General features: G+C 72.7%; 32 protein-coding genes (1 of these 32 only partly in view). 18 read left to right on the top strand and 14 right to left on the bottom strand.

The genetic code is table 11. The features are described 5' to 3' along the window. The first annotated feature begins 290 nt into the window (after positions 1-290). From WMF12_RS24195 to WMF12_RS24185, 3 genes are all read left to right on the top strand, one after another. Positions 291-1085 (top strand): hypothetical protein, encoded by a 795-nt coding sequence (locus WMF12_RS24195; protein WP_437849307.1) that lies wholly within the window; start codon positions 291-293, stop codon positions 1083-1085. Positions 1086-1195: 110 nt separating this feature from the next. Further along, positions 1196-2317: a hypothetical protein gene (locus tag WMF12_RS24190; protein ID WP_437849305.1), complete on the top strand. Its 1122-nt coding sequence runs from the start codon at positions 1196-1198 to the stop codon at positions 2315-2317. A 188-nt stretch (positions 2318-2505) separates the two neighbouring features. Next, positions 2506-3939: a sigma 54-interacting transcriptional regulator gene (locus tag WMF12_RS24185; protein WP_437849303.1), complete on the top strand. Its 1434-nt coding sequence runs from the start codon at positions 2506-2508 to the stop codon at positions 3937-3939. A 50-nt stretch (positions 3940-3989) separates the two neighbouring features. Here the strand turns inward: WMF12_RS24185 and WMF12_RS24180 are convergent, their stop codons facing one another. Both WMF12_RS24180 and WMF12_RS24175 read right to left on the bottom strand, forming a co-directional pair. Beyond that, positions 3990-5723: a hypothetical protein gene (locus tag WMF12_RS24180; RefSeq protein ID WP_437849301.1), complete on the bottom strand. Its 1734-nt coding sequence runs from the start codon at positions 5721-5723 to the stop codon at positions 3990-3992. A 61-nt stretch (positions 5724-5784) separates the two neighbouring features. Next, complete coding sequence (locus tag WMF12_RS24175; protein WP_437849299.1) at positions 5785-9777, bottom strand: protein kinase domain-containing protein; 3993 nt, start codon at positions 9775-9777, stop codon at positions 5785-5787. A gap of 28 nt (positions 9778-9805) precedes the next feature. Here WMF12_RS24175 and WMF12_RS24170 point away from each other — a divergent pair, with 28 nt between their 5' ends. The 3 genes from WMF12_RS24170 to WMF12_RS24160 all read left to right on the top strand — a co-directional run bounded on the left by WMF12_RS24170 (position 9806) and on the right by WMF12_RS24160 (position 14786). Then, positions 9806-11284, top strand: a complete 1479-nt coding sequence (locus WMF12_RS24170; protein WP_437849297.1) for a serine/threonine-protein kinase — start codon at positions 9806-9808, stop codon at positions 11282-11284. A gap of 361 nt (positions 11285-11645) precedes the next feature. After that, positions 11646-12332, top strand: a complete 687-nt coding sequence (locus WMF12_RS24165) for a hypothetical protein (RefSeq protein WP_437849295.1) — start codon at positions 11646-11648, stop codon at positions 12330-12332. Positions 12333-13064: 732 nt separating this feature from the next. Further along, positions 13065-14786, top strand: a complete 1722-nt coding sequence (locus tag WMF12_RS24160) for an alpha/beta hydrolase family protein (RefSeq protein ID WP_437849293.1) — start codon at positions 13065-13067, stop codon at positions 14784-14786. A gap of 12 nt (positions 14787-14798) precedes the next feature. On the opposite strand, the gene WMF12_RS24155 is transcribed toward WMF12_RS24160, so the two are convergent. Further along, positions 14799-15542 (bottom strand): SGNH/GDSL hydrolase family protein, encoded by a 744-nt coding sequence (locus WMF12_RS24155; protein ID WP_437849292.1) that lies wholly within the window; start codon positions 15540-15542, stop codon positions 14799-14801. 572 nt (positions 15543-16114) lie between these two features. Between WMF12_RS24155 and WMF12_RS24150 the strand changes: the two genes are divergently transcribed. Next, positions 16115-16780 (top strand): hypothetical protein, encoded by a 666-nt coding sequence (locus WMF12_RS24150; RefSeq protein WP_437849290.1) that lies wholly within the window; start codon positions 16115-16117, stop codon positions 16778-16780. A gap of 104 nt (positions 16781-16884) precedes the next feature. Here WMF12_RS24150 and WMF12_RS24145 read toward each other — a convergent pair whose 3' ends face one another. Next, positions 16885-18354: an RCC1 domain-containing protein gene (locus WMF12_RS24145; RefSeq protein ID WP_437849288.1), complete on the bottom strand. Its 1470-nt coding sequence runs from the start codon at positions 18352-18354 to the stop codon at positions 16885-16887. Between the two features lie 113 nt (positions 18355-18467). Between WMF12_RS24145 and WMF12_RS24140 the strand changes: the two genes are divergently transcribed. After that, positions 18468-19646, top strand: a complete 1179-nt coding sequence (locus WMF12_RS24140; RefSeq protein WP_437873827.1) for a hypothetical protein — start codon at positions 18468-18470, stop codon at positions 19644-19646. A gap of 81 nt (positions 19647-19727) precedes the next feature. Here the strand turns inward: WMF12_RS24140 and WMF12_RS24135 are convergent, their stop codons facing one another. Both WMF12_RS24135 and WMF12_RS24130 read right to left on the bottom strand, forming a co-directional pair. After that, a complete protein-coding gene (locus tag WMF12_RS24135; RefSeq protein WP_437873826.1) occupies positions 19728-21077 on the bottom strand; it encodes a hypothetical protein in 1350 nt (449 codons plus the stop codon). Positions 21078-21152: 75 nt separating this feature from the next. Further along, the gene (locus tag WMF12_RS24130) at positions 21153-21599 is read right to left on the bottom strand and encodes a hypothetical protein (protein ID WP_437873825.1); all 447 of its coding nucleotides are present in this window, start codon (positions 21597-21599) and stop codon (positions 21153-21155) included. Positions 21600-21707: 108 nt separating this feature from the next. On the opposite strand from WMF12_RS24130, the gene WMF12_RS24125 reads away from it, so the two are divergent. Together WMF12_RS24125 and WMF12_RS24120 are read left to right on the top strand one after the other, a co-directional pair. After that, positions 21708-21854: a hypothetical protein gene (locus WMF12_RS24125; protein WP_437873824.1), complete on the top strand. Its 147-nt coding sequence runs from the start codon at positions 21708-21710 to the stop codon at positions 21852-21854. Between the two features lie 333 nt (positions 21855-22187). Next, the gene (locus tag WMF12_RS24120) at positions 22188-22778 is read left to right on the top strand and encodes a Uma2 family endonuclease (RefSeq protein WP_437873823.1); all 591 of its coding nucleotides are present in this window, start codon (positions 22188-22190) and stop codon (positions 22776-22778) included. A 73-nt stretch (positions 22779-22851) separates the two neighbouring features. On the opposite strand, the gene WMF12_RS24115 is transcribed toward WMF12_RS24120, so the two are convergent. Both WMF12_RS24115 and WMF12_RS24110 read right to left on the bottom strand, forming a co-directional pair. Continuing rightward, positions 22852-23886, bottom strand: a complete 1035-nt coding sequence (locus tag WMF12_RS24115) for a serine/threonine-protein kinase (protein ID WP_437873822.1) — start codon at positions 23884-23886, stop codon at positions 22852-22854. A 352-nt stretch (positions 23887-24238) separates the two neighbouring features. Further along, the gene (locus WMF12_RS24110; RefSeq protein WP_437873821.1) at positions 24239-25795 is read right to left on the bottom strand and encodes a PLP-dependent aminotransferase family protein; all 1557 of its coding nucleotides are present in this window, start codon (positions 25793-25795) and stop codon (positions 24239-24241) included. Between WMF12_RS24110 and WMF12_RS24105 the strand changes: the two genes are divergently transcribed. Both WMF12_RS24105 and WMF12_RS24100 read left to right on the top strand, forming a co-directional pair. After that, the gene (locus WMF12_RS24105; RefSeq protein ID WP_437873820.1) at positions 25794-26336 is read left to right on the top strand and encodes a DoxX family protein; all 543 of its coding nucleotides are present in this window, start codon (positions 25794-25796) and stop codon (positions 26334-26336) included. The two genes, WMF12_RS24110 and WMF12_RS24105, sit on opposite strands and share 2 nt — an antisense overlap. A gap of 37 nt (positions 26337-26373) precedes the next feature. Further along, entirely contained in the window at positions 26374-29964 is a 3591-nt protein-coding gene (locus WMF12_RS24100; protein WP_437873819.1) for an SNF2-related protein, read from the top strand. A gap of 72 nt (positions 29965-30036) precedes the next feature. Here the strand turns inward: WMF12_RS24100 and WMF12_RS24095 are convergent, their stop codons facing one another. From WMF12_RS24095 to WMF12_RS24085, 3 genes are all read right to left on the bottom strand, one after another. Then, positions 30037-30627, bottom strand: coding sequence for a Uma2 family endonuclease (locus WMF12_RS24095; protein ID WP_437873818.1), 591 nt, complete (start codon positions 30625-30627; stop codon positions 30037-30039). 93 nt (positions 30628-30720) lie between these two features. After that, complete coding sequence (locus WMF12_RS24090; protein ID WP_437873817.1) at positions 30721-31407, bottom strand: MATE family efflux transporter; 687 nt, start codon at positions 31405-31407, stop codon at positions 30721-30723. Beyond that, positions 31344-31649, bottom strand: coding sequence for an MATE family efflux transporter (locus tag WMF12_RS24085; protein ID WP_437873816.1), 306 nt, complete (start codon positions 31647-31649; stop codon positions 31344-31346). Before WMF12_RS24085 ends, WMF12_RS24090 begins: the two co-directional genes overlap by 64 nt. 178 nt (positions 31650-31827) lie before the next feature. Between WMF12_RS24085 and WMF12_RS24080 the strand changes: the two genes are divergently transcribed. The 4 genes from WMF12_RS24080 to WMF12_RS24065 all read left to right on the top strand — a co-directional run bounded on the left by WMF12_RS24080 (position 31828) and on the right by WMF12_RS24065 (position 49319). After that, a complete protein-coding gene (locus tag WMF12_RS24080) occupies positions 31828-32733 on the top strand; it encodes a hypothetical protein (protein WP_437873815.1) in 906 nt (301 codons plus the stop codon). 871 nt (positions 32734-33604) lie between these two features. Beyond that, positions 33605-38800, top strand: a complete 5196-nt coding sequence (locus WMF12_RS24075; protein ID WP_437873814.1) for an nSTAND1 domain-containing NTPase — start codon at positions 33605-33607, stop codon at positions 38798-38800. Between the two features lie 914 nt (positions 38801-39714). Beyond that, on the top strand, positions 39715-44232 hold the full coding sequence (locus WMF12_RS24070) for an nSTAND1 domain-containing NTPase (RefSeq protein WP_437873892.1): 4518 nt from the start codon (positions 39715-39717) through the stop codon (positions 44230-44232). A gap of 497 nt (positions 44233-44729) precedes the next feature. Next, positions 44730-49319 carry an nSTAND1 domain-containing NTPase gene (locus WMF12_RS24065; RefSeq protein ID WP_437873891.1) on the top strand — a complete coding sequence of 1530 codons (4590 nt, stop codon included), beginning with the start codon at positions 44730-44732 and terminating at the stop codon, positions 49317-49319. 25 nt (positions 49320-49344) lie between these two features. Here the strand turns inward: WMF12_RS24065 and WMF12_RS24060 are convergent, their stop codons facing one another. Beyond that, positions 49345-50595 carry an MFS transporter gene (locus WMF12_RS24060; RefSeq protein ID WP_437873813.1) on the bottom strand — a complete coding sequence of 417 codons (1251 nt, stop codon included), beginning with the start codon at positions 50593-50595 and terminating at the stop codon, positions 49345-49347. Between the two features lie 242 nt (positions 50596-50837). On the opposite strand from WMF12_RS24060, the gene WMF12_RS24055 reads away from it, so the two are divergent. Both WMF12_RS24055 and WMF12_RS24050 read left to right on the top strand, forming a co-directional pair. Then, positions 50838-53240 carry a hypothetical protein gene (locus WMF12_RS24055; RefSeq protein WP_437873812.1) on the top strand — a complete coding sequence of 801 codons (2403 nt, stop codon included), beginning with the start codon at positions 50838-50840 and terminating at the stop codon, positions 53238-53240. A gap of 47 nt (positions 53241-53287) precedes the next feature. Continuing rightward, the gene (locus WMF12_RS24050) at positions 53288-55501 is read left to right on the top strand and encodes a hybrid sensor histidine kinase/response regulator (RefSeq protein ID WP_437873890.1); all 2214 of its coding nucleotides are present in this window, start codon (positions 53288-53290) and stop codon (positions 55499-55501) included. Positions 55502-55555: 54 nt separating this feature from the next. On the opposite strand, the gene WMF12_RS24045 is transcribed toward WMF12_RS24050, so the two are convergent. Together WMF12_RS24045 and WMF12_RS24040 are read right to left on the bottom strand one after the other, a co-directional pair. After that, positions 55556-56167, bottom strand: coding sequence for a COMM domain-containing protein (locus WMF12_RS24045; protein ID WP_437738984.1), 612 nt, complete (start codon positions 56165-56167; stop codon positions 55556-55558). Continuing rightward, positions 56164-57671: the 3' portion of a hypothetical protein gene (locus tag WMF12_RS24040; RefSeq protein ID WP_437873811.1), read on the bottom strand. It continues 277 nt past the right edge of the window; only the last 1508 of its 1785 coding nucleotides appear in the window; the start codon falls outside the window, past its right edge; the stop codon is at positions 56164-56166. Before WMF12_RS24040 ends, WMF12_RS24045 begins: the two co-directional genes overlap by 4 nt.

Below are 57671 nucleotides of genomic sequence, written 5' to 3'. Positions count from 1 at the left end.
GTGCGCGCCGGCGCTCCCGGAAGAGAGGGTGTCCTCTGGGCGGTAGGGGAAAGAGCGCGAGATTCACCTGACACGGCGCGTGTCGCGCGATATCGCGGCTCGTCATCGCTGCTGGCCCCGCTCTTGCCATGTCCTGCAGTGAAGGCCGCCGCGACGCGCTGACGAGCCGACACGCCCGCGGGGTGGCCGGCGGGCGCGCGGCATTCGTCGTGATCGAGGGTGTGTCGCGCGCCGGCCGCCGCGCGGGCGCGAGCCCGCGCTCAACCGACGTAGGACCGAGGAGAATGACCATGACCTTGAATTCGATGCTCCGTGATGTCTCGATGGTTCGCACCGCCCGCCGCGCCGCGGCCCTCGCGCTGGGGCTCTGCGCCCTCGGCGGCTGCGCCGTGGGGCAGGAGCCGGCGGACGAGGCGGTCGAGGAGGGGCTCGCCCCGATCACGAGCCTGCAGCTCTCGAACGGCGCCGAGGTTCATTTCTACGAGCCGGAGGAGGGCCGCGTCCTGGCCTTCACCACCGGCGAGCTCGACGAGTCCATGGAGCGGCTGCCCCCCGTCGCGCTCTACGAAGCGCTCTCGCGACAGGCCGCGCCGCCGGCGCTGATCGCGGCGCAGGACCGCATGGACGCGGCCCGGCTCGCGGGCGGCGCGCGCCGCGCCGCGATCGCGCCCGACGTGGACGTGGTCGAGGAGGCGGCGCCGGCGCCGGCGCGGCGACCGAGCGCCGGAGAGGAGCTCGGGACCGCCGCGCAAGCCCTGACGGCGAGCGATTTCGTGGCGAGTTATTGCAGCGCGAGCAGCGTCGATTTCGATTATTGCTGGACCGACAGCAGCGTCGGCCGCACGGTCACGGTCAACGGCACCAAGTGGTATCACGCCCACGTGGACTCCACCTCGGGCACGGTCCAGATGGCGGTGTACTACAGGAACATGTGGGGCAACGATGTCCTGGTCTTCCTCCGGACCGTCACGTCGACAGGGGGCGTGTTCTCGTACGAGACAGAGAACAACGATACGTACACGGTCGTCATCTCGCAGGTGGACCCCGGCAACACCTATCATCTCTCGGTCCACGGCGATCAGTAGGCGGCGGCCCGCCGCGCCCTTCCGCGCGGCGAGCCGCCCAGACGAGATCGGCCGCCCCCGGGCCGGTCTCGCCTGGGCGCACCCTCGCGGGGACGATACCCTGGGCGAGGATGGAGCCCATCTTCGTCCTGATGATCATCGCGGGGATCGCGGGGCTCGCGCGCTTCTCCGCGTACGCGCGCAACGACGCGCGGCGGGCGGCCGAGGCCCGCTGGCGGCTCGCACGGCCCATGTGGCAGCGCGCGGCGGCCCTCGTCGGGGGGGAGTTCCGGTCGGGTCCAGACCCATCGGGAGACCCGCGGATGCAGATCTCCGTGGTGCTCGACAGCGTCGCGCTCCTCGTCGACCACGACGTCGATCGCAGCGGCGCGGCCGTCGTGCGCTACAGCACCCGCATCACGGGCACGGTGAGCAACCCGTCGGGCCTCAGGCTCCGGGTCAACGAGCAGCAGCTCGACCGGCCGAGCGGCGGGCGTTTCCGGGCGCGGCGGGTGGACGCCGGCGACCCCGCGGAGGACGGCGCCTTCGTCGTGCAGGCGAGCAGCCCGGCGCTCGCGCGCTGGTGGCTCACGCGAGAGCTGCGCGAGGCGCTCCGCGCGGCGACCGAATACCAGCTCACGCTCGAGTCGCACCGGCTGACCGCGCTCCGCGCCGGGCTGGAGGACGACGCCGAGAAGCTCGCGAGCGCCATCCGCGCCGCGGCGCTCGTCGCCGGCCGCGGCCGGGCGCTCACGAAGGAGCTGCGGGCGCTCTCGCAACAGCTCGGCGGGCGCCTCCTGTCCGGCGCCGGGACCGCCTCGTCCGGAGGAGGCATGACCATCGAGCTCGAGCACCGCGGCCGGCGCCTCACCGTGGCGTTCGGCCGGGATGGAAGGCGGGGGGCGTTCGGCACGCAGGTGCGCGTCGCCCGCGCCGCGTCCCCGTCGGAGCGGTTCATCGTGAAACGCCGGGCCAGGCGCGGGCCGGACCGGGTGAACTCCGGGCAGCCCGACGACGGCGGCCTGTCGCGGGCGTACGAGGTGCAGGCCGACGCGCCGGACCGGGTGGCGTGGCGCCTGACCGACGAGGTGAGGCGCGAGATCGCCGCGCTCCGCCCGGCGGCCGTCGTGGGCGATGAGGCCGCGGTCAAGCTGGTGTTCGGCTGCATCGAGACGGGGCGCGACCGGATCGAGCGCGCGATCGCCGTCGTCGCTGCGCTCGCGGCGCCCGCGCCGCAGGGGCCCTACCGCTGACGGCCCGGCGAGCCGCCCTGCCAGCTCGGGGCGCTGCGACAGGACGACCAGCGCGTGCGCTTCGCGCGCCTGAGCTTGCTCCACTGGCTGGCGGGGCGTGATAGATCGTGGGCCTGCGGCATGCAGCCTCGGGTCGATTCGCTGGCGCCTCCTCCGTGCGCGGCCTGCCAGGGGCGGAGAGGGGCAGGATGAGCGCGGGTCGGGACGAGCCGTCGACGCTGGTCCGCACCCGGCGGCGCGCCGGCTGCGCCGCCGAGCCGCGGCCGTTCCTCTTCCTCGTCTTGCAGTGCCAGCGGCCGATGGATCCGCCCGCGCGGCTGGCGCTCGACGGGGTCGACGAGGTGCGGTTCGGGCGAGGCCCGGTGCGCTCGATCGACCGGCGGACCGAGGCGGACCGGGCGCTGCTCGACGTGCGCCTCGAGGACGGCTGGGTGTCGTCCCGGCACGCGCGGATCACGCGCGACGGCGGCCAGCTCTGCCTGGAGGACCTCGGCTCGACGAACGGCACGTTCGTGAACGGCGTGCCACGGCGGAGCGCGACGCTCGCCGAAGGGGACCTGATCGAGCTCGGGCACACGTTCTTTCTGTTCCGCGAGGTCGCGGTGCCCGACGAGGCGGCGAGCGACGCGGCCCAGGCGACGGATCAGCCGTTCGGCCTCGCCACCTTCTCGCCCGAGCTGGCCGAGCGCTTCGCCTCCCTCCGGGCCGTCGCGCCCGCGCCCATCCCCGTCGTCCTCCAGGGCGAGAGCGGCACCGGCAAGGAGGTCGCCGCGCGCGCCGTCCACGCGCTCTCGGGGCGGCCCGGCCCGTTCGTCGCCATCAACTGCGGCGCGCTGCCCGAGAGCCTCATCGAGTCCGAGCTGTTCGGCCACAAGAAGGGCGCCTTCTCCGGCGCCGCCGAGGACCGGCCCGGCCTCATCCGCGCGTCCGACCGCGGCACGCTCTTCCTCGACGAGATCGGCGATCTGCCCGCGGCGTCGCAGACCGCGTTCCTGCGCGTGCTGCAGGAGTCGGAGGTCGTCGCGGTGGGCGCGACGCGCCCCGTGAAGGTCGACCTCCGCGTCGTCGTGGCCACGCACCGCGACCTCCCTGCGATGGTCGAGCACGGCGACTTCCGGGGCGATCTCTTCGCGCGACTCTCGGGCTTCGTGCTCGAGCTGCCGCCCCTGCGCAGGCGCCGGGAGGATCTCGGGCTGCTCATCGCCGCGCTGCTCCGCCGCGCCGCCCCGGACCGGGCCGCGTCGATCTCGCTCGGCTGCGAGGCGGCGCGCGCGCTCCTCCTGCGCGAGTGGCGGCTCAACGTCCGCGAGCTGGAGAAGTGCCTGGCGACAGCGATCGTGCTCGCCGGCGGCGGCCGGGTGGAGCTCGACCACCTGCCGCCGCCCGTCGTCGTGCCGCGGAGCAGCCACCCGCCCGAGGCCTCGAAGCCCGACGCCCAGCCCGCCGAGCGCCAGCGGCCCGCCGAGGAGGACCAGCAGCGGCGCGAGGCGCTCATCCGCCTCTTCCGCGAGCACCGCGGGAACGTCAGCGCCGTGGCGCGGGCGATGGGGAAGGGGCGAACGCAGATCCACCGGTGGATCGCGCGTTATGGCATCGAGCCAGGCGACTACAGGGACGGGTGAGCGCGCGGTGGGTCGGCCGCGCGGCCGCGCGCTGACGCGGCGGCCGCCGCTCAGGGACAGAGCGGCGGGTTGACGGACAGCGCGCCGCCGGGCAACACCGGCGCGAACGGGGAGAACGGGAAGTCCCGGACGACATCCGACGGGTGGTTGAGAAACACCGTGATCGGATGGCGCCAGGTGCCCCCGCCGCCCGCGCACTGCTGGAAGTCCCTGTCGCCCTCCACGAGCTCCCCGTCGTCGACGGAGCACTGGTCGAGCTGCGGACAGTCCGCCACGAGGTGCGATTCACCGCAGGCGCCGACCGGGGTCGCGACGCAGTCCACCTCGCCCTCGGCGCCGGCGCAGAGGCGTTCCCCCACGTACGCGGCGTGATCGCTCCAGTATTCACCCGTGCAGGCGAAGGCGTTCCGATAGATGGCCTGCCCGGACTCCTCCTCTCTGGGGGCCGGAGCACGCTCGAATTCGCCGTTCTCTGTCACTTCGTTCATTCCCGCCTGGAGCCGGGGGTGGAGGGGCTGATTGCCCCACAGGTTCCCGTAGAACGCGCCCTCGCGCCAGGCGAAGACGTCGGCCTCCGCCGCTGGATACACCGCGTCGCGGAACGTCGCCTCGGCGATGGAGACGGCGCCGGGCGGCGGCGGGGGGCTCGGCCGCGGGCGGCTCGCGACGCTGAAGCGGCGGTGCTTCTGGAGCATCGCGGCGACTCCGGCCGGCGCGGAGAGGCCGGCGCGGCCGCTCGCCCGCGGGCCGCTCATGAGGCTGAAGTAGGCGCTTTGAGGGCAGACGAAGCGGAGCGCAGGCTCGGTGCGCCCGCCGCAGCGCACCTCGCGCGGATCGATGAGATCGGGTGAGCCGGCGTCGCAGCCGCGGATACCGCTGCAGACGCGAAGCACCGTGTCGCTGACGGGCAGCCCGGCGGCGCTCGCCGGGTCGTCGGCGCAGTCGGTCAGGGGCGCTTCGCCGGTCGCGATGAACACGGTCGAGCCCGGGGTGCAGGAGCCGACGTTCTGGGCCGTCCATCCACAGTTGCGCGACGCGCCCTCGGAATCGATCGCGCACCGCCTGAAGCTCGGAATGGTGTCACCGTCCTCCGTCTTCGTCACCACGCGGACGGAGGGCGCCGGCGTGAGGAGCCCCGGCCGGTGCTCCGGGAACGCCTGGCCTCGCAGCGAGACGGTGATCGAGCGGCCCAGGGCGTTCACGAGCGAGAGCATGCACGCCGAGACGAGCTGCTGGCACTTCGCTCCCACCGGGCCCACGGCCCAGGCAGGGCAGATCCCGATCTCGCCGTCGAATGTGAATTCCTTGCCTGTCGACGTGTCGGTATACGACACGCTCTGGCCCCTCTCGAGGGCGCAGGAGACGAGATAGTCCATCACCTCGCGCGTGGGCTCGTGGCGGAGCTGGCGGCGGAGCGCGGGGTAGGGGCCTGTGTCGGCGTAGCTCTCGGTCGCGAGCGGGACGGACACCATGACGGGATTGGCACGCGGGTTCGCGATCAGCGCGTTGCGGGTGAGCGCCTCGGCGGAGAGGCCGTTGCCCCAGACGCCCTGCACCGCGTCCGCGATGGCCGCCACCAGCTCGTTGGCCGACCCGCCGCTGGCCGACCCGCCGCTGGCCGGCCCGATGGCCGACCCGCTCGATGAGCCGCTCCCCGCGGGCGCCGCGCGCGGCGGCCCGTCGAGCGGCGAGGCGTCGTCGCCGACGCCGACGCCGGCGCAGCCCGCGCCGGCGCTAGCGAGCCCGAGACAGAACACAAGCAGCCCAGGGATCCGGTTGATCATCACGCGGTGAGGTTCCTTTCTCGTGCTGGCGAGCCGGATCGTCGGTTCACGCTTCGCCGCTCTATCCCGGCGAGAGGAGCGCGCGCTCGATCTCGTCGAACCGCTGCTCCCAGAAGCCCGCCGAGATCGCCCTTGCGTCCCGCACGAGCGCCAGCGCCTCGCCGGCGGCGCCCGCCCGGAGGGCCGAGAGGGCCGCGCTGTGAAGCGCCTCGGCGTGCTCGTGAAGGATCGCGGTCTGCCGCGCCTCGTCCACGAGCGCGCGCCATGCCGCAGCGTCGAACCGACCGGCCGCCCGGTCGTCCAGAGCCTGTTGCACCAGGCGTGCCAGCGTCCGGGCGCAAGGGGTGAGGTCGGGTTCGGGGAGGCTCGCGCGGGCTTCGGCCAGGTGGCGGGCCGCCTCGTCGTGCTCGCCCCGGGCGACGTGGATGCGGGCGAGGAGGAGGACGTCGTCCGGCGAAGGGCGCTGGTTGAAATAACGCCGCTGGAGGTCGAGGCTGCGGCGCGCGAGCGGGAGGGCCTCGTCCGGCGCGCCCAGCCAGTACCGCAGCTCCGCCAGGTTCAGCGTGGCCCAGCGCTCGAGCTGGGCGTGGCCGAGCTCGCGGGCGAGGCGGACGGCCTCCCGCTGGTCCGCGACCGCGCGCCCTTCCTCCCGCCGCTTCACCCACATGAAGACGCGGTTGATGTACGCGGTGCACAGGTGGAAGACGTCGCCGGCGCGCAGGCAGGCCTCGACGACGGCCTCGGCGTGGCGCTCGGCCTCGTCGAGCCGGCGGGCCATCGAGAGCGACGCGACGAGCACCAGCCGGGCGATGACGTGCGCCTCGTGGTCGCCGACGGCGAGCGCGCCGCGGGCGGCCCGCTCCAGCTTGGGGATCCCCTCGTCGACGCGCTGGTCGCGGCAGTCCGAGCGGCCGCCCGCGAGCAGGCAGCGCGCGTCGAGGCGGGCGTCGCCGAGGCCGGCGCAGAGCTCGGCGGCGCGCGCCGCGATCGCCGCGGAGGCGGGGAAGTCCTCGAGCCAGTCGAGCGCGGTCGCCTCCTCGAGGAGGAGCTCGGCCGCGCGGGCCCGGTCGCCCGCGGCCTCGGCCAGCGCGCGGGCGGCGCGCAGATCGGCGAGCGACTCCTCGAAGCGCTGCAGGCGGTAGCGCGCGCGGCCTCGGCCCGCGAGCGCGCGGGCGCGGGCCTCGGGGTCGTCGCGCTCGAGGAGGCCGGCGAGGCGCAGGGCCGCGGTGAAGCGCTGCTCGGCCTCGACGACGTCGTGCCGGGCGAGCGCCTCGTCCGCGAGCTCGGCGTGCGCCGCCGCCGCCGCGGCCAGGTCTCCCGCGGCGGCCGCGTGGCGGGCGATCCGGGCGCGCGCCCCCGCGGCGCGCGGCGCGCCAAGGAGGCCCTGGAGGACGGCGGCGTGCAGCGCGCGGCGGCGGGCGGGCGGGATGCGCGCCTCGACGGCCTCGCGCAGGAGCGGGTGCCGGAAGGCGTAGCGCGGCGGCGACGCCGAGCGCGCGACGAGCACGCCGGCCCTGGCGAGGCGCGCGAGGCCGACGCCCGGGTCCAGCGCGCCGGCCGGCGGCGGCGCGTCGGTGGCGCGATCCAGCGCCCGCAGGGCGGCCTCGAGCTCGGCCGGGGAGAGGTCGTCGCCGAGGATCGCCGCGCGCTCGAGCAGGTCCACGAGCGGCGGCGGCAGGGCCGCGAGCGCGCGCTCGGCGAGGCGCTCGCCGAGCGGCGCGGCCGACAGGGAGAGCAGCTCGTGCGGCGCGAGCGTCCAGCCCTCGCCGCCCCGGGCGCGCTGGATCGCGCCGCCGACGCGCAGGGCGCACGCCACCTCGACGAGGTCGCGCGGGACGCCGCGCGCCAGCGCGTGGAGGCGATCGAGCACGGCGCGGGGGACGAACTCGACGGGGCGGAGGCGGTCCCGGAGCAGCGCGCCCGCGGCGTCGGCGTCGAGCGGGCCGAGGTCGAGCGCCACGCGGCGGGCGGCGCGCTCCCCGAGCGCCGGACGGAGCGACGCGATCGACGGCCTCGCGGCGAGCACGATCGCGAGGCGCGCCGCGCTGCCCTCGGCCGTGGCGAGCTCGATCGCGTCGAGCGCGGACGCGTCGGCGAGGTCGGCGTCGTCGAGCAGCAGCGCGAGCGGCGCGGCGGCCGCGAGGGCGGCCGCGAGCGCGCGGGCCTCGGCGTGGCGGCGCGCGCCTGGCGCCCCGAGCAGCGGCGCGGCGGCCGGGTCTCCCGGGGCGAGCCGCCCAAGGGCGAGCCCGACGGCCGGCCAGGCGCGCGCGGCCTCCGCCGCGCCGAGCCGCTGGACGAGCGCCTCCCGGGCGCTCGCGTCGCGCTCGCCGCTGGCCGGCAGATCCAGGGCCGCGCGCAGGAGCGCGACGAGCGTCGCGCCGTGCTCGGCCGCCTCTGGCCGGAGCGCCGCCGCGGCGTGCACGGCCGCGCCGCCGGCGTGGAGCGCCGCCGCGAGCGCCCCGAGGAACCGGCTCTTTCCGTGCCCTTCCGCGCCGAGCGCGGTGACGAGCGCCGGCCCGCCGCCGGCGAGCGCCTCCTGCGCGGCGGCGAGGGCCGTGCAGAGCGCCGCGTCGCGGCCGCGCAGGGCGGTCTCGCCGGGCTCGTCGGGGGGCGCGTGGCGCGGTGAGGGCGGGGTATCGCGCAGGCCGTCCGCGAGCGCGCGCCGCGCTTCGGCCGTGAGGATCGCCGGCGGCACGGCGTCCGCGTCGCCCGGGCCGGCCCCCCAGGTCTCCGCGTCCTCGAGCGCAGCGCCTGCGAGCGTGACGCCGTGCGTGCCCTCGCGCACCCGGAGCGGAGCCAAGTGGACGACGAGGGGTGGCTTCGCTGCGCCGGCCGCGGCGAGGCGCTGGGCCACCCGCTCCGCCGCGCGCACGCCGTCGCCTGGTGCGTCGGCGGCGGGGAAGGCGAGCACCATGCGCTCCCCGCGAAAGCGCGCCAGGATGCCGCCTTCGGCGCGGGCGATGTCGACGAGCGCGTCCGCGCGCTCCCGCGTGCGCAGGGCGAGCAGCGCCACCGCCCGGCGCGGGTCGGTGGTGGGAGCGGGCGCGCCGGAGGAAGCCGCGCGCCCTCGGGACGGGGCGACGCGCGCTTCCAGCGACGCCGCGAGCGCGCGCGCCACGTCGCTGGCGCGGGCCGGGCGGGCCTCGGGTTCCTTCGCGAGGCAGCGGAGGACCGCCTCGTCGGCGCCCTCCGGCAGCTGCGCGAGCGACGACGGCGGGTCGGGGCGGCGCGCCACGTGGGCCTGCCGCACCTCGGCCGCCTCGCCGACGAACGGCGGCCGCCCGGTGAGCAGCTCGAAGATCATCGCGCCGAGCGCGTAGATGTCGGCGCGCGCGTCGACGGCGCGCGCGCCGAGGCACTGCTCCGGCGCCATGTACGCCGCCGTCCCAAGGATCGCCCCGGTCTGCGTCAGGTCGGGGCCGAGCGCCGCGCGCGCATCGTCGCCGGCGCGCGCCTGCGCGGCCAGGCCGAAGTCGATCAGCGCGACCTCCCCGCCCGGCCGCAGCCACACGTTCTCGGGCTTGAGATCGCGGTGCACCAGCCCGGCGTCGTGCGCCGCGTCCAGCGCGACCGAGAGCGCGCGCGCGATCGCCGACGCCTGCTCGATCGGCATCGCGCCGGTGCCCGGCAGGTCCGCGAGGCAGCGCGCGAGCGAGCTGCCCTCGAGCCGCTCCAGCACGAGGAACGGGCCGAGCTCCCCCGTGCGCCCGCGGCCGAGCAGCGCGGGGACCAGCGGCGGCGCGAGGCGGGCGAGCGCCGCGGCCTCCCGCTCGATCCGGCCGTCGTCTTGCCGGCGCGCCACCTTGAGCGCCACGGCGCGGCCGTCGCCCTCGCGCGTCGCCGCGTAGACGCGCGCGAACCCACCTTGCCCGAGCAGCCGCTCGACACGGAACCCTTCGACGAGGAGCCCGGGCACCAGCGGCGGCGGATCCTGCTCGAGCGCCTCGTGCTCGCGCTCGTCGGCGCTCGTCACCGGCGATGAGGCCAGAGGGTGCGCCGGGCACGCGGCGCCGGCCCGCGCTGGGAGGCGGCGATGGCACTCGGAGCAGCGCATGGGGCGCGAGTATACTGGGGTAGGTGCCATGCGGACGCCTGCCGAGCCCAACCAGGACGAGACAGCCGTCATCTCGGGCCGACCGCTGGAGCTCGAGGCGAGCGCCGCCGGCGACGCGCTCCCCGCCGGCGCGGTGGTCGGGGGTTACGTGCTCGACGACGTGCGGCTCGGAGGCGGCTTCGGCGTCGTGCACCGCGCCGTCCCGGTCGGGGGCGGCGCGCCGGTCGCCCTGAAGGTCCTCCGCCGCGGCCTGTCGCTCCTGCCGGCGATCCTCCGGCGCTTCCAGCGGGAGGCGGAGGTGCTCGCGCGGCTCAAGCACCCGGCGATCGTCGAGGTCCGCGGCGTGGGCGCCCTGGACGACGGCCGGCCCTACATCGCGATGGAGTGGGTCGAGGGCCGGAGCCTCGCGGCGGAGCTGAGCGCGCGGGGCGCCTTCTCGCCGCCCGAGGCGGTCGCCCTGCTCGAGGAGGTCGGCGGCGCGCTCGCCGCCGCGCACGCGATCGGCGTCGTGCACCGCGATGTGAAGGCCCAGAACGTCATGGTCTGCCCTGGCGGGGGCGGGCTCGGCGCGCCGGGCGTGAAGCTGGTCGACTTCGGCATCGCCAAGCTCCTCCGCCCGCGCGACGTCGATCGCGCGCGCGGCGCCAAGAGCAGCAGCCTGATCCTCGGCACGCCGCTCACGATGGCCCCGGAGCAGATCCTCGGCGGCGCGGTGGACGCGCGCACGGACATCTACGCGGTGGGCCTGCTCGCCTACCAGCTCGTGACGGGCGAGCTGCCGTTCCAGGGCGCCGATGCGGTCGAGACCGAGGAGATGCACCTGCGCGCGCCGCCGCCCTGCCCGAGCCACCGCGCGCCCGTGTCGGCGGCGTTCGGCGCGGTGGTGCGCCGCTGCCTCGCCAAGGAGCCGGCGGACCGGTACGCGGGCGTGCCCGAGCTGCTCGCCGCCCTGCGCCGGGCGGTCGGCGCGCCGGGCCGCCAGACCGTGGCGCCCGCGGCGCGGTCGCCGGTCGACGCTCGCCTCGCGGGCGCCTGCGCGCAGGGGCACTGCGCGCCGCGGGGGCCGTGCGCCGCGCTGCTCGTCGAGGCCCGGCTCTCGGCGCCGGACGAGGCCGGCGACGAGGCGCTCGCCGACGTGGAGCGCCTGGTCCAGGCGGCGCGCGCGGCGCTCGTCGGGCTCGGGGCGACGCTCGTTGTCGAGAGCGCCGACGCGCTGCTGGCGGCGCTGCCCGCGCCGTACGATCGCGCGCCGGAGCGGGCGCTCGGCTGGGCCCTCGAGCTCTGGGCGGAGCTCGGCGCGCGGGCCGGCGCGAGCCCCGAGGTCCTCCCGCGCCTCGCGCTGCACGCGGCCGAGCCCGAGGCGCTGCGCGGCTGGGCGCCCGCCGCGACAGGGGCGGGCGTGTTCGTGACCGACGCGTTCGCCGAGGGGCTCCCCGGGGAGGCCGGGGAGGGGGACCGCGCGCCGCTCCGGGGCGAGGGCGGCGCGCTGCGCCGGGTGGTGTCGTGAGCGCCGCGGCCTGACGCGGGCGGCGCGCTGACACGGCCGCTGCCACAGGGTGTCACAGGGGCGGTGTGACAGGGGACAGCCGGCATGTGGCAGGCGGGGCGCCTGCACGGCGCGGAGCTGTCCTGCCGTGAGCGTGGCGACGGCCGCGAGGGGCGCGTCGGCTGCGCGTCGCTCCCAGGTGATCGGTGAGCATGGCCCTCGGCGGGCATCGCGAGGCCGCCGGCGCCCCGCGCTGGCAAGGCGCTTGCGATGGGGCTCCGGGGCGAGGCGCCGCCGCGGCCGCGCCGCTCTAGGCCGCTGCGCGGCTGGCCGCCTCCGCTTCGACCACAAGAGAGCTCAAGAGAGCTCAGGAGAACTCGTCATGCGCATCGTTCGCTCTGCGTTCCCTCTCGTCGCCCTGTTCGCCACCGGCTGCGCCGTCGAGGCGGCCGACCCTGAGCTCATGGAGGACGCCCCGTCCCTCTCGGAGACCTGGACCGTCAGCAACGCCGCTGTCAGCGAGCGCTGGGACTCGGGCCTGAACGCCAACCTCTCGGCCTGGCAGTACATTCACTGCCACATCGATGATGGCGCTGGGTTCATGTTGACCGACCTCAGCGCGTTCCAGGAGCCCCTCATCGAGCCTGACGAGTTCATCGCCAGGATGTCCGGCGTGTGCCGGGAGTTCGACCTCCTGCTGCCCAATCTCCCGCGGACCGGCGCGATCGACGCGGAGACCATCTTCTCGTGGCCGGGCGGCTTCCGCGCCGGCGCGCTCAGCACCGCCATCCCGGTCGCCAACTACCCCACGGGTCTGCAGCTCAAGGTGGACCTCGCCAACACCTATGTGAAGGACGTGCGCATCAACTACGCTCCCAGGAACGCGGCCAATACGGCCCTCGACCTCGCCTCGTCTTCCCGCACGAGCTATGCGATCGGGTACTCCGGGAACAACGTGACCCTGAGCTGCCCGGCCCAGCAGGTGCTGACGGGGCTGGATCTCCGCTACGACACGGTCGAGGGGAAGATCCGGGTCCTGGAGATCCACTGCAGAGCGCTGCAGCCCTGAGGGGGCCAGCGCTGCCGCGGCGAGCCGCCCCGGCGCCAAAGCTTGCCGAGCGGACGGGCAGCGCGCTTTCGTTCTGAAAAAGGGAAAAGAGAGCTTGCTGCACATGGCAGCTGCGCGCCTTTCCGCCCGCGGCGCTCCACGAGACGGAGGGAGCACACGCTGACGACGGCGTGGGGCGACCATCGCAGCCTTCATCATCAAGGTATTCCACGAGGGCCCCGGGGTTCCGTCGAAGGCGGCGCAGCCGGCGACATTCACGATCGACACCTTGATCGACGTGTCAGAGTAATCCACGATACCGCGCTTGCGGTCGACCGTATTCACGAGGATTGCCGAGCCGCGCGCCATCGAGGTGCTCGAGGTGCGTCTGGGTCTTGACCAGAGCGGGTAACTACGCGCGCGCCGATGGCCGGCGGGCCGCGAGGGCTTCAAGCCCGAAGATGTGGAGCTCGCCCGCGACGAACAGGTCGATCCGCAGGCGGAGCCAGACGCCCTTGACGTAGACCGTCCTGTTGCCGGTCTCGAGATGTCAAAGGGCTTTGGGATCACGCGGTCGATGCCCAGCTTGTACAGCTGTCCCCTCTCGAAATCGCGTTCTTTTGCGCTGGTCATCTCTGTGTCGCTGGGAGGCGACCGACGGCGCTCTGGCTTGACGCGCTCGACGTCGGGCACAAGAGCGGATCCATGTTGGGTATTCGAACGCGACAATGGCTGGGTCGAACGTGGCAATGGGTGGGTCGAACGTGGCAATGGGTGGGCGTCGGCCTCCTCGCGGTGCTCATCGTCCTCGGCACACATCTCCTCAAGCGGCGCGCAGGAGCTGGAGCCCGCTCCGTCGCCACGGTGACGTATGCCTGGATGCAGCGGCGGGGGTCTGATGGGCCGAACGTCAACGTCGATCTCTACGCGCCGCCGCGCGCGAGCAAGCGCGGCCCGCTGGTCGTCCTCTTGCAAGGGAACGAGCCCTCGCAGCCCGACGAGCGACTCGCCTTCGCTGCGAATGTCGGCGACTCCCTGCAGCGAAACGGGGTCGCCGCCGCCGCCGTCTCGTTCAACATCCACACCGGCTACACGCTGCGCGCGTGCGCGGCGGACGTCGCCCGGGTCATGCAAGAGGTCACCAGCGCGCGCAACCCGACGCGCGTGGTCCTCGCCGGTCGCGGCGTCGGCGCGTGGATGGCGTCCCTCCTTGCGCTCGATCGGCGGCTCCTGGAGGGGGCCGGCATGGATCCCAAGCGCGTCGATGGCGTCATCTTGTTGCGCGGCACCTACGACCTCGGCGAGGCGGCGCTCGAGGGGCACCCCGACGCGGCGTTCTTCGCGGACTCGGTCGAAGATCGCAGGGAGTCCTCGCCCATCACGTACGCGCGGTCCGATGCGCCACCGTTCTTGATGCTGTTCGGCGCGGAGGACGACGTCGGCTGGGCGCGTCTCGCTCGCCCCTTCGCGCGCGCACTCCAGAATGCGGGCGCGCGCGACATCGACTACTTCGTCGTCCCCAGGCGCGACGCGCACAGCATCATGCACTGGGGCGGAAGGGGAGACATGGTCGGCGATCTGGTGTTCCCCTTCGTCGCCTCGGGCCCGAAGGACCTCCCCATCGACAACCCCTTCGGCGTGCTCCGCCGCTGGGGTGCACAGCCGCCGCTCGACCTGTCGGAGGTCCGCAAGGATCCCCGGGCCATCACCACCTACCCGGTCGACGTCGCGCTGCAGGAGACGATAAGCGCCCTTTTCGGCAAGGGGGGGCTCGAGCGCTACCCCTTGCCCGGCAAGACCTATCAGGCCATCGATCTGCTCGCCTACCTGGCCGAGCGGCCGAAGTCCGAGGTGGGCGAAGGGGACTGGCTTGTGGTCTCGAACCTTCGGGGCGAGCAACAGTACTTCCCGCGCGAGGTGCTGAAGAAGGCGCAGGCGGTCATCGTGGTCGGACTCGACGACGAGGACAATCTCTACCGCTTCGTCGATTTCTACCGGCTGAAGCGCGCCTACTCGTGGATCGAGGGCGAGGAGCCAATGCCAATGATGATCCGGCCGCTCGGCGCGTTCCTGCACTTCCGGACGCCGCTGCCCGCGGGCCTGGGGAACAAGACCTACGCCGCATTTGGGCTCGGTGGGGCGAGCTTTCACTGGGTAGAGAGCGATCCGCTCGCGCCGTTCCGCTCGCTCTCCGGCGGGCTGCGCGAGGCGCTGATCGGCGAACAAGGGTGCGTCAAGTGCCACAGCTTCCGTGGCGTCAATGCACGGGCGCACCACGCGCTGGCGCTCGACGGCACGCCGTACGGGGCGTACGCGCTGCCGCTCGAGGAGTATCCGAGCGAGGTGCTGCGGCGCTTCTTGTTCGAGCAGGACGCGGTGGCAGCGAGCTTCGGGGTCATGCCGCTCCGGGTGGACGAGACCGTCGCGGGGCAGCTCCTCGACCTGGTGAACCACGAGAAGAACGAGGAGAAGTAGCGGCCCGAAACCTCAGGGTTCTACTTGTTCGTGGAGCGCCGCCGCCCACTCGGCGTGCGCGCGCGCCGAGGGGTGCAGGCCGTCGCTGGCGAGCATCTTCGCCTCCGCCTGCTTGTGCATGAGCGGATAGAGGTCCACGTAGCGCGCGCCGACGGCTCCTGCCTCGTCGCGCAGAATGGTGTTGAAGGCGACGATGTCCGCGCCGATCTGCCGCGGATCTCCGAACGAAGCGGCGGCCGGAGAGAGCGACCATTCGGGCTGCGGGAGCGCCACGATCCGATCCGGCGCGACGCCGGCGTCGATGATCGCTCGGAGGAGCACCCGCACGCGCGAACGGTAGACGTCCGCGCTCCAGCGACGCACGTAGTCGTTGGCGCCCACCGCGAGCGTCACCAACGTGGGGCGAAATGGCGCCACCTCCGGGATCTCCCGCTCTTGCACGTCTTCGGTGGTGTAGCCGTTGACCGCCACGTTCTTGAGGGTCACCTGGCGGCCCTGCGCGCGCCAAAGGTCAGCGAGGCGCGAGGGGAACGCGTCGGACGGCGGGTTCCCGGTCCCTGCCGTGAAGGAGTCGCCGAGCGCCAGATAGCGGATCTCCTCGAGCCCGCGCGTGGGCACGACATCCTCGCTGGCGCCGGTGGTCGCGCTCCGTGGAGAGCTGCCGCGCAGAGGCAAGGCGAGCAGGAGAATCCCGCCGAGCAGGAGCAAAACGGGCAGGAGAAGCGGGCGGATCCAGCGCATCAAGAAGGTTAGCATCACTTCATCGCCGATCTAGATATCCATCGAATCGCTCCTCGCGGGCTGACCACGGGCCCAGCCAAGGGGCATGATGACGTGGACGATTCGTCGATTCACGGCGCGCCATCCGTCCGAACCTGGCTGCGGCGCCTCCTGCGAGCTTCGAGATCGCCCGTTTGTCGAGGACATCGATAGCCTTGGAGAGGTTCGGGACATCAGTCCAGCAATGGTCGCCGGACGCCTGAAGGACGGCCACCTCTACAGAACAAAAAGGCCAGGTTCGACTTGCCCTTGAGCGGGTCCTCGAGGCATCGATTCACAGAAGAACCTGGGGCGGCGAAGTGGACGATCGATACACTCAGCCTCAGACCGTTCGACTGGACGGCGGCGCCGTTCGCCGAGCTTCAGGCGCTCCCGAGGGACGCGTCCTGGAGATCCACCGGAGAGCGCTGCAGCCCTGAGCGGACCCGGGCCGCGCGGGAGTATCTTTCCATGGCGGGATCGTGCATCATCAAACGAGGGTGCCTCGGAGATGCGCCGCGATCCCGCGGCGACATTGGAAGGAGGACATGGCTGGATGACATGAGCACATGACGACCCCCCTCCGCCCCGAGGAAGCGCTCGAGAGCCTGCGCCGCGCGGGCCTCGCGACCCAGATCGACGCCGCGGCCTTCGCGGCGGCGTGCGACCAGGAGCGAGGCGGCGCGCCGCTCGACGCCGAGATCGCGCTCTCGGCGCTGGCCTCGCTCTACGGCGTGCGCGGTCCCTCGGAGGCGAGCGCCGTGGACCGCGCGTTCGTGGTAGACGAGCACGCCGCGGCCGACCCGGCGGTCCTCGGGGCCGTGTGGCTCGCGCTCGAGCGATGGCTCGAGCACCCGATCCCCGTCTCGGTGGCGACGGACCTCGACGAGCTCGTCTCGTATGCGGGCGACGTGTGCTTTCTTCGCCGGCACGCCGACGCCGCGGGCGAGGCGCCGTATCTCTTCTCCATCGATCGGTGGCGCACGGGCGATGACACGCCCTACTCTCTTTACGTGCTGCGGAGCGACGGCGCGCCCCTGTATGCGCTCGGCGTGCCGGTCCAATTCCACGTGCACCCGGACACGGAGGCCGCGGCTGCCGGCGTCTTCCGCACGGACGGCCTCACGCCGAGCTACCGCGAGCACGCGCCGGCGTGCGCCGCGTGCCGCGATGCGCTCCGGCGCGCCGCGGATCGAGGTGTCCTGCCCGACGTGTTCCGGCCGCTCCTTGGGTAGGGTACGGACCGGTGGCCTGGTAACGGTTCAGACCGGCAGCCTGGGTAGCACCTGGATGGACCGGGAGCTTGGGTGACACATGTCGGAAGCCGTTGGCTCGTCCGTCAGGGCGCCTTCACCTCGACGGGGATCGCGGAGCTCGCCCCGGCGCCGTCGCCGAGCTGACCCAGGGTGCCTCTGCCCCAGCACAGGACCTGGCCAGGGCCCGTGGGGCCGCACGCCCCCTCGACGATCGCGCACGTGTGGAAGAAGCCGGCGCTCACCGCGACGACCTTGGCGAGCGCGGTGCCGTCGCCGAGCACGACGGGTTCCATTCGCGTGTTATCGGCCCTCGTCGGCGTGCTGCGACCGAGCTGCCCTTGCTCGTTGCTGCCACGGCAGCGGAGCTGCCTCTGGTCGTCGATCGCGCAGACGAAGACGTAGCCGGTGGACATCGGACCCCAGACACCCGGGATCGCGGCCGCCGTCCCGGCCGGGGGAGCCTCGGCGCCGTGCTGACCTGAGCTGTTGTTCGTCCCCCAGCAGAAGAGGCCTCCCACGTCGTCGCGCGCACAGCCGAAGTTCGTGCCGTAGGAGATCTCGGAGAAGGGCAGCGTCGCTCCCGCCGCGATGAGCGGCGTGTGCGCGCTGTAGTTCGCGCCGCCCTCGGAGCTGGCGGCGGTGTTCGTGAGGATATATCCGCCGCCCATCGCGCCCCAGCAACGCAGCCCGTCTTCCGCGGCCCCGGTCGAGAAGCAGCTGCCTATCGAGCCGATGCCGCGCGCGAGGATGGCCCTCGGACCGGCCGTCGCGGTGAAGTTGAACGCTTTCACCGGGACGAGGCTCTCCTCGCCGGTCGCGTCCGGCCCGAGGCTCGAGAACAGGTTGGACCCCCAGCAGTAAATGCTGCTGGTCGAGGTGAGCGCGCACGCCGAGTACCACTCCGGCGCGATCTTGCGCACGAGCAACGGGGCCGTACCGTCATTGACGATCGCCGGGGCGTCGTGGGCCATCGCGTCCTTGGAGCCGTTCGCGAGGATGCCGGTCTCGTTGTTTCCCCAGGCCCAGAGTCGGAGCTGGCTATCGACGGCGAAGGTCGCCTGCTCGGTCAGCGCGATCTGCGTGATCGTCGCCGCGCCGAGCGACGCGGGAAAATGCACTCTCACCGGCGTGCTCGAGGAGACCGCCATCGCCTGCGGGACACCCAGCTGGCCGAACGAGTTGTCCCCCCAGCAGGTGAGAGAGCCGTCATGCCGGATCGCGCACGTATGGCTGCCGCCCGCAGCCACCATGATGGCGTCGGCGAGCGTGGGGCTGTCTGGCGGGATCTGGCATCCAGGATCACCCCCGCCGCCCCCGCTCCCCCCGCCGCCCTCGCCCCCACCGCCGGACGCGTCCCCGCCGCCCTCGCCCCCACCGGACGCGCCGGCGCCGCCGCCGCCCTGCGCATCGATCGGACCGCCGCCGGTTCCGCCACCCGCGCCGCTGTCCGAGAAACGCCGCTCGGGAGCGGTGCATCCCGCCCCCGCAGCGAGGGTGGCGGCGACGACGAGACAGGAGCAGAAGTTCGGTCGCGTCTGGGTGTTTCTCTTCATCTCAAGCATCCGGCTACACTCCCATCGTCCTTCAAACAGCCTTACCGCACGGAGGGCAAGAGGGGAAGGGCCACGCTGGCGACCCGCGGCGGGCGCGGATATACACCGGGCTGATGCCCCCCGCGCCTTCGCCGGTCGATGCCGTCCACAGCCTGATCTCCGCGTTCGGCGCGAGCTTCGCGCCCGGCGACGCGGCGCCTCCGTACGAGGTGAGCCTCGACGGGCCGAGGATCCGTCTGACCACGAGCCGCGGTGTGCTCGAGGAGCACGCGTCCGAGTGGAAGCGCCTGTGCGGCCGGCTCTGGGTGCAGGCCCTGCCGGACGAGCGCGCGCGAGCGCTCGAGGTCCTGCTGCCCGCGCTCTCCGACTTCGATGGCGCCGTGTGGGCCCCGATGCAGCGCCTGCTCGAGGCGGACGCCGTGGCGTCGGCGCTGCGCACGCTCGAGGCGTCCCTGCCGGATGCGCTCGAGGCCCTCGCATGTCGATGCTCCGCCTCCTTCGCCGAGTCGATCCACGGCGAGCACCCGTTCGTCCGCGGCGCGATCCCGGCCGCGCAGCACGAGGCCTTCGCGAGGAAGAGCGCGCTCTCGACCGTGGAGCTCGTGAAGATACCTCTCGAATTCCTGGGCAGCGCCAGGCCCATCGAGCGCCTGGAGGCGCTCTACTGGCTGCGCGATGCCCTGCGCGAGAACCCGACGAGGGTGCTCGGCATTCATCGCCTGCTCGTGCAGCACGTGCTGCCCGTGTGTCGCCAGGGCGTGGGGCTCTGGCGCGAGGGCGCCATGGGCGTGATCGAGCGCTGGGTCACGCGCCTGGTCTCGCGCGCTGCCTACCCGGAGGCGCTGCCGATGCTCGACATCCTGCTGGCGTACGGCGTGGCGATCCCAGGCCTCTTGCCGCTGCGCTACGAGGCCCTGCTCGCCTCGAACGAGCCGGCCGAGGCCGAGCGCACGCTGCTGCGCCTGCGCGCCATCGCCGACGCCTCGGGGCACCTGCGCTCGCCCTGGGTGCGGGCGGACAGCCACGTGGACGACCTCTGCGCCATCGCCTCGTGGACGGTCGCCAAGGTGTTCCGCCAGGTCGCCGACGGCGCGCACCCCTTCGCGGAGCGGCGCCTGAAGAACGAGCCCGGTCCGCCGGCCGTCACCGCGTCGGAGGCGGCGGAGATCAGCCGTGGCCTCGCCGCACACGCCCTGGAGCTCTTCCAGCGCCGCGCCGCCCAGCCGCCCACGGTCGCGTATCCCCCGCGCTACGACGTCTACATCGCGTGGGCCAGGCAGCTCGCCGACTAGCCGCAAGCGCCCACCGGTCTCAGCGCTTGCTTGCCACGGCCGGGATTCCCGGGCGAAGCCGGAGTGGTCCCCGAAGGGTCCTCACGCGCCGAAGAAGCGCAAATAATAGGCGCGGTTCTCTTCTTCGGAGAGCGCCTGGACGCCGAAGTGCTCGAGATCGTCCTCCGGAAGGCGCAGCGATCGTAGCGCCCGACCGACGCGCTCACGGACACGAAGCTCGCGGCCGTCGTCGATGGTGCCACCCGCGTTCGGCGCGTCCCCGGTGCGGATTCGAACGACGCCGCCCGGGAGAGAAGCCATCTCCACGGACGGCGCGAGCGAGGCGAGCTCTTGGTTCATCCGTCTCGCGAAATCACGCCCGAGCAGCGTGATCCACCCGACGTGGAGCAGATACGGTTGATTGCCCCAGATCGAGTACACGAACGGCTCTCCCACGGTGATCCCCGGGAAATCGCGGATCCACGAAGCATAACTCGGGAGCCCTCGTTCACGCAGGGGCCCCCATTGATCCTCGAGCCATCGCTGCGCGTCTCCGTCGGGCCCGAGGTACTGTGAAACGCCGCACCAACCGGACGTGAGCTCGATGCCTCCGCAGAGCTCGTCCACGAGGGTCGCCAGCTCGGAAGGGCGCGACGCCCACGCGATCGGAAGGCACCCGCGCGCCGCGGCTCCTTCGGGCATGAGCTCCCCGACGAGCGCCGGGGGCTCTGGAAAGCGCACATTTTTCCCGGCGGCGAGCGAATGCACGCCTCCGACCCGCCGATTTTTCGCGTCGAAATGGGAGGACCACGACGCTTGGGCCTGCGCGACGCTCGATGCCCGATAAGCCTTGTGGTCTCCCCCCTTCGAGAGGAGGCCCGTGTCAGGGAATCGCGCGAGCCAGCGCGCACCGAACTCGCGGACCGCGGAGCGCACGGCCGCGTTTTCCCCGGCTGCCACCACCACGATCTCGATGCAAGGAAGCACGAGCACCTCCTGCGTGTCGGGATGGCGGAGGGCCAGCGGCTCGAAGGCGCCGAGCGCCGACGCCTCGGTTGCTCGCGTGGCACGCTCTTCCGCGGCGACGCCTCGCGGCGGCCGCTCGGCGCGCACGGGCGCGAGCTCCTGATGCAGTCGAAGCTCGACGAGCGCTTCACGCCATTGGCTCTGGAGTCGCGTCCGAAGCCACGTACTCGCCTTGGGCGGAAGAACGAGGCTCTCCACGGTGCACTCCACGTCGTGACCGCTGGACCAGAGAAACGACGCGCCGCCCGACGAGCCACCGTGCCGCGACAGCTCGTCGAGCAGGCGGAGCACGCTCGACTCGACCTCGGGTCGAGAGATCCCGTCGGCACCTGCCGCAAAACGAAGGTTCAGGAACGCGGGTTCGGTGGGCTCGACGCTCTTCGGCCAATCGATCGTGGCGGAGGAGCGGGCGGGGCGGTTCGCCATGGCGCCCGCCCCGTAGATCATGCCTCGATGTGGCGCAAGGGCCGCCGTTCGGACATCGGACGGCTCGCCTCGGCTTCAGGATCGATTGTCCTTCGTCTTCGTCGCCTTCGTCGCTGCCTTGCCCTTCGGCGTCGTCTTCGTCGTCTTTGTCGCTGCCTTCGCCTTCGTCTTCGTCGCTGCCTTCGCCTTCGCAGGCGGGGGCTGTTGGCCAGCCTCGAGCCGCCGCGCGCGCGACATGCTCTCTTGCTCGACCTCCTCGATGACGTGACTCGGCATCTTCACGTCGCCCTCGCGCACGGTCATCCGGCCCTTCGCAACCTCGACCCGCACCCCCGAGTCTCGATCGAACACATGATGCAAGAGCACCTCGCCCTTGGCCTCGAGCTCCGCGGCGACGCCGAGCACCGCCGTGACCGTGTCCGCGTCGTCGCGATGGATGAAGCCGCGGAACGTCACGACGGAGCCGTCAGCGACGGCATCGAAGAAGTACGCCGCGCGCTCGAACGAACAAGGCGGGACCAAAAGCGGACATGCTCGAACGGTAGGCGAGCCGTCTGACGCTCGCCAAGCATAGCGCTCCGACCGGGCGCCGCCTACCACGCGCCTACCACGCGCCTACCACGCGATGGGGTGGGGCACGACGCGTCGATCTTGTCGGACGAGCACGCGGTGCCCCGTGGATTCATAGGCAATTTCGTCGGGATGGTGTGCCAAAACCTGGCCGGCACGCGCCTGCACGCAGACGTCGATTGGTTCGAATATCGCGAGATCAGGTAACCTCCGAGCAGGGAGGCAGAGCCAGCATCGCGCTGCGCCAGGGCCGCTATCCCGGCTACTCCCGAACCGCTGCGTGCGCCTCGTCGGTGAGCTGGAATGTCTGCCTGATCAAATTACGATGATTGTCCAGGGCACGCTTCTTCAAACTCGAGCAGGCCCTCTCGCTCACCCTGCTCCAACTTCGCTCTCACCAGCAATAGGGACGCTCGTGGACTGTTGGCACTGGCGGTCGCCGTCGTGCCCCCGCGTCGATGAGCGCCCCGGCCGGCGCGCCGCCGGACCCCTGCTCCTCGCCGCCTTGCCGCGCCGCGCGTCCCCGGGCAGGCTTCCGCCATGGGCCAGCCCGCCGCCAAGCAGCGCCGCGCGACGTACGCCGACCTCGAAGCCGTCCCGCCGAACAAGGTGGCGGAGCTCATCGCGGGCACCTTGCACGTGTTCCCCAGGCCGGCGCCGCCTCATGCGCGCGCATCGTCTCGCCTCGGCATCGAGCTCGGCGGTCCGTTCGATGCAGGGAAGGGGGGTCCTGGCGGCTGGTGGATCCTGGACGAGCCCGAACTGCACTTCCCGGACCCAGCGCTGCCGGGCGAGGTGGACGCGGTCGTACCGGACATCGCTGGCTGGCGTCGAGAACGCATGCCCGAGCTGCCCACGACGGCTTTCTTCCCGCTCGCCCCGGATTGGGTCTGCGAGGTGCTGAGCCCTTCGACCGAGGACGTGGACCGCGACGAGAAGATGCCGATCTATGCGCGCGAGGGCATGCGGCACGCATGGCTGGTCGACCCGATCGCCCGGACGTTGGAGGTCTTCTCGCTCGCCCCGGGTCGGGGGTGGGGGCCCGCCGTCGTCCACCGCGACGCCGCTCGCGTCCGCCTTGAGCCCTTTGAGGCGATCGAGCTCGATCTCTCGGTCCTCTGGGCGAAGTAGCCGGCCACCGTCCCGAGTTCCTGGACGGCCCCGCCCGCTTCCTGACGAGACGGACGCGGCGCGAAATCCGCGCTCAGGGCGTTGTGCCCTGGCGTTCCAGCAGGCGCGCCGTCATCGCCTGCGCGGCGTCGGCGACGCGGGCGGCAGCGCGCGCCGCGTCGCTGACCACCTCGTCCACGCGGCGCGCGCCGTCGCTCCCGGCCCGCCCCCAGAGCAGCGCCGCGGGCAGCGCGATCCCGAGCGCCAGCGCCGCTCCGGCCGCCGCGACGCGCCAGCGCCGCCTCCGCGGCGCTGCCGGCGGCGCCACCGGCACCCCCGCCGCGGCCTCGAAGGAGGAGATCATCGCATGGACGCTGGGGAACCGCTCCGACGGGCTGATGGCGAAGGCGCGCGCGAACCACGCCTCCAGGGCGGGCGGCGCTCCCGGGCACAACGTGGCCAGCGGGGGGCGCCCGCTGACCAGGATGGCCGCGAGCACCGCCGCCAGGTTGCGGCCCGGAAACGGCTGCCGCCCGGTCAGCGCCTCGTGCGCGACGACGGCGAGCGACCACATGTCGAGCTGCGGGCCGCCCAGGCCATCACACGTGTGCTCCGGGCTCAGGTACGCCGGCGTGCCCAGCACCACGCCGTCCGCGGTGCGGCGGCGGAAATCGGCCGGACGATCCTGGCCGACCCACTTGGCGATCCCGAAGTCGGTGATCTTGGCGCAGAGATGGCCGTCGCTCCCCTCGACGAGCAGGATGTTCGACGGCTTGATGTCCCGGTGCACGACGCCGAGGCCGTGCGCCGCCGACAGCGCCTCTCCCAGCTGCCGGAGCAGCGACGCGAGCTCGACGGCGGGGATCGTCCCTCGCTCCTCCAAGAGCTGACGCAGCGACCTGCCGCGCACGTGCTCCATCACGATGTACGGGCCCGCCGCCAGGTCCTCGCCGGCGTCGAGCACGGCGACGACGCCGCGGGTCTTCTGTCCGAGCTGCGCCGCGACCCGCGCCTCCAGGCGGAACCGCTCGATCGCATCGACGTTCCGCCCGCCCCGCGCCACCGTGAGGAACTTCAGCGCGACATCGGCGCGCCGGACGCCGTCGTGCGCGCGCCAGACCTCGCCCATCGCGCCGCGCCCGAGCAGCTGATCGACCTGGTAACGCCCGTCGATGAGGCGGCCTCGCAGCCGTACGGAGCGGCGCGAAGAGGCTGGGCGGGAGTCTGCCGGTCGATCAGCGAGCGCGACCGCGGCGCGCGCGCTGTCTCTCCTCTGGGAGTCAGGTTGTGAATCGAACGAGGAAGGATGGAACACGATCGAGCACCTCCGTGCCGCCTCTGTGTCCCAGCCACGTCGGTGTCCCTTCCGGGCGACGCGCTGGAGCCAGGGACCGGGGCATGCCCAGAGCGTATCGCGAACATGCGACCCTGGGAATCCCGGACAGCGCACTTCCAGCAGAGTGCCAATCGCGGATACGCACTCACAAGGTCGTACGGCCGCGCTGGATGTCGGGCCGGGCGCGCAGCGTGGCGCAGAGCCGGCGCGTCGCCTCGCGCAGCTCGCCTTCGTCGAGCGACGCGAAACCGAGCCGCGCGGCGCGCGCTTCGCCCCCGCGGAAGCTGAAGCGCGCGCCGGGGTAGAACCCCACCCCGTGCCGGGGGGCGGCGCGCGCCGCGACCTCGGTGTCCACGCCCTCGGGGAACGAGACCCAGAGGCTCATCCCACCGGCGGGGACGGCGAGCTCCGCGGCGCCGCCCAGCTCGGCCCGGAGCGCCTCGGCGAGCGCGTTCCGCCGCGCCTCGTACACGCGCCGCATCTTGCGCGCGTGGCGCGAGAGGAGCCCGTCCTCGATCAGCGCGGCCACGGCCCGCTCGAGCGCCGGGCTGCCGTGTCGGTCGGCGCGCATGCGCTGCATCGCGAGCGCCTCGACGAGCGGCCGCGGCCCGGCCACCCACCCGAGGCGCAGCCCCGGCGCGAGGATCTTCGACAGCGTGCCGACGTAGATCACCGCGCCCATGTCCGTGGCCGCGAGCGGCAGGATCGGGCGGCCGTCGTAGTGGAACTCGAAATCGTAATCGTCCTCGAGGACGGCGATCCGTCGCGCGCGCGCGACGTCGAGCAGCTGGAGCCGCCGCGCCGTGGACAGCGTGACCGTGGTCGGGAACTGGTGGTGCGGCGTCAGGTACAGGAGCCGCACCGCCCGCCGCGCGGCGAGCGCCTCCAGCGCGTCGACGCGCAATCCATCGCCGTCGACGGCGACGGGCAGGAGCTCGGCGCCGGTCGACGCCAGCGCGTCCCAGGCCGGCGGATAGCCGGGGTCCTCGACCGCGACCGCGTCGCCCGGCCCGAGGAGCCGGCGCGCGACCAGATCGATCGCGCCCTGGCTGCCCGCCGTGACGAGGAGGTGGTCCTCGTCGCACGCGAGCCCGCGCGTCTCCCGCAGCAGCGCCGCGAGCGCGCGCCGGAGGTGCACGTCGCCCCGCGGATCGCTGTACCCGAGCGCCGCCCGGCCGCCTGCGCGCGCCGCCGCCCGGTAGGCTCGGGCCAGCTCGTCGGCGGGCGCCAGGCGAAGGTCGGGCAGCCCCGCCCCGAAGTGGAGCACGCCCCGGCGCGCCGGATCCGGCGCGAAGGTGCGCCACGCGGGGCGGGCGGGGACGTCGTAGCCGAGCTCGCCCCGGGGCGCTGCCACCCCGCGCGGGCGCGGCGGCAGCGCCGCGGAGACGCGCGTGCTGCGCTCGGCGGAGCTGAGCCAGCCCTCGGCCTCGAGCTCGTCGTACGCGGCCAGCACGGTGTTGCGGTGCACCCCGAGCGTCTGCGCCAGCGTGCGCGACCCGGGCAGCACCGCGCCGGGCCGGAGCCTCCCGCGGCCGATGTCCGCGGCGATCCCCCGGGCGATCTGCCGGAACAGCGGCTCCGCCGAGCCCGGGTCGAGCGAGACGGGGAAGGTCCACGGGCGCATGGTCCAGCCATCATGCCAGAAATGGACCTCCTCGCTGGACCACCCCGGATCCAGCTTCCGGGGCGAAAGAGGAGCCATGACCATCTCGCATTCCGCGCCGCGCCCCGCTGATCCAGCCGCCGCTTTCGCCGCCCGCCAGCTGCGCCTCGCCCCGCCGTGGGCCTCGCCCCGCTTCGCCTGGGCGAGCGCGCTGCTGCTCCGGCTGGGCCTCGCCGCCGCGTTCCTGTCGGCGGTCGCCGACCGCTTCGGCCTGTGGGGCCCACCCGGCACCGGCAACGTGGCCTGGGGCGAGTGGGGCCGCTTCGTGGCGTACACCGGCGCGATCAACCCGTGGGCGCCGGCCTGGATGGTCCCGGCGCTGGCCTGGTCGGCGACCGCGCTGGAGACGGCGCTCGGCGTCGGCCTGCTCGCGGGCGTGCGCACGCGGGCGCTCGCGTTCGCGAGCGGGATGCTGCTGCTCGCGTTCGCGCTGGCGATGACCTTCTCGGGGCGCGGCGTCGAGGCGGTGCTCTCGTACTCGGTCTACACGGCCGCGGGCGGGGCGCTGCTGCTTGCGGCAGCGCCCGCCGTGCCCCACAGCGCGCTCGCTCCCGGGGGCCAGCGCGCCGGAACCCCTTGAACCGGGCCCTCGCACCGACGACGTTACGCCGCCCGTCATGCCCGGCGACCCCCAGGCCGTCCCCCCCGTAGCCCCTGCGGCGCCCTTCGAGACCCGCGCGGCCCTCCTCGCCTGGCTCGCGCAGCACGGCGTCGCGCACCTGGCCCGGCTGAGCCTCGAGGCGGTGGCGCCGCGCGTCGACCCCACGCTCTGGCCCGAGCTCCAGCTCCTCGGCGCGCGGCGGCGCCTCATCGACCTCGCGAGCGCCGAGTCGCTCGCGGGCGCGCTCGCGTGGCTCGCGCCCTCGCGCCTCCGCGACGTCCTGCCGCCGCTCGTCGCTCGCTTCCTGGAGGACGAGCGCGACGATGCCGCGCTCGCGCGCGCCGCGGCGCCGTCGCTGCTGCGGCCGCCCGACGAGCCGCGGGCCCTGTCGGCGCACGAGCGGCTCTGCGAGCTGCGCGCGCGCGTGCCGGAGGCGGCGGCCCCGCGCCCCGAGCGGGCGCTCCGGGCCGCCGCGCTGCGATTCGACGCCGCGCTCCCCGGCTTTCGCCTCGACGACCCGCGGCCCTTCGAGGCGCACCGCGCGGGCGCCGGCTTCGTCAGGCCGGAGGCGCGGCTGACCCTCGCGCCCGGGGCCCTCCGCGCCGAGTGCGACTGCGGCGCGGCCGGCTGCGTGCACGTGCTCGCGGCCATCGACGCCGCGCTGCTCTGGCTCCGCCAGCCCCCGAGCGAGGCCTTCTTCCAGGCGCTCGACGAGCTCGGCCGCCCCGCCTGGGAGCGCGCCTTGCTGGCGCTCGACAGGGCCCTCGACGAGGGCCCGGGGGCGCGCGGCGGCGTCGAGCTCTCCTTCCGGCTGGACGTCGTCGAGGCGGCCGGCGTCGTGGTCGCGCCCTGGATCCACCGGCTGGGCAAGAAGGCGCAGCGCGGCGCCGGGGCGCGGCTCGGCAAGAAGCGCCTCCTGCTGGAGCACGGCGGAAAGCTCTCCCCCGAGGACGCCCGCGTCGCGTCCCTCCTGCCCGAAGGCAACGCCTTCGCCTCGCGGGCGCTGCTCGACGCGCTCATCGGCCACCCGCGCCTCTTCCTCGACGAGGCGCCCGACGTCGCCGTGCGCATCGAGCGCGCGCCGGTGGGCGTCGTGGCCGAGGAGCGCCGCGGCGCCGTGCGGGTGAGCGCCGGCGTCGAGGGCACGGCGCTGCCCCCTGCGCTGCTCGATCGCGCGCGCCGGGCCCGGCCCGAGGAGGTGCTGTTCCTCTGGGACTGGGACAAGGGCGCGCGGCGGCTCACGCTGCTCGACGTCAAGGCCGAGATCCGGGCGCTGCTCGACGTGCTCGCGCGCGAGGGCGACGTCTTCCCGCCCGAGAGCCACGGCGCGCTGCTCGCCGCGCTCTCGCGGTGGGCGCTGCGCGTGCCCGTGGCCATGCCGCGCAGCGTGATGGGCGAGTCGGTCCCGCCGGAGCTGCTCCCGGTGCTGCGGCTCACGGCCCAGCCCCGCGGCGCCGTGGAGGTCGAGCTGCGCGTGCGGCCGCTCGCGGACGCCCCGCCCCTCGTGCCGGGCGCGGGCGCGCGCGACGTCCACGTGCGGCGCGGCGACCGGGCCCTGCACGCGGTGCGCGACCTGCGCCGGGAACAGGACTTCGCCGCCGCGCTCGCCGCCGAGCTCCCGCTCGCCGGGGCCGAGCCGTTCGAGGATCGCCCGTTCCACTACCGCTTCGCCAGCGCGCAGGGCGCGCTCGATCTGCTCGCGGCCTGCGCGCGGCGCGAGCCGCCCCCGGAGCTCGAGTGGGTCGGCGAGCCCCTGCGCGTCGTGGGCGACGGGGGCCCCCGCGCGCTCAAGGTCGTCCTCGAGAAGCGGCGCGAGTGGTTCGGCGCCCTCGGCGGCCTGAGCGTCGCGGGAGAGCGCGTGGAGCTGGCCCGGCTGCTCGATTCGGCGCGCCGCCACGAGCGCTACGTGCAGGTCGAGGCCACCACCTACGTGGAGCTGGGCGAGGCCCTGCGCGCCCACCTCGAGCGCCTGGCCGATCACGTCCACGACTCCCCGCACGGCCTCTCGGTGGGCCCCTCGGCCGCCGCGGTGCTGTGGGAGCTCGAGCGGGCCGGCGCCGCGATCGAGGCGGACGGCGCGTTCCGGGGGCTCGTCGAGCGGGTCGTGGCCGCCGGCGAGCTCTGCCCCGCCGCGCCGGCGGCGCTCGCGGGTGAGCTCCGCCCTTACCAGCTCGACGGGTACCGCTGGCTCGTGCGGCTCGCGGCCTGGGGCGCGGGGGGCGTGCTCGCCGACGACATGGGCCTCGGCAAGACGGTGCAGGCGCTCGCCGTCCTGATCGAGCGCGGCGAGCGCGGGCCGGCGCTCGTCGTCGCGCCCACCTCGGTGGCCTTCAACTGGCAGGACGAGGCGCGGCGCTTCGCGCCTTCCCTCCGCCTCACGCTCTACGCGGACGAGGCCGATCGCGACGGCGCGCTCGCGCGGCTCGGCCCCGGCGACGTGCTGGTGCTCAGCTACGGCCTGCTCGTGCGCGACGCCGCGCGCCTCGCGGCGCGGCGCTTCGCCACCGTCGTCTTCGACGAGGCGCAGAGCCTGAAGAACGCGACCACCCAGCGCTTCCGCGCCGCGAGGGCGCTCCAGGCGGACTTCACGTTCGCGCTCTCGGGCACGCCGATCGAGAACCACCTCGGCGAGCTCTGGAGCCTCTTCGCGCTCGTCTTCCCCGGCCTCCTGGGCGGCTGGGACGCGTTCCGCGACCGCTACGCCATGCCGATCGAGCGGCAGATCGACCCTGCCGCGGGGCCCGCGCTCGCGCGCGTGCTCGCCCCGTTCCTCCTCCGGCGGACCAAGGCGCAGGTGGAGGCCGAGCTGCCGGCGCGCACCGAGGTGCGCGTGCCGGTCGTGCTCTCGGGCGCCGAGTGGCAGCTGTACGAGGACGCGCGCCTCGCGGCGCTGTCCGACCTCGAGACGCCCCGGGCGGTCCGGCGCGAGCAGGAGCGGCGCGTCGAGGTGCTGGCGGCGCTCACGCGCCTCAGGCTGCTCGCGTCGCACCCGCGCCTCTACGACGCGCGCTCGACGCTCGACTCGTCCAAGCTCGCGCGCTTCCTCGGGCTCGTCGAGGAGCTGTGCGCGGAGGGGCAGCGCGCGCTCGTGTTCAGCCAGTTCACGTCGCACCTCGCGCTGGTGCGCGAGGCGCTCGAGGCGCGCGGCGTCGCGTACGTCTACCTCGACGGCGAGACGCCCCGGAAGGCCCGGGCCGAGCGGGTGCGCGAGTTCCAGGAGGGGTCGGCGCCGCTCTTTCTGATCTCGCTGAAGGCGGGGGGGTTCGGCATCAACCTCACGGCGGCCACCAACGTGATCCACCTCGACCCCTGGTGGAACCCCGCGGTCGAGGATCAGGCCTCGGACCGGGCGCACCGCCTGGGCCAGCGGCGGCCGGTCACCATCTATCGCCTGGTGGCGCTCGGGACGATCGAGGAGAAGATGCTGTCGCTGCACGCGGAGAAGCGCTCGCTCGTGGCGCAGGTGCTCGGCGGCAAGGACACCGCCGGCAAGCTCTCGACGCAGGAGCTCGTCGGCCTGCTCTCGGCGCGGCTCCGGGGGCCGGACGGCGGCGAGGGCGGGGACGGCGAGCTCTCGGACTCAAGTCCTCCGAGTCGCGCTCTTTGACTCGGGATCTCTGACTCGGGATCTCTGTCTCGTGCCGTCCGACTTCCGCTCTCCGTGGACCGAAGGTGGGCGCTACGTCGCCCAGAGAACGGCGAGATCGAGCTCGATGGCCTGGAAGGGCGTGGCGCGGACGCTCGCGGTGTCGCGGTGGGTGGCGATCGGTTCCCAGCTGCGATCCGCGGCGAACGTGAAGATCTCCAGGGTCCGCTGGAGGGGCGCGATCAGCCAGACGTGCCGCACGCCCTCGCGCGCGTAGACGGGCATCTTCTCCTTGCGATCGTGCTGCTCGGTCGAGGGGCTCAGGACCTCGCAGATCCAGTCCGGAGCGAGCGAGAAGTAGGGCGTGTCGGGGAGCTCGGGCATGCGCTCCCGGCGCCACCCGGCGAGATCCGGCACGACGACATCCACGTCGCCTGGCGAGGCCGGATCGGGGAAGTGGATCTCGGGCTCGTCCAGGATCCACCAGCCGCCCGGGCCGTTCTTGCCGTGATCGAAGGGACCGCCGAGCTCGATGCCCAGGCTCGACGCGGCGCGCGCGTGCCGCGGCGCTGGCCGGGGGAAGAGGTGAAGCTCGCCGCCGAGGAGCTCTGCCACCTTGTTCGGCGGCGCCGCCTCGATGTCGGCGTACGTCGCGCGTCGGCGCTTCTCGGCGGGATGGCCCATGGGTCCAGCGTGCCCTGGGGGGGGCGGCGAAGCAAGTTGCGAGCCCCAGGCCTCCGCGCAGGGCGGCCGGTCCGCGCACGCGCTTCGCCGCCCTCACGCCTCTCCGACCTCGCTCGCAAACGCCTGCGCTGGGTCGGCCTGCCTCGCCGCGCCGCCCGGAGGCGCCTTCTGGACGAGGGCCCGCTTCCATCGCCCCGAGGCGTAGTAGGCCGTGCCGGCGATCATCGACACGACGAAGCTCGCCGCGATGGCGTACCAGACGCCCTTCACGTTGCGCAGCTCGCGCGAGAGCCAGTACGCGAGCGGGGCGCGGACGACCCAGAGGCTGAGCAGCGTCGTCGCGGTCGTGATCATGGTCGCGCCGGCGCCGTTGATGATGCCGTTGCTGACGAAGGTCAGGCCGAAGAACACGTAGCACGCGCCGACCGTGTGCAGGTACGACACGCCGAGCTCGATGACGGCCGGATCGGTGATGAACACCCTGAGGAGCGCCTCGGGGAACGCGACCGCCACCGCCGAGATGAGGAGCGTCATGCCGCCGCTGAACACGCACCCCCACGCGAAGATCTCGCGCACGCGGCCGTGGTGCCCCGCTCCCAGGTTCTGCCCGGCGAGCGTCGATATCGCCATCCCCATGTTGATCGCCGGCAGGAAGGCGATCTGGTCGATGCGCGAGGCCGCGCCGAACGCGGCGGTCGCGACCTCCCCGAACCCGTTCACGATCCCCGTGACGACGACCATGCCCAGCGCCACCACCGACTGCTGGACGGCCGCCGGCACGAGACGAGGATGTTCGTTGCCAGGGTCATCCCCATCCCGACGCCGAAGATGGTGAAGATGATCGGGAAGCTCACGGTGACGGCCGCCAGGGCCGCCGTGCCCAGGTACTGACCGACCCAGATGGCGTTGATGAAGCTGTAGGTCGTCTGAAGGAAGCCCCCGATCAGCATCGGAAGCGAGAACGTCACGATATGCCTCGGGATGCTGCCCGTCGTCAGATCGCTTCCAAACTTCGATTGCATCAGGTTCCTCGCCTGGGAGCGGGTGGAGAGCGGCCTCGTGGTGGGCTGTTCGAGCGCGGCGTAACGTAGTGAACGCGCGGCGACAGTCCACCACGAGGCCGCTGGCGCGCAGCTTGCAATCGGCCGACGCCGCTGAGCGCTCCAGCCCTGTCCACGAGCGCCAGCGAGGAGAAACGACATGCCGAAAGCGAAGTTCGCGAGCGCTTCCCGGAATCCGGGAGCGCGGCCCGCGCCGTCCGGGCCCTCCGAGGCGTCCCTGCCGCTGGCGCTCACCGCGGCCGAGCAGGATCTCCTGGGTCGCGCTCTCCGGTTCCTCGTCAACGTCCAGGCCGCGCCCTTCATCGCGCGGGCGCGTCGCGAGGGCTACGCGGCGAACGAGCACCGCGAGGGGTGGCGGCTATTCAAGCTCGCCTCGGGCGAGCAGCGCCCGCTCGAGCACCTCTTCGCGGACGCCGCGGTGGAGGCCGCGAGCGGCGGAGGCGTCGAGGGCGCCGAGCGGATGCAGATGCTCCGGGAGGTCGACGTCTTCGAGAACACGTGGTTCCCGCGCACGCGCGCGATCATCCGCCGCGTGGTGGCGCGCGAGCGGCGCGACGGCTTCGAGGCCGCGTTCTTCAAGCACCTGGAGCCGCAGCCGCTCGGGTCGACGGTGACCATGTCGGTCGGGACGTACCTCCGCCGCCTGGAGGGGCTCGCCAGGAACAGCGATGGCGACGCGAAGAAGGTCCACAGGATGCTCGCGGCGCGCGGGCTGACCGAGGCGAAGGTGCAGCAGGTGCGCGATCTGCTGGCGAAGCTCGAGGCCGGCGCCGGGGCTCAGGCGCAGCCGCCCCGGGTGCCGGCGGCCGAGCTGGCGAGGGCCTGGCGGGAGCAACGGGAGGGGCTCGAGGGCCTGCGGGGCTGGTTCAACGACTGGGCGACGACGCTGCGGCAGGTCTTCCCGGTGAAGGCGCAGATCCAGCTCGGCCTCACGGCCGTGAGGCACACGGCGGCCGCCGGAGAGGTGATCGAGGAGGACGTGTCACTCGACGAGGACGAGGGCGCCGAGGGCGAGGTCACCGGCGCGGAGCCGCCGCTCGGCTGACGCTCCTCGGCCGCCGCGGTGCCGGACGGGCGCCCTCGGCGCTCACGCTGCCAGCGCAGGTCCCGCGCGCAGGCGCACAGGCCACACCGGTGGCGGGTGACGGGAGCCCGCGCGGCGCCAGGCCGCGGACGCGGCTACGCAACCGCTTGCTCTCTTCCGCAATGGTTTGCGGTATCCAGCAAAAGGTCGCGCTCGGAGGGCCCCGGCGGAACGTCCCGCACGGCACGAGCACGGCTGCGTGCAGGGGGCCGCGCTGCAAGGGAGACTCGCCCCGTCGACTGGGCTCGTCATCCGAGCCACGACTCGGTTCTTCGTCTGAACCACGATTCGGGCTCGTCGCCTGAGCCATCCCTGGGCCCGTCGCCCGAGCCACAGCCCGTCTCCTCGCCTGAGCCACAGCCCGTCTCCTCGCCTGAGCCACAGCCCGTCTCCTCGCCTGAGCCACAGCCCGTCTCCTCGCCTGAGTCTGAGCCATGACTGGGCTCGTCACCCGAGCGCTGACTGGGCTCGTCGCCTGAGCCACAGCCCGGCTCCTCGCGTGTGCCACGGCTCGGTGCCTGGGAATTGCCGCAATGCCGAGCGGCCTGAAATGGCGGAAGAAAAGGAGGAGAACGACGGGAGCCCTTGTGTGAAGGAGAGGGGCTGACGCATCCGAGGCGCCGACACCGGACGATGTGGGGGGGTATGCTATAGAACCTTCCAACAGGCAGCGACGGTTGGCTGCTTGAGCATCGGTCCGGGTACGCCATCGGGTTCTCTCGCCAGAGCGGCGCGACGAGCTCGACATTCGGGAGCGTTGCGTGTCGACAGGGGGTGGGGACGTTTCACCCGGAGCCGCCGCGCGGGCGTGGCAGCGATCGGAGGGGCCAGGATGAGCCGCGAGACCCTCGCGCCAGGGACGGTGTTCCAGGGTCGCTATGAGATCCTGTCCTGCTGCCGAGCGAGCGGCCGAACCGTCGTTTACAGGGGCCGGCGCATCGGGGGCGGTCGGCCGATCGTCCTCCAGATCCTCCATCTGCCTCGCGATGGAGACGGCGGGCACCATGCGCGGCGCTCCATCTCGCGGTTCCTGCGGGAGATGCGCTCTGGCACGCGGCTCCACCACGCTCCGATCGTCCGGCCCGTCGACTGGGGGCATGCCGGCGAGGGGCGGCTCTATACCGTCTTCGAGCTCATGCCGGGACACACCCTGCGGGAGGTGATGCCCTCGCAGGACGACCCGCAGCAGCATGCGCTCGGCGCGACCCTGCCGCAGGCGACGCTCGAGCTCGAGGAGACCCCGCGCCGCGACGCCGAGGCCCGGGAGCAGAGACAGCCGGGCCGGCCGGGATCGAGCGGAATGCGCGGCGAGCGTGGCGAACCGGCCGAGACCACGCTCGCGCTCGCCGGCCTGGCACCCACGGAGGCGTCGGCCGGCGTGACGCCCGAGGAGCGAGCGCGCGAGGCCGCAGCGCCGTCGGTACACGACGCGCACGACGCGCACGGCTCAACCACGGTGGGGGGAGCGGCGCCGACGGGGCGCGGTCCGGGCTCCGCGCTGCCGGACGTCGGCGGCACGATCAAGCACTACGAGATCATCCGCAAGCTGGGCCGGGGCGGCATGGGGATCGTGTACCTGGCCCGCGACACGAAGCTCGGGCGCCTCGTCGCGATCAAGCTGCTGCTCGAGTTCAGCGGACAAGGAAACGAGCGCTTCCTGGACGAGGCGCGGGCCACGGCGCGCTGCCGTCACGAGAACATCGTGGTGATCCACGAGGTGGACGAGATCCGCGGACACCCGTACCTGGTGCTCGAGTACATCAAGGGCCGCACGCTGAGCGAATGGCTGACCCAGCGCGAGCACCCGAGCGCGCCAGGGCCGCTCGCCGCGATAGGGCCGTCCGGCCCGATGTCGCCCGGCCAGGTGGTGGAGCTGATGATCCCTGTGGTTCGCGCGCTGGTCTGCGCGCACGAGCTCGGGATCGTGCACCGCGATCTCAAGCCGGAGAACATCCTCATCGACGACGCAGGGAGCATCAAGGTGCTCGACTTCGGGATCGCGAAGCAGCTCGACGCCAGGGTGATGTCGACGCTCACGGGCACGCAGGCGACGCTCGCGCGAGGCCACGGCGAGGGCCACCGGAGCGGGCTCATCGGCACGCCGGCGTACATGTCGCCCGAGCAATTGCTGGGCGGGGACGTGGATCCTCGCAGCGACCTCTGGGCCGTGGGCATCCTGCTGTACACGCTGCTCGTGGGGACGCACCCGCTCGACCCGTTCTCGGTCGCGCGGCTCGCGGACATCGTGAAGCTCGATCTCCCCATGCCGCGCGTGAGCGCGCGGCGCCCGGACGTGGGCGCGCTCGGCGACCTTGTCGATCGGTGCTTGAAGAAGCGCAAGCACGAGCGCATCGGCTCGGCCAAGGAGCTGCTCGCGGAGCTGGAGGCGCTGCTGCCCGGTCGAAAGGCGCTCGAGCTGGGCGACGACGAGAGCCCGTTCGCGGGGCTGTCCGCGTTCCAGGAGTCGGACGCGCCGCGCTTCTTTGGCCGCGATCGCCAGATCGCCGCCACGACGACGCGGCTGCGCTACCAGCCGCTCCTCACGGTCGTCGGGCCGTCGGGGGCGGGCAAGTCGTCGTTCGTGCGCGCGGGGGTGATCCCTGCGTTGAAGCGCTCCAGTGAGCGGTGGGAGACGTTCATCGTGCGGCCGGGGCGCCGGCCGCTGTCGGCGCTCGTCGATGTGCTCGTGCAGGTGGCCGAGTCCGAGGTGGCCAGCACGGGGTCCGGGCCGCCCGAGCTCGCGGACCACGATGGGATCGTCGCCACGCTGCGCGCGCAGCCGGGGCACCTGGGCGCTCGGCTGCGCGCGCGCTGCCGCCGCGAGGGGACGAGGCACCATGTCCTGCTCTTCGTCGATCAGTTCGAGGAGCTGTACACGCTCGGCGCCAGCCGCGAGGAGCGGGCCGCGTTCGTGGCCTGCCTGGAAGGCGTGGCCGACGACGCGTCATCACCCCTGCGTGTGCTGCTCGCCGTCCGCTCGGATTTCCTCGATCACATGGCCGATGATCACGATTTCGTGATCGACGTGACGCGCGGTCTGTCGCTGCTGCCACCGATGGGGCGCGAGGGCCTGCGCGACGCGCTGACGAGGCCGCTGGAGGCGGCCGGTCATCGCTTCGAGACGCCCGAGATGATCGAGGACATGCTGGGCACGCTGGAGCTCACGCGGAGCCCGCTGCCGCTCTTGCAGTTCACGGCCGCGAAGCTGTGGGAGGCGCGGGATCGCGAGCACCGGCTGCTGACGCGAGACAGCTACGAGCGGCTGGGCGGCGTGGCCGGCGCCCTGTCCGGGCACGCGGACGCGGTGCTCTCGGCGCTGCCGGCGCGCGAGCAGCGGCTGGCCCGCGCGGTGCTCGTGCGCCTGGTCACGCCCGAGCGCACGCGCGCGGTGGTCAGCCTGGAGGAGCTCCATGGGGTGGCGCAGAACGGCGGGGGTCCTACGGGCGAGGCGATCGACCAGGTGGTCCAGCACCTGGCCGCTGCGCGGCTGCTGCTGATCGAGACCGGGGGCGAGCGCGAGGGCACGACGGTGGAGCTGGTGCACGAGTCGCTGATCGAGCGGTGGCCCAAGCTCCGGCAGTGGCTCGCCGAGGGCGAGCAAGACGCGCAGTTCCTGGCCCGGCTGCGCGCCTCGGCGCAGCAGTGGGAGGCGAGCGGCTGGGCCGAGGGGCTGCTCTGGCGTGACCGCGCGGCCCAGGACGCGAGGGCCTGGTACGAGCGCCGGCGCGCCGCGCAGGGCGCCGATGGACGAGCGGGGTTGAGCAAGCGCGAGGAGCGCTATCTCCTGGCCGTCGTGGAGCTCGCCGAGCGCGCGCGGCGCTTGCGACGGCAGCTTGCCGTGGGCGTGATCGCGACGCTCAGCGCGTTCGCGGTCATGGTGTCGTACCTGGCGATCCGCGCGCAGGCGGACGCGCTCCTGGCGCGCAATGCCACCCGCATGGCCGCGGCGCGCGAGCTGCAATCCGATCCCACGACGGTGCTGGCGCTCTTGCGGGAGGTCGAGCCGCCCGAGGTGCCGCGCGGGTGGGCCACCCTCGCGCGCTGGGCGCTGCACAGCTGGGTCGCGCGCGTGGTGCTCACCCATCCGGATTTCGTCATTCGCGCGGCGTTCAGCCCCGACGGCAAGCACATCGCGACGATCTGCGCGGACAGGGCCGTGCGGGTGTGGAACGCGGATGGCACGGGCGAGCCGCTGGTCCTTCGTGGCCACGACGCGCCGATCAACTCGGTGGCGTTCAGCCCGGACGGCGAGCGCATCGTGACGGCGTCGGACGACAGGACCGCGCGGGTGTGGCGCACGGAGGGTGCGGGCGAGCCGCTCGTCCTCCGCGGTCACGAGGACGGGGTCTATTCGGCGGCGTTCAGCCCCGATGGCGGGCGCATCGTGACGGCGTCGTTCGACCGGACCGCGCGGGTGTGGAAGGCGGACGGCACGGGCGAGCTCCTCGTCCTTCGGGGTCATGCGGAGCCCGTCTATTTCGCGGCGTTCAGCCTCGACGGCGGGCGCATCGTGACATCGTCGTTCGACCGGACCGCGCGGGTGTGGAAGGCGGATGGCACGGGCGAGCCGGTGGTCCTGCCCGGTCACGAGGATGCCGTCTACTCGGCGGCGTTCAGCCCGGATGGCAAGCGCGTCGTCACGGCGTCGTGGGACAAGACGGCGCGGGTGTGGAACGCCGATGGGTCGGGCGAGCCCCGGATCCTGCGCGGCCACGAGGATGTCGTCTACTCGGCGGCGTTCAGCCCGGATGGCGAGCGGATCGTCACGGCGTCGTGGGACAAGACGGCGCGGGTGTGGAACGCCGATGGGTCGGGGGAGTCTCGGATCCTGCGCGGCCACCAGGATCGGGTCTACTCTGCGGTGTTCAGCGCCGACGGCAGGCGCATCGTCACGGCGTCTTATGACAAGACGGCGCGGGTGTGGAACGCCGAGAGCACGGGTGAGCCCCTCAGCCTCCGTGGTCACGAGGATTCCGTCTCCTCGGCTGCGTTCAGCCCGGATGGCAAGCGCATCGTCACGGCGTCGTGGGACAGGACGGCGCGGGTGTGGAACGCCGAGGTCGCGGGGGCGCCCGTGATCCTCCGTGGCCACGAGGGGGAGGTGTTCTCGGCGGCGTTCAGCCCTGACGGCAAGCGCATCGTCACCGCGTCCGACGACAAGACGGCGCGTGTGTGGAACGCCGACGGCTCGGCGGAACCGCTGGTGATCCGTGCCCACGCGGACAGGGTTCGCTCGGCGGCGTTCAGCCCTGACGGCGAGCGCATCGTCACGGCGTCCTTTGACAAGACGGCGCGTGTGTGGAGCGCCGACGGATCTGGAGAGCCCGTGACGCTCCGTGGTCACGCGGACAGGGTGCGTTCGGCGGCGTTCAGCCCCGACGGCGAGCGCATCGTCACCGCCTCCTATGACAACACGGCGCGTGTGTGGAACGCCGATGGCACGGGCGAGCCCGTGGTCCTGCGAGGGCACGATCGTTGGGTCGTATCGGCGGCGTTCAGCCCTGACGGCAAGCGCATCGTCACGGCGTCGTGGGACAAGACGGCGCGGGTGTGGAACGCCGACGGCACAGGCAAGCCCGTGGTCCTGCGTGGTCATGAGCACCTGGTCAATGCTGCGGTGTTCAGCCCTGATGGCAAGTATGTCGTGACCGCGTCCGACGACAAGACGACGCGGATATGGAATGCCGACGGCACGGGCGAGCCCCTGGTGCTGCGCGGGTCCGATGCGTCCGTCAACGCGGTGGCGTACAGCCCCGATGGCAAGCGCATCGTCACCGGGTCCGACGACAAGGTCGCGCGGGTGTGGACCGACCTCGAGCCGCTCCGCGGCGTCGATGACCCGAAGCTGTGGACGGCGACGACCTACTGCATGCCCGTCGAGCGGAGGATCGAGCTCCTTCGTGTGCCCGAGTCGGCCGCCCGGGCGAGCCAGGAGGCCTGTCTGCGGCAGGTCGCCGCTGTCCGCGCGGCCGCGCCGAGGGGGCAGGCGGATTCGGGGGGCCGGCTGCGCGGCACGGCCGGCCGATGAGGAGCGTCGCTGCGTCGAGCGCGTGAGCGCGCCGAGGAAGCAGCGGGCTCTGGCGCTGCTCGCAGGTCCATGCTGCGTCTGGCGAGGAAAGCGCGAGAGCGTCGGGGGGTCGGAGATTGTCGGAAAGAGACCCGTCGAGACGTCGGGAGCGTCGATGTCGGGCGATGCGTGGGGGCGATGCTATAGATCATTGAGGACAGGCAGCGAGGCTGCCTGAGCATGGGATCGGGTATGGCGTCGAGCTCTCTCGTCAGGGAGGGGCGACAAGCTCGACCGTTGGGATCGCTGCTTGTCGATGCGGGGTGAGGATGTTTCGCCTGAAGCTGGCGAGCGAGGTGGCGGCGAGCGGAGGGGCCAGGATGAGCCGGCGGATCCTCGCGCCAGGGATGGTGTTCCAGGGCCGCTACGAGATCTTGTCATGCTTCCGGGCGAGCCGCCGAGCGGCAGTCTACAAGGGGCGGCTGATCGAGAGCGGTCAGCCGATCGTCGTTCAGATCCTGCGCATGGCGCGGGACGGCGCTGGCGCGCATCTGGTGCGGCGTGGCCTGGCGCGATTCCTGCGGGAGATGCGCTGTTGCACGCGGCTCCACCACCCCCGCATCGGCTGGCCCATCGACTGGGGGCACGCTGGCGAGGGGCGGCTCTATGCCGTCTTCGAGCTCGTGCCCGGACGTGCGGCCAGCGTGGAGGGCAACGGGCGGGAGGAGCTGGAGCCGAGAGGAGAAGGGGCGAGCGGAGATTCCGAGATTCTGGTGCGGCGACGGCCGGACCACACGATCGCGAGCGGAGCTCCTGGTGAAGCGGCCGTGCGTACGCTCGCGCTCGCCGGGATGGCGCTCACGGAGGACGCGGCCGACCTGGTGCCCGAGGAGCGAGCGCAGGAGGCCGCGCTGCTGCCGGCGCAAGATGGGAAGATGCTGGCGGGAGCGACGCTAGCGGAGTGTGCTCTGGACTCCGTGCTACCGGACGCAGGCGGCACGATCAAGCATTACGAGATCATCCGCAAGCTGGGCCGGGGCGGCATGGGGAGCGTGTACCTGGCGCGGGACACCAAGCTCGGGCGCCTTGTCGCGATCAAGCTCCTGAGCGAGCACAGCGGGCAAGGGAGCGAGCTCCTTCTGGCCGAGGCGCGGGCCACGGCGCGCTGCCGGCACGAGAACATCGTGGTGATCCACGAGGTGGACGAGATCCGCGGACACCCGTACCTGGTGCTCGAGTACATCAAGGGCCGCGCGCTGAGCGAATGGATGGCGCAGCGCGAGCACCCGAGCGCGCCAGGGCTGCTCGCTGCGATAGGGCCGTCCGGCCCGATGCCGCCCAGCCAGGTGGTCGAGCTGATGATCCCTGTGGTCCGCGCGCTGGTCTGCGCGCACGAGCTCGGGATCGTGCATCGCGATCTGAAGCCGGACAACATCCTGATCGATGACGCAGGATGTATCAAGGTGCTCGACTTCGGCATTGCCAAGCAGCTCGATGTTCAGATGATGTCGACGATCACGGGGGCGCGGGCGGCGCTCGCGGGCGGCGGTGAGCTGGGCCATCGGAGCGCGATCATCGGTACGCCGGCGTACATGTCGCCCGAGCAATTGCTGGGCGGGAACATCGATCCTCGCAGCGACCTCTGGGCCGTGGGCATCCTCCTGTACACGCTGCTCGTGGGGGCGCACCCGCTCGACCCGTTCTCGGTCGCGCGGCTCACGGACATCCTGAACTTGGATGTCCCAATGCCTCGCGTCAGCGCTCGGCGCCCGGACGTGGGCGCGCTCGGCGATCTGGTCGTCCGGTGCCTCGAGAAGCGGAAGCAAGAGCGGATCGGCTCTGCCAAGGAGCTGCTCGCCGAGCTGGAGGCGCTGCTGCCCGGCCGAAAAGGGCCCGAGCTCGGCGAGGGAGAGAGCCCGTTCGCAGGGCTATCGGCGTTCCAGGAGTCGGATACCGCGCGGTTCTTCGGTCGCGATCGCGATGTCGCCGCCATGACAGCGCGGCTGCGCTACCAGCCGCTGGTCACGGTCGCCGGTCCCTCCGGGGCGGGCAAATCGTCGCTCGTGCGCGCGGGGGTGATCCCTGCGTTGAAGCGCGGCAGCGAGCGGTGGGAGACGTTCATCGTGCGACCAGGGCGCCGGCCGCTGTCGGCGCTCGTCGATGTGCTCGTGCAGGTGGCCGAGCTCGAGGTCGCCGAGCACGACGGGATCGTCGCCACCTTGCGCGCGCAGCCGGGCCACCTGGGTGTTCGGTTGCGAGCGCGCTGTCGCCGTGAGGGGACGAGGCATCATGTCCTGCTCTTCGTCGATCAATTCGAAGAGCTCTATACTCTCGGCGTAGCGCCCGAGGAGAGAGCTGCGTTCGTCGCCTGTCTGGAAGGCGTGGCCGACGACGCGTCGTCGCCCCTGCGCGTCCTGCTCGCCATTCGCTCAGATTTTCTTGATCGAATCGCCGATGAACACGATTTCATGGGCGATGTGACACGCGGCCTCAGCCTGTTGCCGCCGATGGGGCGCGACGGCCTGCGAAACGCGTTGACGAGGCCGCTGGAGGCGGCTGGTCATCGCTTCGAGACCGCGGAGATGGTCGAGGACATGCTGGGCACGCTCGAGAGCACGCACAGCCCGTTGCCACTCCTTCAGTTCACGGCCGCGAAGCTGTGGGAGGCGCGGGATCGCGAGCGCCGGCTCTTGACGCGAGACAGCTACGAGAGGCTGGGCGGCGTGGCTGGCGCCCTGTCCGGGCACGCGGACGCGGTGCTCTCGGCGCTGCCGGCACGCGAGCAGCGGCTGGCCCGTGCGGTGCTCGTGCGCCTGGTCACCCCCGAGCGCACGCGCGCGGTGGTGAGCCTGGACGAGCTTTACGGTGGCGCTGCGGGCAGTGAGGAGGGGGCGCTTCTGGCGATCCCGCAGGTGGTCCAGCACCTGGCCGGTGCGCGGCTGCTGCTGATCGAGACCAGCGGCGAGCGCGAGGGCACGACCGTGGAGCTGGTCCATGAGTCCTTGATCGAAACGTGGGCGCGGCTCAGGCAGTGGCTTGCGGAGAGCGAGCAAGACGCGCAGCTCTTGGCCCGGCTCCGAGCCGCGGCCCAGCAGTGGGAGGCGGGCGGGCGCGCCGAGGGGCTGCTCTGGCGCGATCGCGCGGCCCAGGAGGCTCGAGCATGGTATGAGCGCCGCAGCGCTGCGCAGGGCGCCGAGTGGCGCATCGGGCTCGGCAAGAGGGAGGAGCGCTATCTGCTGGCCGTCGTGACCCTCGCCGAGCGCGCGCAGCGCTTGCGGCGGCGGCTTGCGATGGGCGTGATCGCCGCGCTCGTTGTGATCGCGCTCATCGTGTCTTACCTGGCGCTCCGCGCCGAAAAGGAAGCGGAGCGTGCGCAGGCCGAAGCCCTTCAGGCGCGCAATGCCACCCGCATGGCTGCAGCGCGCGAGCTGCAAGCCGATCCTACGACCGTGCTCGCGATTTTGCGCGAGGTCGAGGCGCCCGATGTGCCGCGAGGCTGGGCAGCTCTCGCGGGTTGGGCGCTGCACAGCTGGGTCGCTCGCGTGATGCTCACCCATCCGGACGGCGTCGTATGTGCGAGCTACAGTCCTGACGGCGAGCGCATCGTGACCGCATCCTGGGATAAGACCGTGCGTGTGTGGAACGCGGATGGTGCGGGCGAGCCCCTGGTCTTCCGAGGTCACGAGAGCGTCGTTCGTTCAGCGGTGTTCAGCCCTGACGGACAGCGCATCGCGACGGCGTCGCATGACAAGACGGCGCGTGTGTGGAACGCGGATGGTACGGGCGAACCCCAGGTCTTCCGGGGTCATGAAGCCCCTGTCCATTCGGTGGCGTTCAGCCCCGACGGCAAGCGCATCGTCACCGCCTCCTGGGATAAAACCGTGCGGGTATGGAACGCGGATGGTACGGGCGAACCCCAGGTCTTCCGGGGTCATGAAGCCCCTGTCCATTCGGCGGCGTTCAGCCCCGACGGCAAGCGCATCGTCACCGCGTCCTTGGACAGGACCTCTCGCGTGTGGAATGCGGATGGCACGGGCGAGCCATTGGTCCTCCGTGGTCACGAGGAGGGGCTCTATTCGGCGGCGTTCAGCCCCGACGGCAAGCGCATCGTCACCGCGTCCTTGGACAGGACTGCGCGCGTGTGGAACGCGGATGGCACGGGCGAGCCCCTTGTCCTCCGCGGGCATGAGGAGCAAGTCTCTTGGGCGTCGTTCAGCCCCGACGGCAAGCGCATCGTCACCGCGTCGTTGGACAGGACCGCGCGCGTGTGGAACGCGGATGGAATCGGCGAGCCCTTGATCCTCCGTGGCCACGACGATGTCGTCTACTCGGCGGGGTTTAGCCCTGACGGCAAGCGCATCGTCACCGCGTCGTTGGACAGGACCGCGCGCGTGTGGAGCGCGGGTGGCGTGGGCGATCCCGTCGTGCTTCGCGGTCACAAGGATCCGGTCGTTTCGGCCGAATTCAGCCCCGACGGCGAGCGCATCGTCACCGCGTCGTTGGACAGGACTGTACGCGTGTGGAGCGCGGATGGAGTGGGCGATCCCTTGGCGCTGCGCGGTCACAAGGCCCCCGTCTTTTCGACGGCGTTCAGCCCCGACGGCAAGCGCATCGTCACGGCGTCAGGGGACAAGACCGTACGTGTGTGGAGCGCGGATGGCACGGGCGATCCCTTGGTGCTTCGCGGTCACGGGGATCCGGTCTTTTCGGCGGCGTTCAGCCCCGACGGCAAGCGCATCGTCACGGCCTCATGGGACAAGACCGTACGTGTGTGGAGCGCGGATGGCACAGGCGATCCCTTGGTGCTTCGCGGTCACGAGGATCCGGTCGTTTCGGCGGCGTTCAGCCCCGACGGCAAGCGCATCGTCACGGCCTCATGGGACAAGACCGTACGTGTGTGGAGCGCGGATGGCACAGGCGAGCTCCTGGTCCTGCGTGGTCACGAGGGTCCGGTCTTTTCGGCGACGTTCAGCCCCGACGGCAAGCGCATCGTCACGGGCTCATGGGACAAGACCGCTCGCGTGTGGAACGCCGACGGTACCGGCGAGCCCCTGGTCCTGCGTGGTCACGAGCACTGGGTCAGTTCGGCGGCGTTCAGCCCCGACGGCAAGCGCATCGTCACCGCGTCCCGGGACCACACGGCGCGGATATGGAATGCGGATGGCAGGGGCGAGCCCTTGGTCCTTCGCAGCTCCGATTCCCCGGTCAACAGCGTGGCGTTTAGCCCCGATGGCAAGCGCATCGTCACTGGGTCCGATGACAAGGTCGCGCGGGTGTGGACCGACCTCGAGCCGCTTCACGGCGTCGATGACCCGAAGCTGTGGACTGCGACGACCTACTGCATGCCCGTCGAGCGGAGGATTGAGCTCTTCCGCGTGCCCGAGGCCACCGCTCGAGCCCACCAGCAGGCCTGTCTGCGCCGGGTCGACGCAGCCCGCACGGCTGCTCCTTGAACTCGGCTGTCGGACGACGCGGCGCGCCCGACCGATGACGAGCGTTGGTCCCCCGCGTTGTACATGCTGCCAGGGCGGGTCGGCACGCAGCGCGGGGTCGCGGTCTGCCCGTCGGCCAGGTTGCTCACCCAAGGTGCGACTGCAATAACAGGGTGCCACGACCAACAAGACCATTGCGCGGAAATCGCTGGAACGTCGAGTGAACTGAGATTGTGGGGAAGGGAGCCGTCCGGGCCTCCAGAGCGGCGACGCCGGACGGGGCGTGGGGGACGATGCCATCGAGCAAGGATAGGCAGCAAGGCTGCCTGAGCGTCGAGCCGGATACGCCGTTGAGCTCTCTCGTCTCGAGCAGCGCTCCTGGTGAAGAGGCGGTGCGCACGCTCGCGCTCCCCGAGCTCGCGCGCGCGGGGGCCGCGGCTGGCTCGATGCCCGAGGAGCGAGCGCAAGAGACCGCGGTCCGGTCGTCACCGGCGTCGACGACGCTGGCGGGCGCGACGATGGCGTACCGCGCTCAGGGCTCGACGCTCGTGGATGTCGGCGGGACGATCAAGCACTACGAGATCATCCGCGAGCTAGGGCAAGGCGGCATGAGCATCGTGTACCTGGCCCGGGACACGAAGCTCGGGCGCCTCGTCGCGATCAAGCTGCTGCTCGAGTACAGCGGGCAGGGGATCGAGCGCTTCCTGGCCGAGGCGCGTGCCACGGCGAGCTGCCGGCACGAGAACATCGTGGTGATCCACGAGGTGGACGAGCTCCGTGGACACCCGTACCTCGTGCTCGAGTACATCAAGGGTCGGACGCTGAGCCAGTGGCGAGCCGAGCGCGAGCGCTCCGGCGCGCCGGGCCCGATGCCGGTCGAGCTGGTGGTCGAGCTGATGATCCCGGTGGTCCGCGCGCTGGTCTGCGCGCATGAGCTCGGGATCGTCCACCGCGATCTCAAGCCGGAGAACATCCTCATCGACGACGCAGGGTGCATCAAGGTCGTCGACTTCGGGATCGCCAAGCAACTCGATGCCAAGCTGCTATCGACGCTCACGGAAGCGCGGGGAACGCTCTCGGGAGATGATGAACAGAGCTTTCGGAGCGCGCTCGTCGGAACGCCGTCCTACATGTCGCCCGAGCAATTGCTGGGAGAGGACGTGGACGCGCGCAGCGACCTCTGGGCCGTGGGCATCCTCCTGTACACGCTGCTCACGGGGGCGCACCCGCTTGACCCATCGCCGATCGAGCGGCTCGCGGACATCGTGAACTTCGATGTTCCCATGCCGCGCGTCAGCGCGCGGCGCCCTGATGCGGGCGCGCTGGGCGCCCTCGTCGACCGGTGCCTGAAGAAGCGGAAGGACGAGCGCATCGGCTCGGCCAGGGAGCTGCTCGCCGAGCTCGAGGCGCTGCTGCCCGGTCGCAAGGCGCCCGGGCTCGGCGAGGACGACTGCCCGTTCGCGGGGCTTTCCGCGTTCCAGGAGTCGGACGCAGCGCGCTTCTTCGGCCGCGATCGGGACGTGACCGCCATGACGGCGCGGCTGCGCTACCAGCCGCTCGTCACGGTCGCCGGGCCCTCCGGGGCGGGCAAATCGTCGTTCGTGCGCGCGGGGGTGATCCCGGCGTTGAAGCGCTCCAGCGACCGCTGGGAGACGTTCACCCTGCGCCCAGGGCGCCACCCGATGGCGGCGCTCGTCGATGTGCTCGCGCAGGTGGCCGAGTCCGAGCACGCGGGCGCGCCGTCGGGCACGGTCGAGCTCACCGGGCACGGTGGGATCGTCGCCACCTTGAGCGCGCAGCCGGGCTACCTGGGCGCCCGGCTGCGAGCGCGCTGCCGCCGTCAGGGGACAAGGCACCACGTCCTGCTCTTCGTCGATCAGTTCGAGGAGCTGTACACGCTCGGCGCGAGCCGCGAGGAACGGGCGGCGTTCGTCGCCTGTCTGGAGGGCGCGGCCGACGACGCCTCGTCGCCCCTGCGGGTCCTGCTCGCCATCCGCTCGGACTTCCTCGACCGCGTCGCCGATGACTACGAGTTCATGACCCACGTGACTCGTGGTCTCTCGTTGCTGCCGCCCATGGGGCGCGAAGGCTTGCGTGAAGCTTTGATGAGGCCGCTGGTCGCGGCCGGTCTTCGCTTCGAGACCGCCGAGATGGTCGAGCACATGCTGGACACGCTGGAGAGCACGCGCAGCCCCTTGCCGCTGCTGCAATTCACGGCCGCGAAGCTGTGGGAGGCGCGGGACCGCGCGCGCCGGCTGCTGACGCGGGACAGCTATGAGCAGCTCGGCGGCGTGGCCGGGGCGCTATCCGCGCATGCGGACGCGGTGCTCTCGGCGCTGCCGGTGCGCGAGCAGCGGCTGGCTCGGGCGGTGCTGGCGCGCCTTGTCACGCCCGAGCGCACGCGCGCGGTGGTCAGCCTGGACGAGCTGTGTGAGCTCGCACAGGACAGCGAAGACCACGCCGGTGAGGCGATCGCGCAGGTGGTCCAGCACCTGGCCGGGGCGCGGCTGTTGCTCACCGAGGCCGGCGGCGAACGCGAGGGCACGACGGTGGAGCTGGTTCACGAGTCGTTGATCGAGAGGTGGGCAAAGCTCCGGCAGTGGCTCGCCGAGAGCGAGCAAGACGCGCAGTTCCTTGCCCGGCTGCGCGCTGCGGCCCAGCAGTGGGAGGCGAGCGGTCACGCCGAGGGGCTGCTCTGGCGCGATCGTGCGGCGCACGAGGCTCGAGCGTGGCGCGAGCGCCGCCGCGCCGAGCAGGGCGCCGAATGGCGCTCCGGGCTCGGCCAGCGCGAGGAGCGCTATCTCCTTGCCGTCGTGGCCCTGTCCGAGCGCGCGCGGCGACTGCGGCGGCAGATCGCCATGGGCGTGATAGCGATGCTCACCGCGATCGCGCTCATGGTGTCGACCCTCGCGATCAGCGCCGACCGGCAAGCCAGGCGCGCCGAGCAGCAAGCCGCGCGCGCCGACCAGGAAACGGCCCGTGCACAGGCCGAAGCCCTGCAAGCGCGCAACGCCACCCGCATGGCCGCGGCGCGCGAGCTGCAGGCCGACCCCACGACCGCGCTCTCGATATTGCGCGAGGTCGAGCCGCCCGATGTGCCGCGAGGGTGGGCCGTCCTGGCGCGCGGGGCGCTGCACAGCTGGGTCGCTCGGGCGGTGCTCACCCATCCAGGCGGCGTCATGGGGGCGAGCTACAGCCCCGACGGCAGATACATCGTCACCGCGTCGTTGGACAAGAACGCGCGCGTGTGGAAGGCCGACGGGACGGGTGAGCCGCTGGTCCTCCGAGGTCATGAGAACGGGGTCAGCTCGGCGGCGTTCAGCCCTGATGGAAGGTGGATTGTCACGGCGTCATGGGACGGGACCGTACGTGTGTGGAAGGCCGATGGGACGGGCGAGCCGCTGGTCCTCCGGGACCATGAGGGGCGGGTCAATTCGGCGGCGTTCAGCCCCGATGGCCAGCGCATCGCCAGCGCGTCCCACGACAGGACGGTACGTGTGTGGAAGGCCGATGGGACGGGCGAGCCGCTGATCCTTCGGGGGCATGAAGCTCCGGTCTATGCGGTGGCATTCAGCCCTGACGGCAAGCGTATCGCGACCGGATCGTACGACCACACCGCGCGCGTGTGGAGCGCGGATGGCACCGGTGAGCCAGTCGTCCTTCGCGGCCACGAGCACGAGGTTCAGGGGGTGGCGTTCAGTCCCAATGGCCAGCAACTCGTCACGGCGTCGTCGGACAAAACCGCACGTGTGTGGAAGGCCGATGGGACGGGCGAGCCGCTGGTCCTCCGGGGTCACGAGGCTCCGGTCTATTCGGCGGCGTTCAGCCCCGATGGCCGGCGCATCGTCACTGGGTCCCGGGACAAGACGGCGCGGGTGTGGAAGGCCGACGGGACGGGCGAGCCCCTGGTCATTCGTGGTCACCAGGATGCCGTCTGGGCGACGTTCAGCCCCGACGGCAAGCGCATCGCGACCGCATCGTACGACAACACCGTGCGCGTGTGGAGCGCGGATGGCACGGGCGAGCCGCTGGTCCTTCTCCGTGACCAGGAGCCGATCGCTTCGGTGGCGTTCAGCCACGACGGCGGGCGCATCGTGACGGCGCCCGAGGACAGGACCGCGCGCGTGTGGAACGCGGATGGCACCGGCGCGCCCGTGGTCCTTCGCGGTCACAGGGACGTGGTCCATTCGGTGGCGTTCAGCCCTGATGACAAGCGCATCGTCACGGCGTCGTGGGACAGGACGGCGCGTGTGTGGAACGCGGATGGCACCGGCAATCCAGTGGTCCTTCGCGGTCACGAGGCTCAGGTCTGTTCCGCAGCGTTCAGCCCCGATGGCGAGCGCATCGTCACGGCGTCGTGGGACAGGACGGCACGTGTGTGGAACGCGGATGGCACCGGCGATCCAGTGGTCCTTCGCGGTCACGAGGCTCAGCTCTATTCAGCGGCGTTCAGCCCCGATGGCAAGCGCATCGTCACCGTGTCCTTCGACAAGACGGTACGGGTGTGGAACGCGGGTGGCGAAGGTGAGCCGCTGGTCCTTCGCGGTCACGAGGATGTCGTCTACTGGGTGGCGTTCAGCCCCGACGGCGAGCGCATCGCTACGGCCTCCTGGGACAAGACGGCGCGCCTATGGAAAGCGGATGGCGCCGGCGACCCGGTGGTTCTTCGTGGTCACGAGCACTGGGCTCTGGGGGTGGCGTTCAGCCCTGATGGCAAGCGCGTCGTCACCGGGTCCCAGGACGGAACGGTACGGGTATGGAATGCCGATGGTGCTGGCGAGCCGTTGGTTCTTCGCGGCTCCGAGTCTCCGGTCAACAGCGTAGCGTTCAGCCCCGACGGCAAGCGCATCATCAGCGCGTCGGATGACAGGGCCGTCCGGGTGTGGACCGATCTGGAGCCGCTCCACGGCGTCGATGACCCGAAGCTGTGGGCTGCGACGACCTACTGCATGCCGATCGAGCGGCGGATAGAGCTTCTCCGTCTGCCAGAAGCGCTGGCCCGGACCCATCAGGAAGACTGCCTGCGCCGCGTCGCGGCGGCCCGCGTGGCCGCCCCCGGGTCCCAGCCAGGCTCGGCTGCCCGACCGAGCGACACCGCCGGTCGATGACAAGCACCCTCCAGCGAGCGCGCCCTCACGCCGCCCGCAGCCTCCACACCGCGGGCCGCAGCAGCAGGATCGGCGCGGCAAAACCCGCGATGACGAACGCCCAGACGGTCGCCTCCACGCCGAGCCGCCCCGCCAGCCAGCCGGCCGCCAGGGTGCCCGCCGGCAGGAGCGCCCCGGTGAGCACATGGAGCGTGGCATCGACCCGGCCGAGCACGTGCAGTGGCAGCATGGATTGCCGGGCGCTCACCGCGTGGATCATGAACGCCATGAGGAACGCGTCCCCGACGAGCTGGTGCACCACGAGGGCAGGGACCGCGAGCCGCCCGAGCTGCGCGGCCAGCGGGATCAGCGCGCAGCCGGCCTGACTCATGAACAGGCTGAGGATCATCGCCGGTCCGGCGCCGAGGCGTCGGCCCAGCCAGCCCGCGAGGAAACTGCCGCCCAGCGCGCCGATGCCGCCCACGCTGATGATCAGCCCGACCGTGGTCGTGTCCAGCATCAGATGCTCCAGGAGATAGAGCATGTACAGCGCGGAAAAGACCCCGCCGAGCAGGAGGGCATGGGCGCCCATCGCCAGGAACGTCGCCCCGACCACGGGGTGGCCCAGGCCGTGGCGCAGCCCGACCCGGAGATCCTCGACCAGCGAGGCGCCCCCATCGCCTCCGCCGCCCGCGGGGACGGCCGGCGCCTCCGCCGCCCGGATGCGCCCGAGGAGCGCCGCCGACACGAGGTACGACAGCGCGTCCACCACCATCGTCACCGGCGCCGTCAGCACCTGGATCAGGATGCCCGCGGCGCCGGGGCCGGCGATCTCCGCGGCGGCCTCGGTCCCCTCCAGCCTGGCGTTTGCCTTGACCAGGTGCTCCTGCCCCACCAGCGCCGGCAAGTAGGCGTTGTCGGCGATCTGGAACAGCGACGTGGCCATGCCCACCAGCGCGGCCACCACGGAGAGCTGGAGCAGGGTGAGCGTGCCGGTCCAGGCCGCGATCGGGACCGAGAGGATCAGCGCCGCGCGCACGAGATCCGCGCCGACGAGGAGCGGCCGCTTGCGCGAGCGATCGACGACCCCGCCCGCGAAGAGCCCCACGAGGACGCCCGGCGCGGTGGACACGGCGGAGAGGACCGCCACGCCCGACGCGTCGGCCCCGAGGCTCACGATGGCGATCACGGGCAGCGCCGTGCGGCTGATGCGGCTGCCTACCGCGCTCACCGCCTGCGCCGCCCAGAGGCGCAGGAAATCGGGATGGTGTGAGAGGCCGGCGGGGGGAGGGGACATCGTCTGGGGCGTGAGCAGAGCAGAAAAGAGGAGGGAAGGAGAAGCGCGCACTATCGAACGCGGCGGATCGGCGGCCATGCGATCACCGCTCACGGTTTCGTCGGGTCCTCGGAAGACACCGCCCTCCTCCCTGAACCGTCCATCGAGAACGCAACTCGCTGGATCGCGCGGGGGCGCCCGCATCCCGCTCGCCTCTCCGGGCAGGCGCGGCTACGAAGGCAGGCCTGGAGTCCCACGCGACCATGCCCACGCTGCTGCGTTCACCGGCCACCAGGCTCGGCGCCGCGCTCGTCGCGATCGCGATGGCGCTCGTCGGCTTCCTGCCCCTCTTCGACGGCCCCGGCTACGAGAGCGCGCTCGCCGCCGGCCTGATCGTCCCGGGCGCCGCGGCGATCGTGACCGCCCTCGACGTCGCCGCGCATCGGCCGCCGCCTGTCGAGGCGTTCCGCCGCGGCGTCGCGAGCGGCGCCCTGCTCGCGGTCGTCGCGTACGCCACCACGCTGGCGCACGGCCTGCGCGCCGGCTTCTGCGATGTGCTCGGCGGCTCGGCGCACTTCGCCCTCGGGCCCGGGCTCGGCGCGGCGCTCTGCGGCGCCTGGGGCGCCGTCGCGGGCGAACTCGCCGCCGGCATCCGGCGCGACGACGCCGCGCCTCCCCGCCCGGCGTGGCGGCGCCGGCTCATCGCCGTCCTCGCGGCGCTCGCCGCCCCCCTCGGCGCGATCGGCGTGAGCGCCGTCCGCTTCTACACGAGCCCGATCGTCTTCGCCTACGACCCCTTCGCCGGCTTCTTCAGCGGCACGCTCTACGACACGGTCGTCGACGCGTCCGGGCTGCTGACGTACCGCGCGGGGACGCTGGCCACCCTGTTCGCCGCGTCGGTGCTCGCGCAGCACCTCGTGCACGACGCGGGCGGGCGGGTGTCGTTCCAGCCGCAGGGCCGGCCCGGGCTGCTCCTGCTCGGCGGCGTGAGCGCCGCGCTGAGCGCCGCGACCGTCCTGGAGGGCGCGCGCCTCGGCCACTTCCAGACCTCCGAGAGCATCGCGGCCGAGCTCGGCGCGCTCTCGAAGGGCCAGCGCTGCGAGGTCGTCCACCCGCGCGGCGTGCGCGAGGCCGACGTCCAGCGCTTCGTGCGCGAGTGCGACGCCCACATCGAGGCCGGCGAGCGCTGGCTCGGGGCGCCCGCGGTGGTCGACGGCCAGCCGCTCCGGGTCCGCGCCTACCTGTTCGAGAGCGCGGCGCAGAAGGGCGCGCTCATGGGCGCGTCGCGCACGTACGTCGCGAAGCCGTGGCGCCGCGAGGTGTACCTGCAGGCCGCCGGCTACCCGCACCCGACGCTCGGGCACGAGATCATGCACGTGCTCGCCGGCGCCTTCGCCAGCGGCCCGTTCAAGGTCGCCGGGCGGCTCGGCGGGTGGCTCCCCGACCCGGGGCTCATCGAGGGGATCGCCGTCGCCGGCTCGCCCAGGGAGGGCGAGGACCTGAGCCCGCGCGCGTGGGCCAAGGCGATGAAAGATCTCGGGATCCTGCCGCCGCTCGCGCGCCTGTTCGCGCTCGGCTTCCTCGCCGAGAACTCGTCGACCGCCTACACCGTGAGCGGCGCGTTCGTCGGCCACGTGCGCGCGACGTACGGCGCGGACGCGGTGCGCGCCTGGTACGGCGGCAAGGCGCTGCCGGAGATCACCGGCGCCTCGTGGGAGGTGATGGAGCGCGCGTGGCACGCCGATCTCGACGCGCTCACGCTCCCCGACGCGGCGAAGGCGCAGGCGAAGGCCCGCTTCGATCGGCCGGCGCTCTTCGAGCGGCGCTGCCCGCACGTGGTCGACGCGTGCACCCACGAGGCGGAGGAGCTGCGCGCGCGCGGCGACCACGAGGGCGCGATCGCCGCGTACCGGCGCGTGCTGTCGCTCGACCGGAGCCCCGCGCCGCGCATCGCCATCGCCGAGACGCGGCTCGCCAGCGACGCGCCCGGCGAGCGCAGCGAGGGGATCCGCGAGCTCGAGGGCATCGCCGGGGACGGGTCGATCCCGCGCCACCTGCGCGATCGCGCGGCCGAGCGCCTCGGCGACGTCGCGCTCGCCGCGGGCGACCGGGAGCGCGCGGCGGCGCGGTACAGCGAGGTCGCCGGCCGGCTCGTCGACGAGGATCGGCTCCGGACGCTCGACGTGAAGATCGCCGCCGCGAACGACGAGCGCGCCCGCGCGGCCATCGTCGAGCTGCTGATCGGCACGCGCGGCGGCGCGCCCGACAGGCTCCGGGCGGCGGAGCTCCTCGGCGCGTGGGCCGCGCAGTCCCCCGGCGACGGCCTGCCGAACTACCTGCTCGGCCGCCATTACCTGAGCGACGGCCGCTTCGATGAGGCCGCCGATCGTCTGGATCGCGCGCTCGCGGCCCACCTGCCCGTCCAGCGGGTCTGGATCGAGGCCGAGCGGCTGCGGCTCGTGGTCGCGTGCGGCGTCGAGGACGTCGAGACCGCCCGCAGGATGTTCGCCCAGTACGCAGCGCACGACGGGGCCGCCGGCACGGGGCCCGCCGTGAGCGAGGAGCGCCGGGACGCCGCCCTCCGCCTGCTCGAGCGCTGCGCCGGCGCGGCGGCCCGGCCTACGTCCCCGGCGACCGCGGGCGACCCGCCGGCCGGACAAAAGTGAAGAATGCCTCTCGTCCCTGCGCGCTGACGTGGTGAGATGTCGTGGAAATGCACGCTGAGCCTGCGAGCGAGAGGGTTGGCCGCCTCGTCGCGCTGAACGCCGTCCTCACCGTCGTGGCCCGCCACTCGAACCTGCTCCTGCCGAGGCCGTTCGAGGAGCTCGCCGGGGCCGTCGGCCGGTTCGCCGCGTTCCAGCTCCTCGCGGTGGTGTTCCCGGAGCCGGAGGGCGGGCTCCGCGCGTACGCGGTCTTCCGCGGCGACGCGCTCGCCGCCGCGCCGTTCGGCGCGCGCCAGCCGGCGCCCGCGGCGCTCTTCCGGCGGGTGTTCGCCGAGGGCGAGCCGTTCTCCTGCGACGACACCCGCGCGGGGGACGCGCTCGCCGAGATGGGGGCCAGTGCCGGGTGCCTCTCGTACGTCGCGCTCCCGGTGCGGGCCGCGCCTCCGGGCGCCCAGCCCGGCCACCCCGCCGCGCGCTCCGGGCCGGCCGGGGCCGGCGGCTTCGGCTGCCCGATCATCGCGGCGCTCGTCGTCGGCTACGGAGACGCCGGCGCGGCGGCCTCGGCGCCGATCCCGCTCCTCGAGGAGATCGCCGACGCGCTCGGCGCAGGCCTGGATCGCTCGCTGCGCGTCGTCGCCGGGGAGCGCGAGGCCGCCGAGCGGCTGCTCAGGATCCGCGAGCTCGAGGAGCAGCACCGGAACCTCCTCGACAACGCGCCGCTCATCATCTTCCGGCTCGATCCCGAGTCCGGCGAGCTCTCGTTCCTGAACCGGCACGCCGAGCGGCTCCTGGGCGTGCCGGTGGCCGAGGCGCTCAGGACGCCGGGCTTCCTCGGGGAGGCGCACGCCGACCCGGAGGGCGTGATGTGCTTCGAGGACGCGGTCGCGCGGGCCAAGCTCGGGGCCCCGTCGGCCTCCTACGAGGCGCGCCTGCGGCGGCGGGGCGGCGACGCGATCACCGCGCGCGGCACGGTGTACCCGCTCGTCTCGGATCGCGGCCGCGTCGTGGCGATCGAGGGCGTCCTCGCGGACGTGAGCACCGAGCACGCGGCGCGCACGCGGCTCATCCAGGTCGATCGCCTCTCGACGCTCGGCACGCTCGCGGCCGGCGTGGCGCACGAGATCAACAACCCCGCGGCGTTCATCCTGCTCGGCCTGGACATGCTCGACCGCCTCCTGCGCGGCCCGAACGTGCGCATGGAGGGCAGCGCCGCCTCCAGCGCGTCGGAGCTCGTGAAGGAGCTGCGCGACTCGATCAAGCGCATCGTCGACATCGTCCGCGATCTCAAGCTGTTCGCGAGCCCGCCGCAGCCCGAGGGCTCGCGGCGCACGCTGACGGACGCGAACCGCACGGTCGAGTCCGCGCTGAGCCTCACGCGCGGCCAGATCATCGAGCGGGCGCAGATCGTGAAGAACCTCTCCGAAGTGCCGCCGATCCTCATGGATGACGGCCGGCTCGGCCAGGTCATCGTGAACCTCCTCGTCAACGCGGCCCAGGCGATCCCGAAGCCGAGCTCGAAGCACGAGGCCCGCGACCAGACGGTGACGGTCGAGACGCGGAGCGACGGGGAGACGGTCGAGATCGTGGTGAGCGACACCGGCGCCGGCATCGCGGAGGAGAACCTGCCGCGCATCTGGGCGCCCTTCTTCACGACGAAAGGTCCGGAGGTCGGCACGGGGCTCGGGCTGTCGATCAGCCGCGAGATCATCGAGCGCGCGGGCGGGCAGATCACGGCGGAGAGCCCGGTCCCGGGGCGCGTCCCGCCCGGCGGCGCGCGCTTCATCATCTCCCTGCCCGCGGCGGGGCGGACGGACGAGGCGACGCCGAGCGTCTCGCCTGTGCCGCGGCTCGTCTCGAAGCGGGTGCGGGTGCTCGTGGTGGAGGACGAGGCGTCGCTCGCCCGCGCGCTGTCCGATCAGCTGGGCCGCGTGCACGAGGTGGCGCTCGCGCCGAGCGCCGACGCCGCGATGGGGATGCTCGCGGGCGGGCAGCGCTTCGACGTGGTGCTCTGCGATCTGCGCATGCCCGGCATGTCGGGCGACGTCTTCTACACGCGGATCCGCGAGAGCGATCCTGTGCTGGCCCAGGGGTTCATCTTCATGACCGGCGTGGGCTTCGGCGCGGACGTCGAGCGGTTCCTCGCGTCGTCGGGCCGCCCGCTCCTGGAGAAGCCGTTCTCCGCCGAGGACGCGCTCTCCGCGATCGCCGAGGTCGTCTCCGCGAACTCCGCGCCCCGCGCGGAGGCGCGCGACAGCAGCAGGTAGAGGCGCGCGCTGTCGCCCGCGGGACGCCGTCGTCCATCTGAGCGGCGCGCGCGATCAGCCGAGGATCTGCGCGCAGAGCCGCTGGAGCTCGCTCAGCGTCTCTGGGGTCGCCTGGAGCGTGATGCGGGAGCGGAGGTCGCCCTCCTGGTAGCTCAGCGTGAGCACGACGACGGGGGCGGCGATCTTCGCGCCGCGGTTCGCGGTCGCGATCGTGTCGATGCGCCAGTCGATGCCGGTGAGCAGCTTGCCGTGATCGAGCAGCGCGCCGCGGACGATCTCCCGCCGCACGAGCGCCCTGGCCTGGTCGTAGCCGGCGAGCAGGACGGCCTGGATCTCCTCGGCGTCCTGGCCGGGCGCGAGCGCGGCGATGTCGGCCGCGAGCGCGGCGCGATCGAGGTCGAGCTTGCTCGCCTCGCGGATCAGGAAGCGGCACGCCTTGAGCACCCGCGCGAGCGCGTCGGACGCGACCTCGTGCCGGCGGCAGAACGCGTCGAGGAGCCGCTCCACGGCGGCGGGCACCGGCTCGGCAAGGCTGGGCCCGAGCGCCTCCCAGAGGCGCTGCCGCGCGCCCTCGGGCAGCTCCAGGAGCCGGCGCAGGTCGACGGCGAGCTCCGGGGGCGGCGGCGCTCCGCCGAGGCAGCGGAGCTCGGCACCGCGCGGGCTCATTGGCTCAGCTGGATCGGGACGTAGAGCGCCCGCATCGTCGCCGCCGTGCCCGCGCGCGTGTACCCGGCGAGGCCGAACAGGACGTTCCACCAGTGACCTTCCGGGGTCTCGCCATACGAGAACAGGGGGACGAGGTGGAACTCCCACTCCTTGCCGTTCCGCACCCGGTGCTCCCGGTACACGGTGTTGAGCGCGACCTGCGTCACCGACGTCGGGTCCGCGAAACGGAAGAAGAACGGCAGGGCCACCGTGGTGCGCGACGTCGGCGACGCGAAGTCCCAGAGGAACGGCGCGACGACGAGGTGCGTCGCGTCGCGGTTCCTCCCCGAGTAGAAGAACGGATAGATGTCCGTCTCCCAGCCGGTGAGATCCCGCGTGTGCCGCACGAGCGGCGTGAGCCAGGTCGTGTCGCTCAACCCGTGGCGCTTGAAGCGGCCGTAGAACGGGAAGAGGACGAGATCATCGCTGCGCGGCGAGGTGTTCCGATAATAGAACGGGAGCAGGAACGTCCGCTCGAGATCGATGGACGGATCCCGGTACTGCCAGAAGAGCGGCGTGATCATGTCGAGCTCCGTCCGCCCTCGGTAGCGAGCGTAGCCCCAGGTCGCGAAGGTGCTCTCCCCCTCCTCGCCGCGCGCCTTCAGGAAGAGCGGCGTGACGAGCAGGCTCTTGTTGCCCTCGTACCCGTAGTGAAAGAACGGGAACAGCGTCGTGCGGTCGTGGTTCTTGCCCCAGCTGTGCCAGTAGAAGGGCATGATGTTGAACACGTCGCCCTTCCGGGAGTGCTGCCACATCAGCGGGCCCCACACGTTCGTGGAGCGGTCTCCGACGTCGCTGTAGTGGTAGTAGTGCAGGAGCGGCGGGATGACCTCGTACTCGCTGCTCTCGTCGTGGCCGTAGAAGTAGAGGGGGGCCAGGCCGAGATCGATCTTGTCGGCGGAGCGCGTGTCGCACGCGGGGCCGCCCTTCCAGCTGCAGTAGAGCGGGCCGATCAGGTTGAAGCCGCTCCGCGCCGTGTGGTGCGTGAAGGTCAGCAGGGGAGGGATGTGGAAGTAGCCGCTCCCATCGTCGCGCTTGCCCTCGAAGAAGAGCGGCGCGAGCCAGTTGTCGTGCCGGCCCGGCTCTGCCTTCCGCCCCGGGCTCGCGGGGCGACCCTCGGACTCGCGGTGCATGAACGGGCCGACGATCGTCGTGTACGTGTTCTCGTCGCGGAGCTTCCAGAAGAAGGGGAAGAGCACGTCGGCGTCGACGTCCTTGCTCCGGCGGTTGTAGTAGAGCGGCGTCACCATCGTGGCGCGGTCGCCGGGCATCCGGCGCTCCGCCCACAGGGGGAAGACCGTCCTGAACTGGTAGCTGCCGCTCCGCTCGCTGTAGTAGGGGCCGTACCAGTCGCGCTGGATCTCCGCGGCGCGCCCGACCTCCCACTCGCCGACGTCGTTCGTGCCGATCTGCTTCTTGACCGCGGGCGGCACCGCCAGCGGGTCCTCCGGCAGGGTCGGCTCCT

This window comes from Sorangium sp. So ce363, from assembly GCF_051520435.1.
Taxonomy (GTDB): Bacteria; Myxococcota_A; Polyangia; order Polyangiales; family Polyangiaceae; genus Sorangium; species Sorangium cellulosum_B.
Note: the sequence above shows the minus strand (reverse complement) of the source record. Positions and strands in the feature narration are given on the sequence as shown.

Bases quoted from the DNA above. Each gene is read 5' to 3' on its own strand.
- WMF12_RS24050 (WP_437873890.1), top strand. From the start codon at position 53,288: ATGCACGCTGAGCCTGCGAGCGAGAGGGTTGGCCGCCTCGTCGCGCTG.
- WMF12_RS24100 (WP_437873819.1), top strand. From the start codon at position 26,374: ATGCCCGGCGACCCCCAGGCCGTCCCCCCCGTAGCCCCTGCGGCGCCC.
- WMF12_RS24145 (WP_437849288.1), bottom strand. From the start codon at position 18,354: ATGAAGAGAAACACCCAGACGCGACCGAACTTCTGCTCCTGTCTCGTC.
- WMF12_RS24080 (WP_437873815.1), top strand. From the start codon at position 31,828: ATGCCGAAAGCGAAGTTCGCGAGCGCTTCCCGGAATCCGGGAGCGCGG.
- WMF12_RS24105 (WP_437873820.1), top strand. From the start codon at position 25,794: ATGACCATCTCGCATTCCGCGCCGCGCCCCGCTGATCCAGCCGCCGCT.
- WMF12_RS24155 (WP_437849292.1), bottom strand. From the start codon at position 15,542: ATGCTAACCTTCTTGATGCGCTGGATCCGCCCGCTTCTCCTGCCCGTT.
- WMF12_RS24085 (WP_437873816.1), bottom strand. From the start codon at position 31,649: ATGCAATCGAAGTTTGGAAGCGATCTGACGACGGGCAGCATCCCGAGG.
- WMF12_RS24165 (WP_437849295.1), top strand. From the start codon at position 11,646: ATGCGCATCGTTCGCTCTGCGTTCCCTCTCGTCGCCCTGTTCGCCACC.
- WMF12_RS24180 (WP_437849301.1), bottom strand. From the start codon at position 5,723: ATGATCAACCGGATCCCTGGGCTGCTTGTGTTCTGTCTCGGGCTCGCT.
- WMF12_RS24190 (WP_437849305.1), top strand. From the start codon at position 1,196: ATGGAGCCCATCTTCGTCCTGATGATCATCGCGGGGATCGCGGGGCTC.
- WMF12_RS24075 (WP_437873814.1), top strand. From the start codon at position 33,605: ATGAGCCGCGAGACCCTCGCGCCAGGGACGGTGTTCCAGGGTCGCTAT.
- WMF12_RS24150 (WP_437849290.1), top strand. From the start codon at position 16,115: ATGACGACCCCCCTCCGCCCCGAGGAAGCGCTCGAGAGCCTGCGCCGC.
- WMF12_RS24135 (WP_437873826.1), bottom strand. From the start codon at position 21,077: ATGGCGAACCGCCCCGCCCGCTCCTCCGCCACGATCGATTGGCCGAAG.
- WMF12_RS24045 (WP_437738984.1), bottom strand. From the start codon at position 56,167: ATGAGCCCGCGCGGTGCCGAGCTCCGCTGCCTCGGCGGAGCGCCGCCG.
- WMF12_RS24060 (WP_437873813.1), bottom strand. From the start codon at position 50,595: ATGTCCCCTCCCCCCGCCGGCCTCTCACACCATCCCGATTTCCTGCGC.
- WMF12_RS24175 (WP_437849299.1), bottom strand. From the start codon at position 9,777: ATGCGCTGCTCCGAGTGCCATCGCCGCCTCCCAGCGCGGGCCGGCGCC.
- WMF12_RS24195 (WP_437849307.1), top strand. From the start codon at position 291: ATGACCTTGAATTCGATGCTCCGTGATGTCTCGATGGTTCGCACCGCC.
- WMF12_RS24120 (WP_437873823.1), top strand. From the start codon at position 22,188: ATGGGCCAGCCCGCCGCCAAGCAGCGCCGCGCGACGTACGCCGACCTC.
- WMF12_RS24185 (WP_437849303.1), top strand. From the start codon at position 2,506: ATGAGCGCGGGTCGGGACGAGCCGTCGACGCTGGTCCGCACCCGGCGG.
- WMF12_RS24110 (WP_437873821.1), bottom strand. From the start codon at position 25,795: ATGGCTCCTCTTTCGCCCCGGAAGCTGGATCCGGGGTGGTCCAGCGAG.
- WMF12_RS24095 (WP_437873818.1), bottom strand. From the start codon at position 30,627: ATGGGCCATCCCGCCGAGAAGCGCCGACGCGCGACGTACGCCGACATC.
- WMF12_RS24070 (WP_437873892.1), top strand. From the start codon at position 39,715: ATGCTGGCGGGAGCGACGCTAGCGGAGTGTGCTCTGGACTCCGTGCTA.
- WMF12_RS24170 (WP_437849297.1), top strand. From the start codon at position 9,806: ATGCGGACGCCTGCCGAGCCCAACCAGGACGAGACAGCCGTCATCTCG.
- WMF12_RS24065 (WP_437873891.1), top strand. From the start codon at position 44,730: ATGGCGTACCGCGCTCAGGGCTCGACGCTCGTGGATGTCGGCGGGACG.
- WMF12_RS24055 (WP_437873812.1), top strand. From the start codon at position 50,838: ATGCCCACGCTGCTGCGTTCACCGGCCACCAGGCTCGGCGCCGCGCTC.
- WMF12_RS24115 (WP_437873822.1), bottom strand. From the start codon at position 23,886: ATGGGCGAGGTCTGGCGCGCGCACGACGGCGTCCGGCGCGCCGATGTC.
- WMF12_RS24140 (WP_437873827.1), top strand. From the start codon at position 18,468: ATGCCCCCCGCGCCTTCGCCGGTCGATGCCGTCCACAGCCTGATCTCC.